This window comes from Pseudomonas acericola (SeqCode) (assembly GCF_053456465.1).
Genome location: NZ_JBRFJB010000014.1, coordinates 1 through 42,293, shown reverse-complemented (window position 1 = coordinate 42,293; position 42,293 = coordinate 1). Strand labels below are relative to the sequence as shown.

At 60.9% G+C, this 42,293-nt stretch carries 39 protein-coding genes; 14 read left to right on the top strand and 25 right to left on the bottom strand.

What is annotated here, in order from left to right:
• Nucleotides 1–154 precede the first annotated feature (154 nt).
• Both ACU688_RS27855 and ACU688_RS27850 read right to left on the bottom strand, forming a co-directional pair.
• Nucleotides 155–1,108, bottom strand: a complete 954-nt coding sequence (locus ACU688_RS27855) for a homoserine kinase (protein ID WP_448187195.1) — start codon at nucleotides 1,106–1,108, stop codon at nucleotides 155–157.
• Between the two features lie 56 nt (nucleotides 1,109–1,164).
• Nucleotides 1,165–1,455, bottom strand: coding sequence for a DUF2782 domain-containing protein (locus ACU688_RS27850; protein WP_038851128.1), 291 nt, complete (start codon nucleotides 1,453–1,455; stop codon nucleotides 1,165–1,167).
• A gap of 74 nt (nucleotides 1,456–1,529) precedes the next feature.
• On the opposite strand from ACU688_RS27850, the gene polA reads away from it, so the two are divergent.
• On the top strand, nucleotides 1,530–4,307 hold the full coding sequence (polA, locus tag ACU688_RS27845; RefSeq protein ID WP_448187194.1) for a DNA polymerase I: 2,778 nt from the start codon (nucleotides 1,530–1,532) through the stop codon (nucleotides 4,305–4,307).
• Nucleotides 4,308–4,577: 270 nt separating this feature from the next.
• On the opposite strand, the gene yihA is transcribed toward polA, so the two are convergent.
• Nucleotides 4,578–5,219 (bottom strand): ribosome biogenesis GTP-binding protein YihA/YsxC, encoded by a 642-nt coding sequence (gene yihA, locus ACU688_RS27840; protein WP_124527086.1) that lies wholly within the window; start codon nucleotides 5,217–5,219, stop codon nucleotides 4,578–4,580.
• 192 nt (nucleotides 5,220–5,411) lie between these two features.
• Between yihA and ACU688_RS27835 the strand changes: the two genes are divergently transcribed.
• The 6 genes from ACU688_RS27835 to ACU688_RS27810 all read left to right on the top strand — a co-directional run bounded on the left by ACU688_RS27835 (nucleotide 5,412) and on the right by ACU688_RS27810 (nucleotide 10,936).
• A complete protein-coding gene (locus ACU688_RS27835; protein ID WP_257781720.1) occupies nucleotides 5,412–5,714 on the top strand; it encodes a c-type cytochrome in 303 nt (100 codons plus the stop codon).
• Between the two features lie 34 nt (nucleotides 5,715–5,748).
• Nucleotides 5,749–6,360 carry a c-type cytochrome gene (locus ACU688_RS27830; protein ID WP_448187193.1) on the top strand — a complete coding sequence of 204 codons (612 nt, stop codon included), beginning with the start codon at nucleotides 5,749–5,751 and terminating at the stop codon, nucleotides 6,358–6,360.
• A 168-nt stretch (nucleotides 6,361–6,528) separates the two neighbouring features.
• Nucleotides 6,529–7,164 (top strand): thiol:disulfide interchange protein DsbA, encoded by a 636-nt coding sequence (gene dsbA / locus ACU688_RS27825; protein WP_017734686.1) that lies wholly within the window; start codon nucleotides 6,529–6,531, stop codon nucleotides 7,162–7,164.
• Nucleotides 7,165–7,174: 10 nt separating this feature from the next.
• Entirely contained in the window at nucleotides 7,175–8,053 is an 879-nt protein-coding gene (locus tag ACU688_RS27820; protein WP_448187192.1) for an endonuclease/exonuclease/phosphatase family protein, read from the top strand.
• Entirely contained in the window at nucleotides 8,050–10,071 is a 2,022-nt protein-coding gene (locus ACU688_RS27815) for a GGDEF domain-containing protein (RefSeq protein ID WP_448187191.1), read from the top strand. Before ACU688_RS27820 ends, ACU688_RS27815 begins: the two co-directional genes overlap by 4 nt.
• A gap of 88 nt (nucleotides 10,072–10,159) precedes the next feature.
• On the top strand, nucleotides 10,160–10,936 hold the full coding sequence (locus tag ACU688_RS27810) for an N-acetylmuramoyl-L-alanine amidase (protein ID WP_448187190.1): 777 nt from the start codon (nucleotides 10,160–10,162) through the stop codon (nucleotides 10,934–10,936).
• Nucleotides 10,937–11,100: 164 nt separating this feature from the next.
• Here the strand turns inward: ACU688_RS27810 and ACU688_RS27805 are convergent, their stop codons facing one another.
• Complete coding sequence (locus ACU688_RS27805) at nucleotides 11,101–12,888, bottom strand: KinB sensor domain-containing domain (protein WP_448187189.1); 1,788 nt, start codon at nucleotides 12,886–12,888, stop codon at nucleotides 11,101–11,103.
• A gap of 10 nt (nucleotides 12,889–12,898) precedes the next feature.
• Nucleotides 12,899–14,245, bottom strand: coding sequence for a sigma-54-dependent response regulator transcription factor AlgB (gene algB, locus ACU688_RS27800; RefSeq protein ID WP_017734681.1), 1,347 nt, complete (start codon nucleotides 14,243–14,245; stop codon nucleotides 12,899–12,901).
• A 377-nt stretch (nucleotides 14,246–14,622) separates the two neighbouring features.
• Here algB and ACU688_RS27795 point away from each other — a divergent pair, with 377 nt between their 5' ends.
• The 5 genes from ACU688_RS27795 to ACU688_RS27775 all read left to right on the top strand — a co-directional run bounded on the left by ACU688_RS27795 (nucleotide 14,623) and on the right by ACU688_RS27775 (nucleotide 18,843).
• Nucleotides 14,623–14,907 carry a hypothetical protein gene (locus ACU688_RS27795; protein ID WP_448187188.1) on the top strand — a complete coding sequence of 95 codons (285 nt, stop codon included), beginning with the start codon at nucleotides 14,623–14,625 and terminating at the stop codon, nucleotides 14,905–14,907.
• A gap of 80 nt (nucleotides 14,908–14,987) precedes the next feature.
• Nucleotides 14,988–15,152: a DUF1328 domain-containing protein gene (locus ACU688_RS27790; protein ID WP_007989444.1), complete on the top strand. Its 165-nt coding sequence runs from the start codon at nucleotides 14,988–14,990 to the stop codon at nucleotides 15,150–15,152.
• Nucleotides 15,153–15,154: 2 nt separating this feature from the next.
• Complete coding sequence (locus tag ACU688_RS27785; protein ID WP_448187187.1) at nucleotides 15,155–15,622, top strand: inhibitor of vertebrate lysozyme family protein; 468 nt, start codon at nucleotides 15,155–15,157, stop codon at nucleotides 15,620–15,622.
• A gap of 562 nt (nucleotides 15,623–16,184) precedes the next feature.
• The gene (gene gltP, locus ACU688_RS27780) at nucleotides 16,185–17,516 is read left to right on the top strand and encodes a glutamate/aspartate:proton symporter GltP (protein ID WP_448187186.1); all 1,332 of its coding nucleotides are present in this window, start codon (nucleotides 16,185–16,187) and stop codon (nucleotides 17,514–17,516) included.
• 97 nt (nucleotides 17,517–17,613) lie between these two features.
• Nucleotides 17,614–18,843, top strand: coding sequence for a nucleoside recognition domain-containing protein (locus tag ACU688_RS27775; protein ID WP_017734677.1), 1,230 nt, complete (start codon nucleotides 17,614–17,616; stop codon nucleotides 18,841–18,843).
• An 85-nt stretch (nucleotides 18,844–18,928) separates the two neighbouring features.
• On the opposite strand, the gene ACU688_RS27770 is transcribed toward ACU688_RS27775, so the two are convergent.
• The 20 genes from ACU688_RS27770 to ACU688_RS27675 all read right to left on the bottom strand — a co-directional run bounded on the left by ACU688_RS27770 (nucleotide 18,929) and on the right by ACU688_RS27675 (nucleotide 39,520).
• A complete protein-coding gene (locus ACU688_RS27770) occupies nucleotides 18,929–19,588 on the bottom strand; it encodes an ABC-type transport auxiliary lipoprotein family protein (RefSeq protein ID WP_448187185.1) in 660 nt (219 codons plus the stop codon).
• Complete coding sequence (locus tag ACU688_RS27765; protein ID WP_207045680.1) at nucleotides 19,585–20,523, bottom strand: MlaD family protein; 939 nt, start codon at nucleotides 20,521–20,523, stop codon at nucleotides 19,585–19,587. Before ACU688_RS27765 ends, ACU688_RS27770 begins: the two co-directional genes overlap by 4 nt.
• A 1-nt stretch (nucleotide 20,524) precedes the next feature.
• The gene (locus ACU688_RS27760) at nucleotides 20,525–21,328 is read right to left on the bottom strand and encodes an ABC transporter ATP-binding protein (protein ID WP_124527098.1); all 804 of its coding nucleotides are present in this window, start codon (nucleotides 21,326–21,328) and stop codon (nucleotides 20,525–20,527) included.
• Nucleotides 21,325–22,473 carry an ABC transporter permease gene (locus ACU688_RS27755; RefSeq protein ID WP_448187184.1) on the bottom strand — a complete coding sequence of 383 codons (1,149 nt, stop codon included), beginning with the start codon at nucleotides 22,471–22,473 and terminating at the stop codon, nucleotides 21,325–21,327. Before ACU688_RS27755 ends, ACU688_RS27760 begins: the two co-directional genes overlap by 4 nt.
• Before the next feature lie 54 nt (nucleotides 22,474–22,527).
• On the bottom strand, nucleotides 22,528–23,559 hold the full coding sequence (locus ACU688_RS27750; protein WP_448187183.1) for a DUF5924 family protein: 1,032 nt from the start codon (nucleotides 23,557–23,559) through the stop codon (nucleotides 22,528–22,530).
• Nucleotides 23,560–23,630: 71 nt separating this feature from the next.
• Nucleotides 23,631–25,013, bottom strand: coding sequence for a M16 family metallopeptidase (locus tag ACU688_RS27745; protein WP_448187182.1), 1,383 nt, complete (start codon nucleotides 25,011–25,013; stop codon nucleotides 23,631–23,633).
• 57 nt (nucleotides 25,014–25,070) lie between these two features.
• On the bottom strand, nucleotides 25,071–26,729 hold the full coding sequence (locus ACU688_RS27740; RefSeq protein ID WP_448187181.1) for a Na/Pi cotransporter family protein: 1,659 nt from the start codon (nucleotides 26,727–26,729) through the stop codon (nucleotides 25,071–25,073).
• A gap of 210 nt (nucleotides 26,730–26,939) precedes the next feature.
• On the bottom strand, nucleotides 26,940–27,707 hold the full coding sequence (locus ACU688_RS27735; protein ID WP_017734669.1) for a TerC family protein: 768 nt from the start codon (nucleotides 27,705–27,707) through the stop codon (nucleotides 26,940–26,942).
• A 65-nt stretch (nucleotides 27,708–27,772) separates the two neighbouring features.
• A complete protein-coding gene (locus ACU688_RS27730) occupies nucleotides 27,773–29,080 on the bottom strand; it encodes a CitMHS family transporter (protein ID WP_448187180.1) in 1,308 nt (435 codons plus the stop codon).
• 394 nt (nucleotides 29,081–29,474) lie between these two features.
• Nucleotides 29,475–31,436 (bottom strand): DUF7844 domain-containing protein, encoded by a 1,962-nt coding sequence (locus ACU688_RS27725; protein WP_448187179.1) that lies wholly within the window; start codon nucleotides 31,434–31,436, stop codon nucleotides 29,475–29,477.
• A complete protein-coding gene (locus ACU688_RS27720) occupies nucleotides 31,433–31,753 on the bottom strand; it encodes a DUF2388 domain-containing protein (protein WP_192298225.1) in 321 nt (106 codons plus the stop codon). The genes ACU688_RS27725 and ACU688_RS27720 overlap by 4 nt, the downstream gene beginning before the upstream one ends.
• Before the next feature lie 26 nt (nucleotides 31,754–31,779).
• Nucleotides 31,780–32,085 (bottom strand): DUF2388 domain-containing protein, encoded by a 306-nt coding sequence (locus tag ACU688_RS27715; RefSeq protein WP_448187178.1) that lies wholly within the window; start codon nucleotides 32,083–32,085, stop codon nucleotides 31,780–31,782.
• 80 nt (nucleotides 32,086–32,165) lie between these two features.
• Nucleotides 32,166–32,486 (bottom strand): DUF2388 domain-containing protein, encoded by a 321-nt coding sequence (locus ACU688_RS27710; protein WP_448187177.1) that lies wholly within the window; start codon nucleotides 32,484–32,486, stop codon nucleotides 32,166–32,168.
• 136 nt (nucleotides 32,487–32,622) lie between these two features.
• Nucleotides 32,623–32,796: a DUF1127 domain-containing protein gene (locus ACU688_RS27705; RefSeq protein ID WP_448187176.1), complete on the bottom strand. Its 174-nt coding sequence runs from the start codon at nucleotides 32,794–32,796 to the stop codon at nucleotides 32,623–32,625.
• A 268-nt stretch (nucleotides 32,797–33,064) separates the two neighbouring features.
• The gene (locus ACU688_RS27700) at nucleotides 33,065–33,280 is read right to left on the bottom strand and encodes a DUF1127 domain-containing protein (protein ID WP_012721550.1); all 216 of its coding nucleotides are present in this window, start codon (nucleotides 33,278–33,280) and stop codon (nucleotides 33,065–33,067) included.
• Between the two features lie 318 nt (nucleotides 33,281–33,598).
• Complete coding sequence (scpC, locus tag ACU688_RS27695) at nucleotides 33,599–35,092, bottom strand: succinyl-CoA:acetate CoA-transferase ScpC (protein WP_207045693.1); 1,494 nt, start codon at nucleotides 35,090–35,092, stop codon at nucleotides 33,599–33,601.
• Nucleotides 35,093–35,271: 179 nt separating this feature from the next.
• Nucleotides 35,272–36,708, bottom strand: coding sequence for an NAD(P)(+) transhydrogenase (Re/Si-specific) subunit beta (locus tag ACU688_RS27690; protein WP_448187175.1), 1,437 nt, complete (start codon nucleotides 36,706–36,708; stop codon nucleotides 35,272–35,274).
• On the bottom strand, nucleotides 36,708–37,031 hold the full coding sequence (locus ACU688_RS27685; RefSeq protein ID WP_017736000.1) for an NAD(P) transhydrogenase subunit alpha part 2: 324 nt from the start codon (nucleotides 37,029–37,031) through the stop codon (nucleotides 36,708–36,710). The genes ACU688_RS27690 and ACU688_RS27685 overlap by 1 nt, the downstream gene beginning before the upstream one ends.
• A gap of 15 nt (nucleotides 37,032–37,046) precedes the next feature.
• The gene (locus ACU688_RS27680; protein WP_448187174.1) at nucleotides 37,047–38,168 is read right to left on the bottom strand and encodes a Re/Si-specific NAD(P)(+) transhydrogenase subunit alpha; all 1,122 of its coding nucleotides are present in this window, start codon (nucleotides 38,166–38,168) and stop codon (nucleotides 37,047–37,049) included.
• A gap of 452 nt (nucleotides 38,169–38,620) precedes the next feature.
• Nucleotides 38,621–39,520 carry a LysR family transcriptional regulator gene (locus tag ACU688_RS27675; RefSeq protein ID WP_448187173.1) on the bottom strand — a complete coding sequence of 300 codons (900 nt, stop codon included), beginning with the start codon at nucleotides 39,518–39,520 and terminating at the stop codon, nucleotides 38,621–38,623.
• 158 nt (nucleotides 39,521–39,678) lie between these two features.
• On the opposite strand from ACU688_RS27675, the gene ACU688_RS27670 reads away from it, so the two are divergent.
• Entirely contained in the window at nucleotides 39,679–40,860 is a 1,182-nt protein-coding gene (locus tag ACU688_RS27670; RefSeq protein ID WP_448187172.1) for an acyl-CoA dehydrogenase, read from the top strand.
• Nucleotides 40,861–40,872: 12 nt separating this feature from the next.
• Nucleotides 40,873–42,093: a CaiB/BaiF CoA transferase family protein gene (locus tag ACU688_RS27665; protein WP_448187171.1), complete on the top strand. Its 1,221-nt coding sequence runs from the start codon at nucleotides 40,873–40,875 to the stop codon at nucleotides 42,091–42,093.
• Nucleotides 42,094–42,293: the final 200 nt, after the last annotated feature.

The window sequence follows — 42,293 nt, the reverse complement described above, 5'->3', positions numbered from 1 at the left end:
CACCATGCTTGCGGCATTGAGCTTGAACTCGCTGGAATAGGACTTTCGCATCATCTGCACACCTCAGGTTTGGGCGCCATCATAGCGCCCTATTGATGTGTCCAAATTCATTAGGCCAGTTCAAGCCCGCTCCCACATTGACCGAGTTGAGCCTTTAGAGCGCGAACGGCAGTTGGATCGTGACCTGCTGGCGTTGCGCCAAGCGGTGTTCGAACTCCGCCGGGTCGTGAATCAACACATCCTGCCCGGCAAACGACTCAGCCGCGATCAGGCGTGACAGCCAGAACCGCACACACGCCACCCGCAGCATCGTCGGCCACAATTCGGCCTCCTTGGCGGTGAACGGACGCAGCCCTGCATAGGCACCGAGCAATGCGCGGGCGCGTTGGCCGTCGATCACGCCGTTCTCGTCCGAGCACCAGTCATTCAGGGCGATCGCCACGTCGTACAGCATCGGGCCGGAGCAGGCGTTGTAGAAGTCGATCAGGCCTGTCAGGTGCGTGCCTTCGAACATCGCGTTATCGCGGAACAGGTCCGCGTGAATGTTCGCGCGCGGCAGCGCGAGGATCTGCGCCTTGTGGGCTTCGATCTCGTCCAGCGCGTCTTGCAGCAGGCGCTGCGGCGCTGCTTCCAGGTGCGAAATAAGCTGCGCACCTTCACTGAGCATCCAATCCAGGCCGCGATCGGTCTTGCGTTCCAGTACTTTGTCGCCTTGTGTCGCCAGGTGCAGGTGGCCGAGCAATTCGCCGACCTGGGCGCAGTGCTGGGCGTTGGCGTCCTTGACGTGCTTGCCGGCCAGGCGCGGTTGCAGCAGCGCCGGTTTGCCTTTCAGCTCGCGCAGGGCCTGGCCGTCGGTGGTGCGCAAGGCGTAGGGCACGGGCAGGTCGGCGTCGTGGAGCACGTCGAGCAGTTCGATGAAGAACGGCATTTCGGCGACGGGGCCGCGTTCAACCAGGGTCAGGACAAACTCGCCCTGTTCCAGGCTGATAAAGAAATTGGTGTTTTCGCTACCGGCGGCAATTCCCTGGAAATCAAGCAGGCGGCCGAGCCCGTAAGGGGCGAGAAAGGTTTCCAGCTCGGGCCGAGCCAGGGGGGTGAACACAGACATGGTTAAAACTGCCAGTACGGGCGCCGCAGGGCGCGGCGCCAATTTAAGTTAAGAAATCATTTCCATTCGAAAATCTTCCATGACGGGATCAGCATATCCGGCTGGTCAGAGCGGATGAAGTTCGCATCGGTACCGTCCGCGCGCACCAGGAAATACGGTGGTGCGCCCTTGGGCGTGACCTTGATCGCGTACAGGAAACCATTTTGGCGGTATTCCTGGATGGTCTTGTCGCCTTCCGTGCGAATGGTAACTTCCGGATCACCCCCAGGCGCACTGTCTGCCGCCATGGCAGCCATCGGAGCGAGTGCAATCAAGCCAGTGAACAGCAGGCGATTGAATGTACGCATGATAACCTTGTCCCTTTGTCGTCATTGGTCCGGCTATTCTAGCGCCTGACCCGCCGAAAAGGTTGATCCTGCTCATGAGCCAAGCCCCCCTCGTCCTGGTGGACGGTTCTTCTTATCTGTACCGCGCCTTCCACGCGTTGCCACCGCTGACCACCTCCAAAGGCCTGCCGACCGGTGCGGTCAAGGGCGTGTTGAACATGCTCAAGAGCCTGCGCAAGCAGTATCCGGGCAGCCCGTTCGCGGTGGTGTTCGACGCCAAGGGTGGGACCTTTCGCGACGACATGTACGCCGAATACAAGGCCAACCGCCCGAGCATGCCCGATGACATGCGTGTGCAAATCGAGCCGCTGCACCAGAGCGTGATCGCCCTGGGCTTCCCGTTGCTGTGCGTCGAAGGCGTCGAGGCCGATGACGTGATCGGCACCCTGGCCCGCAGCAGCGCGGCGGCCAACCGCCCGGTGGTGATCTCCACCGGTGACAAGGACATGGCGCAACTGGTCGATGGGCACATTACCTTGGTCAACACCATGACCGGTAGTTCGATGGATATCGACGGCGTAAAAGAGAAATTTGGCGTCGCTCCCGAGCAGATCATCGATTACCTGGCGTTGATGGGCGATTCGTCCGACAACATCCCAGGCGTTCCGGGCATTGGGCCGAAGACGGCTTCCGGTTTGCTGGTTGGCGTGAATGGCGGGATCAAAGAGCTGTATGAGCAGTTGGACATTGTGCCGACCTTGCCTATCCGTGGCGCCAAGACGCTGCCGGCCAAGCTCGAAGAGCACAAGGAGATGGCGTTTCTTTCCTACCAATTGGCGACGATCAAATGCGATGTGCCGCTGGACGTAGGCCTGGATGACCTGCACCTGAACGAGCCGGACCGCGAAAAGCTGCTGGAGCTGTACACGCTGTTGGAGTTCAAGAGCTGGTATGACGACATTCAGCGTGATGCCAAGCGTGTCGAGCTCAAGGCCGCACCGGTTGCCGAAGAAGCCGTTGAAGCCGCAGCGCCCGTGGAAGCTGCCTACACCACCATCCTCGACCAGGCGACGTTCGATGTCTGGCTGAAAAAGCTCAATGACGCAAAGTTGTTCGCCTTTGATACCGAAACCACCGGCATCGACGCCCAGCAGGCGCAGTTGGTTGGGCTTTCTTTCGCCATTCAGTCCCATGAAGCGGCCTACATCCCGCTGACCCACTCCTACATCGGCGTGCCGGAGCAGTTGGATCGCGACACCGTACTGCTGGCCCTGAAGCCGCTGCTGGAAGACCCAACAAAGCTCAAGGTTGGCCAGCACGCCAAGTTCGACATGAATATCCTGGCCAACTGCGCCATCGGCGGCGACCCGGCCCACGGCATAAGCGTGCGGGGCATCGCCTTCGACACCATGCTTGAATCCTACGTGCTCAATTCCACCGCGACCCGGCACGACATGGACAGCCTGGCCAAGAAGTACCTGGACTACGACACCGTCAGCTTCCAGGACATCGCCGGCAAAGGCGCCAAGCAGCTGACGTTCGACCAGATCCCTCTCGAACAGGCAGGTCCTTACGCGGCTGAAGATGCAGACGTAACCCTGCGCCTGCATCAGGAACTGCATGCACAACTGACGGCCATCCCGAGCCTGGCCAGCGTGTTGACCGACATCGAGATGCCGTTGGTACCCGTGCTGGCACGTATCGAGCGCCAAGGCGCGTTGGTGGATGCAGTCCTGCTGGGCGTGCAGAGCATCGAGCTGGGCGACAAGATGGTCGAGCTGGAGCGCCAGGCCTACGAGATTGCCGGCGAGGAGTTCAACCTCGGCTCGCCCAAGCAGCTCGGTGCGATCCTCTACGAGAAACTCGGCCTGCCGGTGCTGAAGAAGACCGGCAAGGGCCAGGCGTCTACCGCTGAGGAAGTGCTGGCCAAGTTGGCCGAAGATGACTATCCGCTGCCCAAGGTGCTGATGCAGTACCGCAGCATGAGCAAGTTGAAAAGCACCTACACCGACCGCTTGCCGGAGCAGATCAACCCGCGCACTGGGCGAATCCACACGTCCTATCACCAGGCCGTGGCGGCGACTGGGCGTTTGTCGTCCAGTGATCCGAACCTGCAGAACATTCCAGTGCGCACCGCGGAAGGGCGTCGGATTCGTCAGGCGTTTGTAGCGCCAAAAGGCTACAAGCTGCTGGCAGCGGACTATTCGCAGATCGAACTGCGGATCATGGCGCACCTGTCCAAGGACGAAGGCTTGATGAACGCCTTCCGCGACAATCTGGACGTACACACGGCGACGGCGGCCGAGGTGTTCAAGGTTGAGCTGGATGAGGTCACCACGGATCAGCGCCGCAGCGCCAAGGCGATCAACTTCGGTCTGATCTACGGCATGGGCGCGCAGAAGCTGGGCAAGGATATTGGCGTCGATACAAAGACGGCCAAGGCGTATATCGATGTGTACTTCGCCCGCTACCCCGGGGTTCGCGAGTACATGGAGCGCACCCGCGCCCAGGCGGCGGATCAAGGTTATGTCGAGACCTTCTTCGGCCGTCGCCTGTACTTGCCGGATATCAACTCCAACAAGCCGCAGGAGCGCGCGGCGGCAGAACGCACCGCGATCAACGCGCCGATGCAGGGCACCGCCGCAGACATCATCAAGAAAGCCATGGTACGGGTGGACAACTGGCTGGCCGATTCGGACCTGGATGCCAAGGTGATCCTGCAGGTACACGATGAACTGGTGCTGGAGGTGCGTGAGGACCTGGTCGCCGAAGTCAGCGAGAAAATTCGCGAGCACATGAGTGCTGCGGCGCAGCTGGATGTACCGCTGCTGGTGGAAGTGGGCGTGGGCAATAATTGGGACGAAGCGCACTGATTCCGGGGCTTTGCCGCCACCGCAGGGTGGTGGCAGAGTGCTTTAGATCAGATAACGCCGTCAGTTATTTCCAATAGTTTTTTGCACCTGCCGGAACTTAACCCGTGAACGGCTACTCAGAGTTACTGAATGGGTGGTGAAGCCCTTCAATGCTCCTATGTTGTGTTAAGTGTTGGCAGATATCTGGACCCCGCCCTAGCGGTCCAGAACTTGAACCCCGAACTTCCCCTCCCCATACGAAGTCCGGGGTTTTTTTTGCCCGCAGAAAAGTTACTCGGCGATTTCCGCGCCCTTGTCGGCCAATTCCATCCAGTCGGCCAGCACGGTGTAAGCCTCTTCCAGGCCCAGGCGCTTGGGCGCCGAGAACAGCTGGATAGTAATCGCGTCACCCCAACCTTTACGGATTTCCGCCTGCACTTTGAGCAGGGTGTTCTTGGCTGCGCCGTAGGTCAGCTTGTCGGCCTTGGTCAGCAGGATATGCATCGGCATGCCGCTGGCGACCGCCCAGTCGAGCATCAACAGGTCGAAGTCGGTCATTGGATGACGGATGTCCATCATCAGGATCAAACCCTTCAGGCTCTCTCGGCCACCCAGGTAAGCCTCCAAGTGACGCTGCCAGTGCAGCTTCAACGGGATAGGTACTTTCGCGTAACCGTAGCCCGGCAGGTCGACCAGACGCCGATCTTCGTCTAGCTTGAAGAAATTGAGCAGTTGCGTGCGGCCCGGGGTTTTCGAGGTGCGTGCCAGGCTGGCGTGGGTCAGGGTGTTCAGCGCGCTGGACTTGCCGGCGTTGGAACGGCCGGCAAAGGCGACTTCAAAGCCTTCGTCATCAGGGCATTGGTCAACTTTGGCGGCGCTGAGCATGAACGTGGACTGTTGGCACAGGCCGAGGATGGGGTTCTTGAGTTGCATGAGATTTCCGATGTGGGCGGTGCCGAGAAAGGGTGCGGCAAGCGGTGTCGTTTCCGTTTCAGTAGCGCCAGTATATAATGCCGCAGATTTTGTGTGTGCTTTGTCCCAGCGAAGGATGAGGTTCACGGGAGCGAAAGACCTTTATTGCGCATTAGAACGCAAAACGCTCTCAAACCCTGAAAAGGTCGATGTATGACCCGATGGTTGCTCGCTTTGGGTGTCCTGATTCCGCTTTATGGCGCTCAGGCTACACAGGAACCGGAAGCGGTGTACAACCGAGTTTGCGTGGCTTGCCATGCTGGCCAGTTGCCCAGCGCCCCCAAACGGGGTGACCAGGCAGCCTGGGCGCCAAGACTGGCGCAGGGCATGGACACGCTGGTGCAACACGTGACCCAGGGTTTCAAGGCAATGCCGCCGCGTGGTTTGTGCATGGACTGCAGTACTGAGGATTACCAGGCCGTCATTCAGTTGATGGTGAGTAAACCCGGTAGATAACTCTTAAACCCCTTAGCCGTAGTTGGATTAGCTGATGAACAAACTGATCGTGAGTCTGCTGTTGACCCTGGGCATCACCGGTGTTGCCCATGCTGCAGGCGACGCTACAGCGGGCCAGGCGAAAGCCGCCGTGTGTGGTGCTTGCCATGGACCGGATGGCAACAGCCCGGCGCCGAACTTCCCCAAACTGGCCGGCCAGGGTGAACGCTACCTGACCAAGCAGATGCACGACATCAAGGATGGCAAGCGCACGGTGCTGGAAATGACCGGCTTGCTGACCAACCTCAGCGATCAGGACCTCTCAGACATCGCGGCGTATTTTGCCAGCCAGAAGGGCAGCGTGGGAGCTGCTGATCCGAAACTGGTCGCCCGTGGCGAGAAGCTGTTCCGTGGCGGCGACCTGGAAAAAGGCCTGCCTTCCTGCATCGGCTGCCATTCGCCAAATGGCGCCGGTATCGCTGCCGCAGGCTTCCCGCACTTGAGCGGCCAGCACGCCACGTACATCGCCAAGCAGTTGACCGACTTCCGCAAGGAAGAAGCAGGGCGAGCGAACGATGGCGACGCCGCAATCATGCGCACCATCGCCCGCAAACTCAGCGATGAAGACATTGCGGCGGTCTCCAGCTACATCCAGGGCCTGCACTAAGCTGCACGCAACGTTAACGCTCGATTAATCCGTCGATGCAAGCATAAAAAGGGTGGCTTAGGCCGCCCTTTTTTGTGGCCGGTGCCGTTACACTAACGAACTCATGCCCGCGTAGACCTGTCACAACAAAGGTCGCGTGAGGCGACTTTATTTGTCCAGGAGTAAAGCATGCGTAATCTGATCCTCAGCGCCGCTCTCGTCACTGCCAGCCTCTTCGGCATGACCGCACAAGCTGCCGACGTGCCGCTTGAAGCCGGTAAAACCTATGTTGAATTGACCAATCCTGTACCGGTTTCGGTGCCTGGCAAGATCGAAGTGGTGGAGCTGTTCTGGTACGGCTGCCCGCATTGCTACGCCTTTGAGCCGACCATCAACCCATGGGCTGAAAAACTCCCGTCCGACGTTAACTTCAAGCGTATCCCGGCCATGTTCGGCGGCCCTTGGGATGCCCACGGCCAACTGTTCCTGACCCTGGAAGCCATGGGTGTAGAGCACAAGGTCCACAACGCGGTCTTCGACGCGATCCAGAAACAAGGCAAGCGCCTGACCAAGCCGGACGAAATGGCTGACTTCGTCGCCACCCAAGGCGTGGACAAGGACAAGTTCCTGGCCACCTTCAACTCCTTCGCCATCCAGGGCCAGATCAAGCAGGCCAAGGAACTGGCGCAGAAGTATGGCGTGCAAGGCGTACCGACCCTGATCGTCAACGGCAAATACCGTTTTGACCTGGGTACTGCCGGTGGTCCTGAAGCTGTCTTGAACGTCGCCGACCAACTGATCGCCAAAGAGCGCGCAGCCAAGTAAGGGGCCCGCCATGCGCCGCTGGGGGACTGAACGTGTGGTTGGCCTGCATGATCCGCAGGTCAACGAGCACCACCTGGAATCCACGGGCCTGCCGGCCGACAGCCGGTTGCGCCTGCTCAGCTTCAATATCCAGGTGGGCATCAGTACCGAGAAGTACCGGCACTACCTCACCCGTGGCTGGCAGCACCTGCTGCCCCACAATGGCCGCGCCGGTAACCTACAGAAAATCGGCAACCTGCTGAACGACTTCGACCTGGTCGCCTTGCAGGAAGCCGACGGCGGCAGCATCCGCTCCGGTTACGTCAATCAAGTCGAACACCTGGCCCAGCTTGGGGCCTTCCCCTACTGGTACCAGCAGCTCAACCGCAACCTCGGGCGCCTGGGCCAGCACAGCAATGGTGTGCTCAGCCGCTTGAAGCCATGGGCGATCGAAGATCACCCGCTACCCGGCCCCAAGGGTCGAGGCGCGATCCTCGTGAGATTTGGCGAAGGCCCTGAAGCCCTGGTGGTGGTGATGATGCATCTGGCGTTGGGTGCCCGCACCCGCACGATGCAACTGGCCTACATCCGCGAGCTGATCGGCAATTACAAACACCAGGTGCTGATGGGTGACATGAACACCCACGCCAGCGACCTGCTGAACAATTCCCCGCTGCGGGACCTCGGGTTACTGGCGCCGCAAGTCGAAGCCACGTTTCCCAGCTGGCGCCCGCAGCGCTGCCTGGACCATATCCTGCTGAGCCCGACCCTCACGCTCGAAAGCGTGCAGGTACTGGCGCAGCCCATTTCCGACCACTTGCCGGTCGCGGTAGAGATTCGCCTGCCGGGTTCGCTCACGGCCGATGCATTGCCCGCGTTGAGCCCAGGCACCCGCGGACCCCTTGCATGAGCGACGACGCCCAGCGCTGGAAAGAAAAATATCTGTTAAGCATCGAGCAACAAGAAAAGCTCGAACGCCGTTGGGCCGCCCGTCTCGACCTGCTGCGTCGCGGGCTGGTGCGCAGCACGCTGGCGGCTGAAGGCACCGACCGCGCGGTCGACCAATGCATGAAGGAAATGCGCGATGTAGTGCGCACGGACGACATGGACGCCGCCCTCGCCGCCCTGCTGCCGCGCCTGGAAAAGGCTGTGCTGGATTCCGAGCAGCGCCGCGAAACCCGGGTCGAGCAGATCAGCACCGCGCTGACGGCGCTGGTCGCGCAGCTGCAAAAACTGCCGTTGCCCCGTGAAGTCGCGCGTCCGCTGAAAACCTTCGCCAAGCAATTGGACAGCCGAGTGGGCCAGGCGCGCGAGATCCCGCTGCTGCTCAGTGAGTTGAGCAGCCTGCAAGGGCAGGCGCTGGATAACCTGGAGCCGGATGGCGAAACCCCGCGTCCTGGGCCCGGGCTGTTGCAACGCTTGTTTGGTGGCAAGGACGTCGCCAACGAGGTGACGGTGAGCGAGCAGGCGGCGGTTCCTGCTGCGCCTTCTACCCCAAAAGCGGCGCCCGAGCCTGTGCCCGAAGAGCCCGCGCAATCTGAAGAGTTGTCCGAGGCACTGCGGGCTTTCGCGCCACTGCCGCAAATCGAGGCCGCCCCGGCGACTCCCGCCCCGGCGGTAGAAGTCGCCAAGCCAGCGGTTGCAGTTGACGCGCAGGTCCACATAGCAGCGCCTGCTGCTGCGTCAGAGCCCGCGCCGCAGGCCGAAGCGCCCACCGCCGAAAGCGCACTCGCCACCTTTGTCGAAGCGCCGCCAGTGCCGGTCGAGGCGCCCGAGCAAACCGTCATCGGCAGCCTGTCATTGCCGCCGGTACTCGAACGCGCCGATCCCGACGAGCTGCAATCAGAGGGCATCTACGCCCTGCCCGATTCGCCGGAGCCGTCCTACAGCTCCGTGGCCAAGCACATCGAAGACACCCTGCTCGGCCTGCTCGAAGACCTGTCGCTGCCCGAACGTCACCGGCCACAGGCCGAGGCGATGCGCGAGCGCCTGGCCCACGGCTTGAACTGGTACGAACTGCTGCCGATCCTTGATGATCTGGCGGTATTGATGCTGGCGATCACTGACAGCGGCCAGCACGAGTTCGAGGCCTATCTCAAGCAGCTCAACGAGCGCCTCGAAGCGTTCCAGGGCCATCTGCAAGTGGCCAGCGATGGGCATGCCGACAGCCGTGACGCAGCCCGCGAGCTGGATACGCAGATCCGTGAGCAAGTCGATGGCCTGCAAAGCAGTGTGCAGGAGGCGGCTGACCTGGACAGCCTCAAGCACGTACTGGAAAGCCATCTGGAAGGCCTGCTCGGCACCATGGACCAGCACCAGCAGCAGCGCGACCAGCGAGAGCAGGAAGTCGCGGCGCGCTTGAAAGGCTTGGCCGAGCGCGTGGCGAACATGGAACAGGAAGCCCAGGGCTATCGCGAGCACCTGGAGGTGCAGCGCCAGAAAGCCCTGCTCGACCCGCTTACCGGGTTGCCCAACCGCGCGGCCTGGAGTGAACGCCTGGACCATGAGGTCAATGCCTGGCACCAACGCGGCAACAGCCTGTCGCTGGCGATGCTCGACCTGGACCACTTCAAGCGGATCAACGACGGCTACGGCCATTTGGCGGGCGACAAGGTGTTGAAAATCATCGCCAACGTCCTGCGCAAGCGCCTGCGTTCGACCGATTTCATCGCACGTTTTGGCGGCGAAGAGTTTGTCTTGTTGATGCCCAACTCATCCCTGGCGGATGCGCTGGCAGTGGGCGAGGTGCTGCGCGCGGCCATCGAGGCGTGTCCGTTCCACTTCAAAGGCGAGCCGGTGACGGTCACCGTGTCCATGGGCGTGGCGCAGTTTCAGCCGGGCGAGCGCAGCGACCTGGCGCTCAAACGCGCCGATGCGGCGTTGTACCGGGCCAAGGCGGCGGGACGCAACCGCGTGCAGGCGGCGTAAAAGATGTTCCATTTTGTGATTTGAGCGCCGCGTCACAATCGGTACGTTACACTGTTGCATTATCGTCTTCAGCGTACTGCCTTCTGTCATGAAAACCTTATCCATTGCCTTTGTGTTTCTTCTGCTCGCGGGTTGCGCCAGCGGTCCGCGCCTGGACACCAGCCACCCCTCGGCGAACCACGACAACCGCGTGCAGTTCGTGATCGTCCATTACACCTCCACCGACCTTGAGCGCTCGCTGGCGCTGCTGACCCACGGCCAGGTCAGCAGCCACTACCTGATCGGCGACGACGCCTCAGGCAAGATCTACAAGCTGGTGGATGAGAGCCAGCGCGCCTGGCACGCCGGGGAAAGCGAGTGGATGGGCCGCACCTGGCTCAACTCCAGCTCCATCGGCATCGAAATCGTCAACCCAGGTTATCGCGACACGCCGACGGGCCGCGTGTGGTATCCGTATTCCGAAGCGCAGGTGAAATCGCTGGTGGTGTTGCTCAAGGACATCAGCAAGCGCAATGGCATCGACCCGAAGAACATCATTGGCCATAGCGATATAGCGCCGCTGCGCAAGCTGGACCCGGGCCCGTTGTTTCCGTGGAAGCGTTTGGCCGATGAAGGCCTGGGAGTGTGGCCAGACGCCCAGGCGGTGGCGCGGTTCCAGGTGCAATACGCCGCTGACCTGCCGAGCATTACCTGGTTCCAGGAAGAGTTGGCCCGCCTGGGCTACCAGACGCCGCAGACCGGCGAGCTGGATGTGGCTACACGCCATGTGATTGCAGCGTTCCAGATGCACTTCCGGCCTTCGCTGTTTGATGGCACGCCCGATGCCGAGAGTGCGGCGATCCTGCGGGCGTTGAACCGCCGCTGATCTGTGGCAGGCGAGCTTGCTGTGGTGAGGGGGTGTTGTAGTCAGGGCGCTTGTTGTGGCGAGGGAGCTTGCTCCCGCTGGGGTGCGAAGCGCCCCCAAAAATGGGCCTGCTGCGCAGGCCAGCGGGAGCAAGCTCCCTCGCCACAGGTATCGCTAGTGCTCTACTACAGCGGCAGCGCCATATAGAACTGCGTCCCCTGCCCAGGCCGCGAATACACGCCCATGCGGCCCCCGTGCAGTTGCACGATCTCCTTGCACAGCGCCAACCCCAGGCCGGCGCCGCCTTTCTTGCGGCCCACCTGGACGAACGGTTCGAAAATGCGCCCTTGCTGGCCATAGGCAATGCCTTCACCGTTGTCCTCGACGCTGACAATCACCCGCTCCCCATGCCGCCGCGCCTGCAGGCGAATCTGCCCGCCTTCAGCGGTATGGCGCAGGGCGTTGGCCAGCAGGTTGTCGAGTACACGCTCCAGTTGCGGCTGGTCGGCGTACAGGCGTGGCAACTCGGCTTGTGCTTCTATCAGCAGTTCGATGTTCTGCGCCTTGGCCGGTTCGGCGAAGCGCGCACGCGCGTGCTCCAGCAGATCGTTCACGTCACATGGCCCCAAGGTGAGTTTTTGCAGGCCGTTCTGGTAGCGCGAGAAGTTGAGCAAGTCGTTGATCAACTGCATCAGGCGCTGCATTTCTTCATTGACCGTATCCAGCAGGTCCGCTTCGCGCGATTCCGCTGGAAACTTCGCGCGCTCGCGAAACAGGCCGAACGCCATGTGCATGCCGGTCACCGGCGTGCGCAGTTCATGGGAAGCACGCAGCACGAACTCACTGCGTACCCGTTCAAAAGCGCGTTGTTCGGTGACGTCATGCAGCACCATCACCGCGCCGAGAATGTGCCCCTCGGTATGGCTCACTGGCGTGAGGCTGTAGGTCAGCAGGCGCAGTTCACCTTCGACTTCCACTTCCAGGTCTTCCGGCGCGCGCTCCAGGTTGCCGCCGCGCAGCACCAGTTGCAGTTGCTCATCCAGTTCGGGGCGCAGCAAGGCTTCGCCCAAGCCCTGGCCGAGGCGTTCCTCGTCCCAGCCCAACTGGCGCTGTGCCACTGGGTTGAGGTGCTCCAGGCGACCTTGGCGGTCGATCATCAGTAGGCCATCATCGATGCTGTCGAGCACGGCTTGCAGGCGTTGCTGGCCGGCGAGCAGCTCATCGATATTGGTTGCCTGATGCTGGCGCAGCGCCTCGGCCATGATGCCGAAGCGCCGTGTCAGTTGATTCATCTCCGCTGCTGACGAGATCGGCAGCGTCACCTCGAAATCGCCCTGGCCGATCTTGTCCGCCGCTTTGGCCAGCGCCTCGATAGGCCCGCCAAATCGCCGGGCGATGCCATGGGCGGTGACAAAGCCGATGATCAGCACCGCCAGGCCCACAAGGCCGAGCAAACCGGCGATGAGCAAGGCGCGTTCGCGGGATTTGTGTTCGCTGGTGCTGATGTTTTCCAAAGCCTGCTTGTGTTCGGCGATCAGGCCGTTGCGCAGCACGTTGAAGGTGTCGGTGAGCTTGTCCTTGGTACCTGGCGGTGGCGAGGCCTGCTGGGATTGGTCAAACGCGTCCAGCAGGTTCTGGTACTCGCCCCGAGCCTGGCTGAAGCCGGTGCCATGACCGTCGCGCTGTTCATGGGCGATGCCCTGGTCCAGCAGGTCGAAGTAGTGCTGCTTCGACGCTTGCAGTGCCGCAGGGTCGGGGCGCTGCTCCAACATCATCATCAGTTGGTCGCCCAGGCTCTGGCGCAGCTTGAGGCCCAGGTCCAGGGTGATGAAGTTGCTGCGAATCAGCGACTCCTGGGTCTTGGCCATTTGCATGACGCTGACCAGGCCCAGGATCAGGCCCAGCAGGGCGACGGTGATCAGCGCTGAGATACTCAGGAACAAGCGAGTCCGCAGCTTCATCGCTAACTTCATAAGGTGCAGCTCACAGGTTGTACTGTTTGCGTTTGCGGTACAGGGTCGAGGCGTCAATACCGAGGGTGCGAGCCGCCTGGTCGAGGGTGTCGGCGGTGGCCAGCACGGCGCCGATATGGGCTTTCTCCAGCTCGTCCAGGCTCAGCGCCGCGCCGATACGCGGGGCGTTGTGGGTCGGTTGCTCGGCCATGCCGAGGTGGCTGATTTCCACCTTCTCTTGCGGGCAGATAATGCTCGCGCGTTCCACCACGTTGCGCAGTTCGCGGATATTGCCCGGCCAGCGATAGTTGAGCAGCGCCTCGCGGGCTTCATCGCTGAAGCCGCGCGCCGGCCGTGCGTATTCCTTGACGAAGCGCGCCAGGAAGCGGTCGGCCAGGGTCAGGATGTCTTCGCTACGTTCGCGCAGTGGCGGCAGGTGCAAGGTGATGACGTTGAGGCGGTACAGCAAGTCTTCACGGAAGCGGCCGTCGCGCACCATGTCTTCTAGGTTCAGGTTGGTAGCGGCGAGGATGCGCACATCGGCGCGGCGGGTGACCGGGTCGCCCACGCGCTCGTATTCCTTGTCCTGGATGAATCGCAACAACTTGGGCTGCAAGGTGAGGGGAAAGTCGCCGATCTCGTCAAGAAACAGCGTGCCGCCGTCGGCCTGGTTGACTCGGCCCAAGGTGCTTTCGCTGGCGCCGGTGAACGCGCCGCGGCTGTGGCCGAACAATTCGCTTTCCATCAGTTCTGCGGTCAGCGATGGGCAGTTGATGGTCACGCAGGATTTCTTCGCGCGTTTGCTCCAGCCGTGGATGGCCCGGGCCAGTTCGCCTTTACCGGTACCCGACTCGCCGAGGATCAAGATGTTGGCGTCGGTCCCGGCCACTTGGCGCGCGGTTTCCAGCACCACCATCATGGCCGGGCTGTGGGAGTCGAGGCCGTCTTTGGGCTGGCGCACTGCGCCTTCCAGCGCTTCCAGGCGGGCAGACAGTTGGCGTACTTCCAGCTGCTTGGCAGTGGCCAGACGCAATTGGTCCGGGCTGCAGGGTTTGACCAGGTAGTCGGCGGCGCCGGCCTGGATCGCATCCACGGCGGTATCCACGGCGGAATGCGCGGTGACAATCACCACGCGCATCCACGGCGCCTGGATACGCATTTGCGCCAGTACATCGAGGCCGTTGTCTTCGCCCAGGCGCAGGTCGAGGAAGCACAGGTCGAACACCTGGCGTTGCATCAGCGCATCGGCCTGGGCGGCGCTGTTGGCGGTGGCCACGGTGTAGCCTTCATCTTCCAGGCAGTACCGGAAGGTGCGCAGGATAGCGGACTCGTCGTCCACCAAAAGAATGCGGCCTTGAAGTTCCTTGGCTGATTCCATCTGTGCCGCGCTCCTTAACTATGAATGATGGTGATTAGTCCCGGAATAATCGGGCAAGTTGCATGGTTTATTCTGATCGATAATAGGAGATGTCGTGCAGGTATCTGCATGTACTCCTACAAAGCCCCGTCTGATGGCGTTTTCATGCCGTCTTGCCACTTCGGCAACCCATCCCTTGTTTTCTATCCCTTGATCCGACCGCTGGTGATCGTGCATTTCGCACGGCTCCCAGGGCGGCATCGTGCAGGATGCTGGGCTCTTCAGTTCTGTCGCGCTCTCAAGTTGCTGATTTTATTGAGTTTTATTTTGTAAAAAAGCTGGCATGCACCCTGCAATATCCCTCTCAACGAATAATCAGAATGCGGGAGCACCACAGCATGACTCGCCAACGCCTCAGCCAATTGCATGTATCGCCACTGCGCTTGCAGCAAGGCCTGTTCGCCAGCCTGGCCCTGATGGTCACGTTGATTGGCGGGCAGCAGATGCAGCATTGGCAGCAGAGTCAGCAACAAGTCCCGCAATTCGAGCATTCCGTGAAGACCCAGACCCACTTCCGTTCCGTTGGCAGCGTGGCTGCCGAGGTAACCGCCCCGCAATTGAGAGTCGCCGACCAGGATTCCACCCTGGGCGAGCTTCCGACCCAAGAGCGTTGGGTGTTCTAGGCAAGAAAAGCGCTCGCTCACCCGAGCGGCCGTACGGCACTACCGTTGTTACCCCTTTAGAAAGCGTAAGGAGAATCACCATGTTGAGTTGGGCAATCACATTTCTGATCATCGCCATTGTGGCTGCAGTCCTGGGCTTCGGTGGTATCGCGGGCACCGCTACGGGGATCGCCAAGATTCTGTTTGTGGTCTTCCTGGTGATGTTTGTCGCTTCGTTCTTCTTTGGTCGTCGTGGCCGAGGCTGAATATGACCTCTTTGTCCCTTAAAGCCCTGGTTGCCGCCGCCCTGCTGGGCGGCAGCGGCTTGGTGATGGCCGCCAACGACGGCCAATCACGCGCCAACGAGTTGCTCAGTGCGGACCCGCAATACCGCCAGACCTGGCAAGGCGTGGTGAAGAAAGAAGAGCGCCTGCCGGAATGGGTGATGAACCTGTCGGGTACGGCTGAACAAATGAATGCCGTGGAAGAAGACGGCGACAAGTACTTGGTCGGGCCGCTCTGCGAAACTGCAGACACCTGCCTGAACAAGCGTCTGATCGTGGCCTTCAGCCTCGACAAGGACGATGCCTACGCGATGTTGGTAGAAGTCCCGGCCGGCTTGCCGGCGGACAAGTCGCCGACGCGGCACGCCGATTACCGTTTTATCGGTAAACCGGATGCGGGCATGCAGAAGCTGCTGATGGAGCAGTTGAAGAAAGATCCGAATTGGTACTAAGGCCCTTTGACGGGCCTGGTCACTCGTCGCAGGTTCACAAACCCACGGTTTGCTGAACTTGTGGCGGGCTTGTGACTCTCATTCCCCGCATCTCATGCCGCGCATAGCCGCAAATTTCCGTTTTGCCCGATTCCAACCATTACTTGGTGTGTCGGGGCGACCACCTATCGATAAAATTTCGACGGCGCCATAGGACATTTCCGACACTCCCCCGCAGTATTCCCAGGCATTTCTGCCAACCCTTCGAAGACGTGCTGAATCTCTGAGCGAGCCGGCTTTGGCAGGTTCACGGCATATTCGGCGGACGATTTGTCGCATTTGAACTGACCGTTCGGACAGTTATTATGAAAAAAAGCCATGCCGATTCGGCATAGGGTAGGCGTTTACGGCATTAGACGTCGCTCCCTTGCATCGGAATAGTTGCGCCTTTTTTCGCCTGCCAGTAAGCCATTTCGGCCACGCTGCGGTGACCTTCCATGGGGGCAGATGCTCACACTTTTTCGCTTTCGAGCGTTGCGGCTGGCGCATTTGCCTTGAGTTCACTTGAAGTAAGGGTAATGACATGAAGAAGGCAAAGCTAAGCCTCGCCTGGCAGATCCTCATCGGTTTGGTGTTGGGGATCGCAATCGGCGCAGTGCTTAACCATTTCAGTGCTGAAAAAGCCTGGTGGATCAGCAATGTGTTGCAGCCAGCGGGCGATATCTTTATCCGCCTGATCAAGATGATCGTGATCCCGATTGTGATTTCCTCGCTGATCGTCGGCATTGCCGGTGTCGGTGACGCGAAGAAGCTCGGGCGTATCGGCGTCAAAACCATCCTTTACTTCGAGATCGTCACCACCATCGCGATCGTGGTCGGCCTGTTGCTGGCCAACCTGTTCCATCCGGGTGCGGGCATCGACATGAGTACCCTGGGTACGGTCGATATCTCCAAATACCAGGCCACGGCTGCGGAAGTGCAGCACGAGCATGCGTTTATCCAGACCATCCTCAACCTGATCCCATCGAACATCTTCGCCGCTGTTGCCCGTGGTGAAATGCTGCCGATCATCTTCTTCTCGGTGCTGTTCGGCCTCGGTCTGTCGAGCCTCAAGCCGGACCTGCGCGAGCCGCTGGTGACCATGTTCCAGGGCGTGTCCGAGAGCATGTTCAAAGTCACCCACATGATCATGAAGTACGCCCCGATCGGCGTGTTCGCACTGATCGCGGTGACCGTGGCCAACTTCGGCTTCGCCTCCTTGCTGCCGCTGGCCAAGCTGGTGATCCTGGTTTACGTCGCCATCCTGTTCTTTGCCTTTGCAGTGCTGGGCCTGATCGCTCGTCTGTTTGGCTTCTCGATCCTCAAACTGATCCGCATCTTCAAGGATGAGCTGGTACTGGCCTACTCCACCGCCAGCTCCGAGACCGTGCTGCCGCGCGTGATCGAGAAGATGGAAGCCTACGGCGCGCCGAAGGCCATCTGCAGCTTCGTGGTGCCGACCGGTTACTCGTTCAACCTCGACGGTTCGACCCTGTACCAGAGCATCGCGGCGATCTTTATCGCCCAGCTGTATGGCATCGACCTGTCGGTCGGCCAGCAATTGATGCTGGTACTGACCCTGATGGTCACCTCCAAAGGCATCGCCGGTGTGCCGGGCGTGTCCTTCGTGGTGCTGTTGGCCACCCTGGGCAGCGTGGGCATCCCGCTGGAAGGCCTGGCATTCATCGCCGGTGTCGACCGCATCATGGACATGGCGCGTACCGCCCTGAACGTGATCGGCAACGCCCTAGCCGTGTTGGTCATCTCGCGTTGGGAAGGCATGTACGACGACGCCAAGGGCGAGCGCTACTGGAATTCCCTGCCGCACTGGCGCAGCAAGGACGCGGCTCCGGCCGCCCAGGCGACTCGCAGCTGATAGCGCGAGCGTTGTGAGACAAACCCCGGGAAATCCGGGGTTTGTCGTTTCTGCCAGCCCCGCTATCATTCGCCCCATCTTTTGGGGGATTTAACTGATGCTCAATGGCCTGTGGCTTGGCTTCTTTGTCGTGGCAATGGTGTCAGCGCTGGTGCAGTGGCTGGTGGGCGGTAACGCCGGGATATTTTCGGCAATGGTCGAAAGCATTTTCGCCATGGCCAAACTGTCGGTGGAAGTCATGGTGCTGCTGTTCGGCACCCTGACCTTGTGGCTGGGTTTTCTGCGCATCGCCGAAAAAGCCGGGATCGTCGATTGGCTGGCCAAGGCCCTCGGCCCGCTGTTCCGCCGCCTGATGCCGGAAGTGCCGGCTGGCCACCCCGCCATCGGTTTGATCACCCTCAACTTCGCGGCCAACGGCCTGGGCCTGGACAACGCCGCCACGCCTATCGGCTTGAAGGCGATGAAGGCCTTGCAGGAACTCAACCCGATCCCCAACACCGCCAGTAACGCGCAGATCCTGTTCCTGGTGCTCAACGCGTCCTCGCTGACGCTGTTGCCGGTGACCATCTTCATGTACCGCGCCCAACAAGGCGCCGCCGACCCGACGCTGGTGTTCCTGCCGATCCTGCTGGCCACCAGTGCCTCGACCCTGGTGGGCCTGCTGTCGGTGGCGATCATGCAGCGCCTGCGCCTGTGGGACCCGGTGGTGCTCGCGTACCTGATCCCGGGCGCGCTGGTGCTGGGTGGCTTCATGGCGCTGCTGGCGACCCTGTCCGCCACCGCGCTGGCCAGTCTCTCGTCGATCCTCGGCAACCTCACGCTGTTTGGTTTGATCATGCTGTTTCTGATCATCGGCGCGTTGCGCAAGGTGAAGGTCTACGAGGCGTTTGTCGAAGGCGCCAAAGAAGGCTTCGACGTGGCCAAGAATCTGCTGCCGTACCTGGTGGCGATGCTGTGCGCGGTCGGTGTGTTGCGCGCCTCGGGGGCGTTGGAATTCGGCCTGGAAGGCATTCGCCATCTGGTGGCCTGGACGGGCATGGACACACGCTTTGTCGATGCCTTGCCGACGGCGATGGTCAAGCCGTTCTCCGGCAGCGCCGCGCGGGCGATGCTGATTGAAACCATGCAGACCCAGGGCGTAGACAGCTTCCCGGCGCTGGTGGCGGCGACGATTCAGGGCAGTACCGAGACCACCTTCTATGTGTTGGCGGTGTACTTTGGTTCGGTGGGGATTCAGCGCGCCAGGCATGCCGTGGGCTGTGCGTTGCTGGCGGAGTTGGCGGGTGTCGTTGCGGCTATTGCGGTGTGCTACTGGTTCTTTGGCTGAGGCTCATACCCTGTGGCGAGGGAGCTTGCTCCCGCTGGGCCGCGCAGCGGCCCCCCCAAGGTTTCACAAGTGTGTCAGGTAAAACTCACTGGCCGGATTTGGGGCTGCTGCGCACCCCAGCGGGAGCAAGCTCCCTCGCCACACGCGCTGTATTGCCCTGCTGCACCACCCACTCCACCACCTGCTTATTCAACTGATCCCCGGCCAAGCCAAACCCAGCCACCACCGCCGGCACCTTGGTATCCCCCACCGGCTGCCGCACTTCAAACCGCCGGCTGGCAATAATCCGCTGATCACTCCCACGCACCAGTCGTGCATCCAGGCGGATCACCACCTCCACCGCAGTGCCGCGGTACTCACTCTGGAACGCCTGCAACTGCCCGCCCAGTTCATAGTCGGCTTGCAGGTTGGTGTCATCGGTACTCAACAACGTCACCCGCCCATCGCGCTGGAAGCCATCCAGCAGGCGGTTGCGCAACAGCACCGGCGACGGATCGCTCCAGCGCGAGTTGGCATAGCTGCTGATCAGGTCGCCGTTGGGCACCACGGCAATGCGCGGGCTGTCGAGGAATTCGCTGGACTGAGGCTTGGCCACTCGCAGCGACCAAGTGACTGGCGTGCCTTGAGTCGCCGCCGGTGCTGCCGCCAGGCGGTACACGTCCGAAGGGTCAGGCTTGGGCAGGATCGAGCACGCGCTCACCAGGGCCAGGGCTACAGGGACGATCAGTTGATAAGCACGCTTCATGGCGTGAACTCCTTGTTCTTGTCACTGCCCAGCAGGTAACCGCTGGGGTTGGCTTCCAGGCGGCGGGAGATGGCGCGCAGCGAGCCGAGGGTTTCGCGCAGTTCGCGCACGGCCGGCGCCAGTTCGTTGAGGCCCTGCATGCCGCTGTTCACCGAGTCCTTGTTGTCGGTCAGCAAGGTGTTGATGGTGGCGGTGCTTTTTTCCAGGGATTTCATCGCCTGCTCGGCACTGCTGAACGCCTGCTTGCCTTGATCGTTGAGCAGGCCGTTGGCGTTGCGCATCAGCACGGTGGTTTGCTCCAGGGCGCCGCTGGCCTGTTTGCTCACCTGCATCAGTTGCTGCATCACCACTTTGATGTCACCGCGCTGGTCGGCGATGGCGCCGGTGGTTTGCTGCAAGTTGTCCAGGGTGTTGGTCAGGCGCTCGACGTTCTCCCGGGAGAACAGCGCGTTGGCGTTATGCAGCAACAGGTTGATGCTGCTCATCAGGTCGTTGCTGTTGTTCAGCAGGCGCGCGATGGGCGATGGCGAGGCGATGATTTCCGGCAGGTTGCCGTCCTTGCCCTTGAGCACCGGGCTTTGTGGCGTGCCGCCGCTGAGTTGGATGATCGAGGTGCCGGTGATGCCGGTCAGCGCCAGCTTGGCCTGGGTGTCTTCCTTGATCGGCGTCTGCCCGGCCAGGCGGATACGCGCCAGTACGCGGCGCGGGTCCTTGGGGTCCAGGCGCAGGCTGATCACGTCGCCCACCTTGATCCCGCTGTACTGCACCGAGCTGCCCTGGGACAGGCCACTGACCGCCTCGTTGAACACCACTTCGTAATCCTGGAAGGCACTGTCGATGCTGGATTTGGCCAGCCACAGGCCAAACAGCATCGCGCCGACCACGACGATCACGCTGAACAGACCAATCATCACATGATGGGCGCGGGTTTCCATGTCATACCTCGTTGAGCGGTTGAGCGGCATCCAATGCCGCACGGCCACGGGGGCCGTGGAAATATTCGTGAATCCAGGCGTCGTCGGTTTCCGAGACGACATCGATGGCATCCGCCACCAGCACTTTTTTCTGCGCCAGCACCGCCACGCGGTCGGTGATGGTGTACAGCGTGTCCAGGTCATGGGTGACCAGGAACACGCTCAGGCCCAGCGCATCGCGCAGGGTCAGGATCAGTTGGTCGAATTGCGCCGCGCCAATCGGGTCGAGGCCGGCGGTGGGTTCGTCGAGGAACAGGATGTCCGGGTCCAGGGCCAAGGCGCGGGCCAGGGCAGCGCGCTTGATCATGCCGCCAGACAGCGACGCCGGGTATTTGTCCGCCGCCGACAACGGCAACCCGGCCAGGGCCAGCTTGACCGCCGCCAAGTGCTCGGCGTCGCGGCGGCTGAGGCCGGCGTGCTCGATCAATGGCAGCGCGACGTTCTCGGTCACCGTCAGCGAGGAGAACAGCGCGCCCTTCTGGAACAGCACGCCGAAGCGCCGTTCCACCAGGGAACGCTCATGCTCCGAGAGGCTCGGCAGGTTCTTGCCGAACACCCGCACCTCGCCTTCGCTGGGCCGGCGCAGGCCGACGATGCTGCGCAGCAGCACCGACTTGCCGCTGCCGGAGCCGCCGACCACGGCGAGAATCTCGCCCTTGTACAAATCCAGGTCGAGGTTCTCGTGCACACTCTGGCTGCCAAAGCGGTTGCACAGCCCGCGCACTTCAATCACCGCCTCAGTGGGCGCACGGTGTAAGCGACTCACCAGCCCATCTCCATGAAGAACAGCGCGGCGACCGCATCCAGCACGATCACCACAAAGATCGATTGCACCACGCTGGAGGTGGTGTGGGCGCCGACCGACTCGGCACTGCCGCTGACCTTGAAGCCTTCCAGGCAACCGATGGCGGCAATCAGGAAGGCGAAGATCGGCGCTTTCACCATGCCCACGAGGAAATGCTGCACGCCGATGTCGGATTTGAGCAGCGAGAGAAACATTGCCGGCGAAATATCCAGCGCCACGGCACACACCACGCCACCGCCGACAATCCCCGAGAGCATCGCCAAAAACGTCAGCATGGGCAGCGACACCAGCAGGGCCAGCACGCGCGGCAATACCAGCAGCTCCATCGGGTCGAGGCCGAGGGTGCGGATCGCGTCGATTTCTTCGTTGGCCTTCATCGAGCCGATTTGTGCGGTAAAGGCACTGGCGGTGCGGCCCGCGATCAGGATCGCGGTGAGCAATACGCCGAATTCCCGTAGGAAAGAGAACGCCACCAGGTCCACGGTGAAAATCGTCGCGCCAAAGCTCTTGAGCACCGTGGCGCCGAGAAACGCCACCACGGCGCCCACCAGGAAGGTCAGCAGGGCGACGATGGGCGCGGCGTCTAGGCCGGTCTGTTCGATATGCGCGACCATCGGCGTGATGCGCCAGCGCTTGGGGCGGAAAATCCCCCGGGCGAAGGTCTCGAGGATCAGGCCGATAAAGCCCAGCAGTTGTTTGCTGTCGGTCCAGACTTTATCCACGGCCCGGCCGATACGCGCCAGCACCTGGATGCCGGTGGCTTCTTCCGGGGCTTTATCGGGCACACAAAAATCATTGAGGGAGCGGTAGACGGTCTTGAGCAGCGCGCGGTCGGCGGCAGACAGGCTGCAATCGCTCTGCTCGGCGGATTGCTCGATGCGGGTCGGGCCCAGTAACTCCACCAGCAGCGACGCGCCGGCGGTATCCAGGGCACCGAGGCCGTTGAGGTCGATGCGGGCGCCGGCGTCGTATTGGCCGTCGAGCGTGTCCGACAGTTTTTTCAGGTCTGCGTAGTGGGCGAGCGTCCAGTCTCCCGTAATCCGCAGTAACGGAGGCGTGGAGGACGTATCGAGATGGGCTGCGCCGGCCGAGGTACTACTGGTCATAAGCTCCGAGCTTGTTTGGCTATCCACAATTCCTACGTAATAGCACGAACCTGCCTACTTTGGGTTGTCCGTTTGTGCTGTGTCGATGACTTTGAAGCGCAGCACGCCGATCACCTGGCCGTCTTCGGTGAGCACCTGCACTTGCCAGCGGCCGACCGCATCGCCTGGGAAATTCTGTTTGTGGGTCCAGGCGCGATAGCCTTCCTTGCGTCCGCCATGGATGTCCAGGGCGATGCGGTCGACCTCTTTGCCGTTGAATTTCCACACGTGGTAGATCCGCTCATCCAGGCCGCGCGGCGCATTGATCGCGGTGTAGGCGTACAGCCCGTCGCTGCGCAACTGGGCGACGGTGACTTCCTTGAGGTCATCCCCCGGCGTGCGGTCTTGCAGTTGGGTGCTGATGGCGACTTCCGTCATCCACAGGGTGGCCGGTGGTACCCAACTGCGTAGGAACCAACCCGCGCAGCCAATCGCGGCCGTCACCCCCAGCAGCATCGCCCAGCCTTTGAGGCTGCGCAGCGGCAGGCTCACTGCCAGGCTGGGGATCGACAGCGCCATGGCCACGCCCAGGGCCAGCTTGTAGCTCTCGGCGGTGGTCAGGTGCAGGATGATCGGCAGCGCGGTGAGCAGCGCGGCGAACAGGGTCAGGGTGTGCAGCGCAAGGAACAGCGAGCGCTTGGGCGCCAGCCACTTGTAGTACAGCGGGTCGACGATCGACACCAACGCCGCCGCGCCGAGCAGGCCGGTGAACAGCGATTGGCCGCTGTTCCAGGCGGTGGTGACGAAAAAGAATGGCAACACAAAAAACAGACTTTCCTGGTGGATCATCTGGGTGGCGTAGCGCAGTAACGGCTCGGGAATTTCGCGCTTGAAGACTTTGGTGAACAGCTGGGTAAAGCTGTTTTCCAGCATCAGCCACAGCCAGCTCACCAGCATGATCACCGCGATCCAACTGGCCATGCCCTGCTGGCGATCTACCAGAATGAAGCTGCACACCCCCGAGATAAAGCCGCCGAGTGCAATCACCCCTGGGTAGCGCTTCATCAGTTCGAGGACGCGGGTGATTATGCGGGTCAGGTTTTGCATTCGGCGGTTCGCAGTCTTTGTAGGAAAAATCCCAGACAGAATAACGTCTTAGCCCTGTGCTCGGTGGCCGATTACGCGATCCGTTTGCGATAAACCCGCACGCCGATCAACACAATCGCAATCAGCCCGAGTATGCCGGCGCCGATCCAGCTGAGGGTGTCGTAGCTCAGCAACGGTTTCTCGATGCGCCAGTAGCCCGGCTGCTTGAACACTTGGCGCATGGCCTGGTTGGTCTGGTCCAGGCTTACCGCCTTGATGCGTTTGACCGGGTCGCTGAAGTGGCCGTTGTTGTAGTCGCCCGAGGCGGCCCAGTAGTAATCGGCCAGGGCGCTGTTGCCTTGCACGGCCCAGGCCTGGCGGGCGATGGCGGCTTGTTGAAGGCGTGCGAATACCGCCGGGTCGAGGCCGTCCTTGAGCAGTTGCGCCTGTAGGTTTTTTAGCACTTGCTCGGCTTCAGGGAGGTTTTCCCGCTCCAGGTCGGCATTCAGGCTGAGGAAGCCGACACCGCCCAGCACTTCACGCTCGCTCCACGGGCCGTAGGACAAGGTGTGCTTAAGGCGTAGCTGGCGGTACAGCGCCCAGTCGAGGTAGTCCTTGAGCAGGTCGTAGGTTTCATCGTGTTGGTCGTCCAGCATCGGCTCGGGGAACAGCCAGTGCAGCTTGGCGCTGTCGCCGACCCAGCCGTGGATCAGCTCGCGCTGGCTGGCGGCGGCGTGCTGGATTTGCGGCAGTTCACGGTGTTCGGTGGGATCGACCGGGTCGAGCTGGCCGTAGGTGCGTTCCAGGTAGGCCGGCAGCAGTTTGTCGAGGTCGCCGACGATGATCAGGGTCATGTTGTTGGGGGCGTACCAGTGTTTGCGCAGGTCCTCCAACTGATCACGGGTCAACTGGCCGACTTCGGCACGTTCGTCGCATTTAAGCCCCAGTTCGACGGCGAGTTGCTTGCTGGCGGTGTGGCCGAGGTCTTGGCGGTCGAGCAGGCGTTGCAGGTGGGAGTAATGGCCGCCGTCCTCACGCTCCACCACTTGCTTGGCCGCGTTGATATTGGCGTCGGTCAGTTCGGTGCGGGTGATGATCGCCAGCAGCAGGTCGAGCACCTTGCGCTGATTTTGCGCCGGCGCCTCGATCACGAAGGTGGTGTCGGCGTTGCTGGTGTAGGCGTTCCACTCGCCGCCGAGGGCTTGCATGCGGTCTTCCAGGTCGCCTTCGCCGCCGCCGTCGATGCCGCTGAACAGCAGGTGTTCGAGCAGGTGCGGCAGTTCCTTGTCCTCACACGCGAAGTCATCCAGGCCGACGCCGACCACCAGGCGAATCGCCACATGCCCGCGCTCGGTGCCCGGCTTGAGCAGCAATTGCAGGCCGTTGGGCAAGGTGTAGCCCTCGACTTGCAGGCGGTCAAAGGCAAAGGCGTGGGCAGAACCCATGAGCAGGCAGATGAATAACAGGCGACGCATAACTGGCTTCCTGGCGAGTGAGGTCAGTGTTAACTGACTTCACGGGCCATCGTACGTTCAGGGCGAATGTGTGATGTCGGCAATATCTTCGGCGGAGAGTGCGCCGGTGTCGGACGTTTCCAACACTACATAGGCACTGCTGCAAAACAACGAGTTGAGACGTTTCATGTCGGCAATCAGCTCCAGGTGCAGGGAACTGGTCTCCAGGCTCTGTACGATCTTGCGCTGCAAGCGGCTGACGTGGGCGTGGGCCAGGCGCCGTTCCTGGGCGCGAAAGCGGCGCTTCTCGCGCAGCAATTGGCGGGCGCTTTCCGGGTCGGCGCTGAGGAACACCGACAGGCCCAGGCGCAGGTTGGCAATCAACTGGCTGTGCAGGTCGGACAGTTCTTCCAGGCCGACCTCGGAGAACTGGCGGCGCTGGGAGGTTTTCTGCTGTTGGACTTTGCGCAGCATGCGTTCGATCAGGTCGCCGGCCAGCTTGAGGTTGATCGACAACTCGATGATCTCGGCCCAGCGCCGGCTGTCTTGCTCGCTGAGGTCTTCGCGGGGCATTTGCGCCAGGTAGAGTTTGATCGCGCTGTACAGCGCTTCGACGTCATCGCTGAGGCTGCGCATGGCCTGGGTGATGGCGGTTTGTTTGCCGCGTAGCACTTCCTGCATCGAGGTCAGCATGTTGTCGATCAGGTCGCCCAGGCGCAGGGTTTCCCGCGCGGCGTTGGCCAGCGCCAGGCTGGGTGTGGTCAGGGCGGTCAGGTCGAGGTGACGGGGTTTGGCCTTGCCGTTGAGTTCTTCACGCTCGGGCAGCAACCAGGCACACAGGCGCGCCATCGGGCCGATGGTCGGCAACAGGATCAGGCAGCGGCTGACGTTGTAGAGCAGGTGGAAGGTGATGACCATGCCCTGCACGCCGTAGTCCAAACCATCCATCCAGCGTACGAGCGGGTCGAGCACCGGAATGATCAGCAGCAGGCCGATCAATTTGTACAGCAGGCTGCCCAGCGCCACTTGGCGGCCGGCGGCGTTTTGCATGCTGGTGCTGAGGAAGGCCAGCACGCCGCTGCCGATGTTGGCGCCGATCACCAGGCCGATGGCCACGTGCAAGCCAATCACACCGGCGCCGGCCAGGGTGGCGGTGAGCAGGACGGCGGCCAGGCTGGAGTAGGAAATCATCGCAAACAAGGCGCCGACCAGGGCGTCCAGCAGGATGTCGCCGGTCAGCGAGGCAAAGATGACTTTGACGCCTTGGGCGTGGGTAATGGGCCCTGCGGCTTCGACGATCAATTGCAGGGCCAGCACGATCAGGCCCAGGCCGATGCCGACGCGACCCATCTGCCCGGCTCGCGTCTGTTTGCGCGAGAGGAAGAAAATCACCCCGAGGAAGATCAGCAGCGGCGACAGCCAGGACAAGTCAAAGGTCAGCACCCGCGCCATCAGCGCGGTACCGACGTCGGCGCCGAGCATGGTCGCCAGGGCGGGCATGAGTCCCATCAGCCCTTGGCCGACAAACGACGTCACGAGCATGGCCGTGGCGTTGCTGCTCTGCACCATGGCGGTCACCAGGATGCCGGCGATAAACGCCAGCCAGCGCTTGGACATGTTCTGCCCGATGACTTGGCGCAAGTTGGAGCCGTAGACCCGCAAGATGCCGGTACGGACGATATGCGTGCCCCAGATCAGCAGGGTCACGGCGGAAAGCAGATTGAGCAAGGTCAGCATGCTCGGCCCCCCGTGTGGGTGCGCTTCAAGAGAAGCGTAGGAAAGTTGCCGCGTGCCGCTCTACGTCTTGTACTTAAGCTGTAGTTGGCGAATGGCGTGCGCGCCAGCATTGCATAGCTGAAAGGGTGATTGAAACAAAACTGTCATGAAATCAGCTTTCTGCAGACGTGAAAAAGGGGCTTGAAAAGCCCCTTTTTGACTGGCTCGGGTTTATTGACCCGGAATATCTTTGCGCAGTTTCACTGGATCCTGCTGCTTCTTCTTTTTCGCGATAGCGGTGCGCATCTTGATGTTCACCGCTTCTACCGCCAGCGAGAACGCCATGGCGAAGTAGACGTAGCCTTTTGGTACGTGCACATCGAACGACTCGGCGATCAGCACGGTACCCACGACCAGCAGGAACGACAGCGCGAGCATCTTCAGCGACGGGTGCTTGTCGATGAATTCGCTGATGGTGCCGGCAGCCAACATCATCACCAGTACCGCCACGACAATCGCAGCGACCATGACCGGTACATGGGAAACCATGCCGACCGCAGTGATCACGGAGTCCAGGGAGAACACGATGTCGATGATCGCGATCTGGATGATGGTGTAGATGAACTTGCCACCCTTACCGCCCGGCTCTTCGTGGGTTTCGTCTTCACCTTCCAGCGCGTGGTACATCTCCTGGGAGCTTTTCCACAGCAGGAACAGGCCGCCGAAGAACAGGATCAGGTCGCGCCCGGAAATGCCCTGGCCGAAGACCACGAACAGGTCGGCGGTCAGTTGCATGACCCAGGTGATCGACAGCAGCAACAGGATTCGCGTGACCATGGCCAGGGCCAGGCCGAAGATCCGGGTGCGGGCCTGCATGTGCTTGGGCATGCGGCTGACCAGGATCGAAATCATGATGATGTTATCGATGCCCAAGACGATCTCGAGGGCCGTCAGGGTGAAGAAGGCAATCCAGATTTCCGGATTGGTCAGCCATTCCATGTGTATTCCTTTGAGCAAGTGTTAAACCGCGCAAGTTGCAGCGCCGCGCGGTTGAGTTGGTACGATTATAGAGTGCTGAACAGCGGAATAATCCCCATCAGCAAAGCGGCGACCATTATGCACAGGCATACCAGCACTGCCCACTTGAGGGTGAAGCGCTGGTGATCGCCAAATTCGATACCCGCCAACGCGACCAGCAAGTAAGTCGAAGGTACCAGCGGGCTCAACAAGTGCACAGGTTGCCCGACGATCGACGCACGGCCCATTTCTGCGGCAGTGATGCCGTAATGGCTGGCGGCTTCGGCGAGGACGGGCAGTACGCCGTAGTAGAACGCATCGTTGGACATGAAGAAGGTGAACGGCATGCTCACCAGCGCGGTGATTACGGCCAGGTACGGACCCAGTGCGTCAGGGATGACGGCCAGCAGGCTCTTGGACATGGCATCAACCATGCCGGTACCCGACAGGATGCCGGTGAAGATACCGGCGGCGAAGATCAGGCCGGTGACCGCCAGGACGCTGCCAGAGTGGGCGGCGATACGGTCTTTCTGCATTTGCAGGCACGGGTAGTTGACGATCATCGCGATACTGAACGCCACCATGAACAGCACCGGCAGCGGCAGCAGGCCGGCGATCAGCGTGCACATCAGGGCAAAGGTCAGGGCGCCGTTGAACCAGATCAGCTTCGGACGACGGGCATCCGGGAATTGCGACACGCTGATTTCGCTGTGGTCGATCTCGTCGCCTTGCAGGTGCAATTCACCCAAGCGTGCACGTTCGCGCAGGCCATACATGTAGGCAATCACCAGGATTGCGACGACGCCGGCGGCCATCGCCGGGATCATCGGTACGAAAATGTCCGACGGGTCCACATGCAGCGCACTGGCGGCGCGGGCGGTCGGGCCACCCCAAGGCGTCATGTTCATCACGCCACCGGCGAGGATGATCAGGCCGGCCATGATCCGCGGGCTCATGCCGATGCGCTGGTACAGCGGCAGCATGGCGGCCACGCAGATCATGTAGGTGGTGGCGCCGTCACCGTCGAGGGACACGACCAGGGCCAGCACGGCGGTGCCGACCGAAACCTTGAGCGGGTCGCCCTTGACCATCTTGAGGATCTTGCGCACGGCCGGGTCGAACAGGCCGGAGTCGATCATCAGGGCAAAGTAGAGAATGGCGAACATCAGCATCACGCCGGTTGGCGCAAGCTTGGTGATGCCCGCAAGCATCATCGGGCCGATTTCCGGCGCGAAACCGCCGAACAGTGCGAACAGGATAGGCACGATGATCAGGGCGATCAGCGCAGACAGGCGCTTGGTCATGATCAGGAACATGAACGTGATGACCATGGCAAAGCCAAGGAAAGTCAGCATAGGAATACTCCAGGCGTAGCGCGGCTAGGGAATGGCGAACCGGGTGGGGCTCAGCGCAGAACGAAAGGCACAAGGCGTACGGGGGGAGTTGGAGCGAACAGGCGGGTACGGACGGACATCGGGAATCACCATTGTTGTTGTGTACAGCCGGTCTGGTGCCGGCAGTTGGAGGCGATCCTAGACGGGAAAGCTTTCAGCCAGCTTTCGCCGGGAAAACAGGTGTAGGTGGGAAGACACCCGGTCGTCAGATTTGTGGAGATCCAATGTGGGAGCTGGCTTGCCTGCGATAGCGGTGTATCAGGCTCCCATTGGTTGGCTGGTCCACCGCAATCGCAGGCAAGCCAGCTCCCACACAAGCCAGCTTCCACATTCGAGGTGTGTTTGCAGGGAGAGCTTAGGGCAGTTCGAGGCCGCCGGCGGCTTTGTGCAGCTTGCGCAAGTGTTCGCCGACTTGCTTGAGGTTGGCTTCACACGCCGCAATCTCATCCGCCCGGGCCGGATCCAGCAGCGCCCTCACCTCTTTATCCAGGTCACCAGTCAGCGATTGCAGCTGTTTCTGGCGTTCGGCGCTTTCCGATTCCAAGCGTTTGGCTTCTGACGGTTGCGGCAGGCCGTAGCCGCCGCTGCCGAGCAGTTCCGCCGGGCGGCTGAGGAAGCCGCTGTTGGCGAGAATTTGTTGCAAGGTGTTGTTGGCCTTTTCCATGCCGCCGTTTTTCAGCTCGCGGGCGCCCAGGTAGCGTTGTTTGACTTCGTCCTGGGCCAGCATCAGTTGTTTGCGGTAGCTCGCCTGCTCCAGCAACAACAGCGCGGCGCTGGTGCGCAGGTCGGCCTGGTCGAACCAGGGGCGGCGTTCGGCGGCGCTGAGGGACAGCCAGTCTTCGACCTGGGTCTGCTTGATCGGCAGGTGTTTGCGCAACACGTCGAACATCGCCTGGTAGCGCTCGCGGAACGAGTCGAAGTGGTAACCCAGGCGCAAGGCGTTGCGTTTGTCGTCGAGCACGCTGGTGTCGGCCAGGCCACGGGCGCTCAACACTTCGAGCAGACCGTTGGGGGTGATGTTGTCCAGGCCGGTCAGTTGCGGGTTGGCGCTGCCACTGCGCAACAGTTTCAGGCTTTCGACCGCGCAGTTGTTGGAGATGAAGAAGTAGTTGCCGTCATAGCTCCAGTGCATCTCGGCGGCGTGTTCGACGGTGTCGTTGATTTCCTGGCGTGACAGTTTCAGCGGCACCGAGGCCAGGCCGCGCAGTTCGGTCTTGGTGTATTCGTCGATCACCTGGGCCAGCGGCAGCACGAACAGCCGCGAAGGGTATTTGCCCACCAGGCCGTCCCAGCTCGACAGCTGTACGTCACCGACAAAAGCGCGGTAGGACAACACCAGGTGCTGGTCCAGGTCCAGCCGGCAATCCGGCCCGCGTGGGCGGCCGGGCGCGCAGATCACCAGGCGCAACATGCTGTGGCCCCAGCGGCTGACCAGGTTCTGGTTGGCTTCGGCCAGCAGGTAGTCGATCTCGTAGACGCGCTCCGGGTCGATCTGCCCGAGCGGCGTCTTGGCGAAGTCGTTGCCGGCGTTCAGGAAGGCGTAGGTCTTGGCGCAGGCGTCTTGTTGCGGTGGCGCCCAGCCGAAGTGGTCCTTGTAGTAGCGGAACAGCGCCGGGCGGCGGCAGGCGTAGCTGGGGTCGAGGAGGAAGTACTCCATGTTGACCGCGACGAATTCCAGCGGGCTGGTGGTTTCGTAGATGTCTGGGCTGCGCGCGACCTGGCGGTTGTGTTGCTCGCGTTCACCGCGACGGCCAACGTATTGCGGCCAGCCGGCAAGGTCCAGCAGGCGCGGGTCGTCACTGAGGGTGAAGCGGCGGTCATTCTGGCCACGGCATTGGTCGGGCAGGCCGATCAGGCCGGTGACATTGTTCTGGCGGTTGCAACGATTGATCAGCGCACGGTCGTCTTTGGACCACAGGCGCGCACGGTCGTAGATGTGGGTCAGTTCATGCAGCACGGTGGCGAGCATTTCCCGGCGTACGGTGCCGTGGGGTCGATTGGTTTTCTGGGTGGCGGCGCTGCCGTCGGTGAGGCTGTCGAGCAGGTTGCTGTTGAGGTCCAGCTCGGACACCAGGGAGGCTTGGCCGTAGGCATTTTCCGGCATCTTGTCGGTCCAGCCGACATCGATTTGCCGGTCAAGCTGCTCGATAAAGCGTGGCGGTAGAGCGCGCATCGCTTCGTCGAGCAACGCCTGGCTGGCTTGCTGCTGCGCCGGGCTCAAGCCGTCGGTCTTGAGCCGCAGTTGCAGGCTGGCGTGGGCTGCGCCTGCACTGAGCAGGACAGTCCACGCCAGGAGCCAGGCGGTGAGGTGCCTCACAGAGCGAGGATAGCTTCGGCGAGGGTCTGGTCACTGGCGTCGCGGGCTTCGGGCACGCGGGTGCGCAGGGTGTCGAAGGCGGCTTCGAGCTGCGCGCCACGGATCTCGCCATTGCTGGCGACGAAGCTGGCGGCGTCGTCGTGGGCTTCGCGGACGATTTTCGAGTCGCGGATGGAGGTGGTGGTGTCCGAGGTGAAATCAATGGTGCGGCCGGAGGCGCGAACAATGATGTTACTGGTGGCCACCAAGGTATGCGCCTGGGCAACGTCGGCCAACAACAGCAGGCCTAGAGTGGCGGCGATCAGCGGGCTACGCATGGAATAACTCCGAAGTACAAAGATGATTATTGGACGAGAATTGCTTGCGCCAGTTCACGGTCGCTGGCGTTAAGTTTCGGGTGGCTGCGGCGCAAGTCATCCAGTGCGGATTCCAGGCGTGCTCCGCGCCATTGGCCGTCAGTGGCGATGAACGCAGCGGCGTCATCCCTGGCGGCCACGATTTTTCTGTCGAATGGCGCGGAGGTCACCTTGCTGGTGGCGTACGCGCTGGCGACGGTACCCTGGGTGGTCACATCAAAGGCCGAAGCCAGTGGCGACCAGCAGGCGCAAAATACTAACGGGGCGATGAACAGGCGGTATGAAAAAGCCATGGGACTCGACAACTGAAAACGAGCGCCAAGGCTAGCGCAATGCCCCGGCGAGAGCCAGCGCCGAGGCATGCGGCCGGTGGTCAGATGGCCAGGATGGCTTGGGCCAGTTGGGCGTCAGTCGCGGTGTTCAGTTGCGGCGCTTGTTGGCGGATCTGGGCCAGGGCGCTTTCCAGTTTCACGCCACGGATGGCGCCTTCGCTGGCGACAAAGCTGGCGGCGTCGTCGCGGGCGGCGCGTACGACCTTGTTGTCGCGCAGGGACGAAGTGGCATCGGACGTAGCGTCGGAGGTGGCTTTGAGCGCGCCGACGATCGAGTCAGTGGTCACGATCAGGCTGGTCGCGCTGGCGTTGGCAGCGATTGCCAACAGGGCGGCAGCACTCAGCAGACGAAGACGGGGCATGGGGTGACTCCTGTAGATGAACGGATAAGGTGGCGCAAGGCGGCCAATGTGGATCAGACGCCCGTACTACAAGGTTCGCCACGTAGTGGCTGGATATTAAGCCGCCGCTTATCCGTTCGGAAAGCCTCTTGACCGTCTAGTCACGCCAGAACGGCTTGGCCAGCTCGCTCATCCGATCAGCGGGGCTGATGCCGAGGTCAGACAGTTCGCGATGATCAAGCTGCGCCAACTGGCGCCGTTCGTGAGCTTGGCGTGCCCATTTGGCAAAGGTGGCGAACAAGCGTTTATAGACAGAGGAGTGGGTATCCATGGTGGGCGCCTTTCTTTCATGAGGTCCTGGAACACCATGTTGGGCGAGTCGCTGTGACCGATACAGATACACCAACGCTAAATTGTACCGCTTAACTGTTTGATTTTTTAAACTGTACTGCTCAAAGCTCAGGGCTACTGTTTTTGTCGCCGAGCAGCTAAGTACCAGAAACAACAAAGCCCGCCTCCGGTCTCCCGGGGCGGGCTTTGCTTTGACAAATCAGGTTGCTGGCGGTGGACCCGGCAGGTCAGGGCCAGCGAGCGCTAAATTAGCGCCAGAACGGCTTGCTCAGCTCTTCGTAGCGTTGAGCTTCGCTGATACCAGCGTCAGCCAGCAGACGCGAATCCAGGCGAGCCAGTTGGTGGCGGCTGGAGATGCGGCGCTGCCACAACATCAGGTTGGCGATAACGCGCAGAGGCAGGGAAGCCTGGGTGTTTACAGCTTTTTCTTCGAAGAACAGTTCGGAACTGAGTGTACGTTCCATGATGACATCCTTCCGCTTGTGGCGGGATTAGGTAGTGGTTTAACTGATGCCAATGATCCTCCTCCGGCGCAAGACTCTCTAGATACAGTTCACCTGTATTGTGAGGGGCCAGTTAACTGTTTAAGGGGGCTGTACTGTACGGAAATGGGGCAACTGTACTTGTCCGCACTGAAACAGTGCGAAATAGGCATTTTCGACGGGGAGTGTGGGATATTTCGGTAGGAAATGACCGGTACAGCAGTACAGTTTTTGCCATAAGTGGCGATGGCAAGACCGGGCTGATGAAACTGTATTTGCATCAGCCCGGATCTGTATCAATCACGCCTTGAGCATATGCCCGGTTTCTTCCAGGTTGATGTGCCAGCTCAGGGCTTCCCGCAGGATGTGCGGGGTGTGCCCGCCGATGGCGCAGGCCCTGTCGAAGTAGGTGTTCAGCGCATCGCGGTAGGCCGGGTGCACACAGTTGTCGATGATCACACGCGCGCGTTCGCGTGGTGCCAGGCCGCGCAAATCTGCCAGGCCGACCTCGGTCACGAGGATATCGACGTCATGCTCGGTGTGGTCCACATGGCTGACCATCGGCACCACGCTGGAAATCGCACCGCCCTTGGCGATCGACTTGGTGACGAAGATCGCCAGGTGCGCATTGCGCGCAAAGTCGCCGGAACCGCCGATGCCGTTCATCATCCGCGTGCCGCACACGTGGGTGGAGTTGACGTTGCCGTAGATGTCGAATTCCAGCGCCGTGTTGATCCCGATAATCCCCAGGCGACGCACCACTTCCGGGTGGTTGGAGATCTCCTGCGGGCGCAGTACCAGCTTGTCCTTGTAGTGTTCCAGGTTGCCGAACACATCGGCGTTGCGCCGCTCCGACAAAGTGATCGAACTGCCCGAGGCGAAGCTCAGCTTGCCCGCGTCGATCAGGTCGAACGTCGAGTCCTGCAGTACTTCCGAGTACATGGTCAGGTCTTCGAACGGTGAGTCGATCAAGCCGCACATCACCGCGTTGGCGATGTTACCGATGCCGGCCTGCAGCGGGCCAAGCTTGTTGGTCATGCGCCCGGCGTCCACTTCCTGCTTGAGGAAGTTGATCAGGTGATTGGCGATGCCCTGGGTGTCGCTGTCAGGCGGCGTCACGGTGGACGCGGAGTCGGCCTGGTTGGTGATGACGATGCCGACGATCTTCTCCGGCGGGATCGGGATCGCGGTGCTGCCGATGCGGTCATCGACTTTTACCAGCGGGATTGGCGTGCGGGTCGGCCGATAGGTCGGGATATAGATGTCATGCAGCCCTTCCAGGTTCGGGTTGTGCGCCATGTTGATCTCGACGATCACTTGTTTGGCGAAAATCGCAAAGCTGGCCGAGTTGCCCACGGAGGTGGTCGGCACAATGTGGCCTTGCTCGGTGATCGCGACGGCTTCGATGACCGCAATGTCCGGCAGCTTGAGCTGGTTGTTGCGCAGTTGCTCAACGGTTTCCGACAAGTGCTGGTCGATAAACATCACTTCGCCTGCGTTGATCGCCTTGCGCAGTGTGCTGTCGACCTGGAATGGCATGCGACGAGACAGCACGCCGGCTTCGGTCAGTTGCTTGTCGAGGTCGTTGCCCAGGCTGGCGCCGGTCATCAGGGTGATTTTCAGCGGCGACGTCTTGGCGCGCTCGGCCAGGGCGTGGGGCACGGCCTTGGCTTCACCGGCGCGGGTGAAGCCGCTCATGCCGACGGTCATGCCGTCTTCGATCAGTGCGGCGGCGTCTGCCGCGCTCATGACCTTGTCTAACAACGAAGGCAAGCGGATGCGATCACGGTACATGGATTCTTATCTCAGGCTACGGAAGCAAGGTGCGCAGTTTAGTGATTTCAAAAAAATTCGGCCCGCTACCATGGTCGAATGCCGGGCAGCGATTTAGAGCCTTTGGTCGGGTTTCATGCAGTAATAAAAAACCCCAGCCTACAAGAGGCCGGGGTTTCGAGTATTGCGCTGAAGCAGTGTCACTCGACGGCTTTGACCATATCTTCGATGACCTTCTTCGCGTCACCAAAGACCATCATGGTCTTGTCCAGGTAGAACAGTTCGTTATCCAGACCGGCATAACCGCTGGCCATCGAGCGCTTGTTGACGATGATAGTCTTGGCCTTGAACGCTTCGAGGATCGGCATGCCGGCAATCGGCGAGTTCGGATCGTTCTTGGCGGCTGGGTTGACCACGTCGTTGGCGCCCAACACCAGCACCACGTCGGCCTGGCCGAACTCGGAGTTGATGTCTTCCATCTCGAACACCTGGTCGTAAGGCACTTCGGCCTCGGCGAGCAGGACGTTCATGTGGCCGGGCATGCGGCCGGCTACCGGGTGGATCGCGTACTTCACGGTGACGCCACGATGGGTAAGTTTTTCGGTCAGTTCCTTGAGCGCGTGTTGCGCCCGCGCCACTGCCAGGCCGTAGCCTGGAACGATGATCACGGTGTCGGCGTTGGTCAGCAGGAAGGTCGCATCGTCGGCCGAGCCGGACTTCACCGGGCGTGCTTCTTTGGAACCGGCAGCGGCACCCGCGTCCGGCGTATTGCCGAAACCGCCGAGCAGTACATTAAAGAAGGAACGGTTCATCGCCTTGCACATGATGTAAGACAGAATCGCGCCGCTGGAGCCCACCAGGGAGCCGGCAATGATCAGCATCGAGTTGTTCAGCGAGAAACCGATACCTGCCGCTGCCCAGCCGGAGTAGCTGTTGAGCATCGACACCACCACCGGCATATCGGCGCCGCCGATCGGGATGATGATCAGCACGCCGAGCACGAACGCCAGGGCCAGCATCAGCGCGAAGGCGGTGAGGTTGCCGGTGAACATGAACGCCAGGCCCAGGCCCAGGGTCAGCAGGCCCAACACCAGATTGATCTTGTGCTGGCCGCCGAACTGTACCGGTGCGCCCTGGAACAGGCGGAACTTGTACTTGCCCGACAGCTTGCCGAACGCAATCACCGAACCGGAGAAGGTGATGGCGCCGATGGCTGCGCCGAGAAACAGCTCCAGGCGGTTACCGGCCGGGATCGCATCACCGAGGTGTTTAACGATACCCAGGGACTGCGGCTCGACCACGGCGGCAATGGCGATAAACACCGCCGCCAGACCGATCATGCTGTGCATGAACGCCACCAGCTCCGGCATTTTGGTCATTTCCACGCGCTTGGCCATGATCGAACCGGCGGTGCCGCCGACCAGCAGGCCCACGATCACATAGCCGATACCCGCGGTTGCAAGCTCAGCGCCTAGCTTGTAGATGAGGCCCACGGTGGTCAGCACGGCCAGCGCCATGCCGAGCATGCCAAACAGGTTGCCGCGACGCGAAGTGGTCGGGTGCGACAGGCCTTTAAGGGCCTGGATGAAGCAGATCGACGCAATCAGATACAGCGTCGTTACCAGATTCATGCTCATTACTTCTGCACCTCTTCTTTCGCAGCTTTGGGCGCTTTCTTCTTGAACATCTCAAGCATCCTACGAGTAACCAGGAAACCGCCGAACACGTTCACCGCTGCCAAAGCCACGGCCAGGGTGCCCATGGTCTTGCCCAGCGGGGTCACGGTGAGGGCGGCAGCGAGCATGGCGCCAACGATCACGATCGCGGAAATCGCGTTGGTCACCGCCATCAGCGGTGTGTGCAGCGCGGGTGTCACGTTCCAGACCACGTGGTAACCGACATAAATCGCCAGCACAAAGATGATCAGGTTGTAGATACCGGGGGAGATAAGCTCTTCCATCGTCTGAATCCCTGCTTAGGCGTTTTTGCGGATGACTTGGCCGTCGCGGCACATCAGGCACGCGGCGACGATGTCGTCTTCGAGGTTGATTTCAAACTGCCCTTCCTTGGTGAAGACCAGCTTCAGGAAGTCCAGCAGGTTGCGCGCGTACAAGGCCGAGGCGTCGGCGGCGACAGCGCCGGCGAGGTTGGTTGGGCCGCAGATGATCACGCCGTTCTCCACCACCACTTGGTCGGCGACGGTCAGCGGGCAGTTGCCACCTTGGGCGGCGGCGAGGTCGATGACCACGGAGCCGGGTTTCATCTGCGCGACGGTGTCGGCGCTGAGCAGGGTCGGCGCTTTGCGGCCGGGGATCAGCGCGGTGGTGATGACGATGTCGGCCTGCTTGGCGCGTTCGTGCACGGCCAGGGCCTGACGTTGCATCCAGCTGCTTGGCATCGGGCGGGCGTAACCACCGACGCCGACGGCGCATTCGCGTTCTTCATCGGTCTCGTAGGGCACGTCGACGAACTTGGCGCCGAGGGATTCGATCTGCTCTTTAACGGCTGGGCGGACGTCAGACGCTTCGATCACTGCACCCAGACGTTTCGCCGTGGCGATGGCCTGCAAGCCGGCAACACCCGCGCCGAGGATCAGCACGCGAGCGGCCTTAACGGTACCGGCGGCGGTCATCAGCATCGGCATGAAGCGCGGGTAGTGATGAGCGGCGAGCAGTACGGCTTTATAGCCGGCGATGTTGGCCTGGGACGACAGCACGTCGAGGCTTTGAGCGCGCGAGGTGCGCGGCGCAGCTTCGAGGGCAAAGGCCGTGATGCCGCGTTCGGCGAGTTTGGCGATGGTTTCGTTGCTGAACGGGTTGAGCATGCCCACCAAGACGGTGCCGCTTTTGATCAGCGTGAGTTCGCTGTCGCTGGGGGCCACCACCTTGAGAATCAGCTCGGCGCCAAACGCATCGTTGGCACTGCCAATGGTTGCGCCTGCCGCTTCATAGGCACTGTCGACGACGCTGGCCTTGATGCCGGCTCCGCTTTGTACAGTGACCTTATGGCCCTGGCCGATCAGCTTCTTGATGGTTTCAGGGGTGGCAGCCACCCGCGTTTCACCGGTCTGGGTTTCGAGAGGAACACCAATGTGCACGTCAAATCTCCTGCATGATCTTTTTGCTTTTGATCTTTTTGTAAAAAGGCCAGTGCACCGCGAGTGGCGCAACTGGGGCGGCCGATCAGCACGATCCCGCTGAAATGACAGCGGGGCGCGGCATTTTGCAGGCGAACTTTACGGCCTTCAAGGGATTATGACGTGTGACGAAAAATTAACTACAAGTCACCCTGTGACTGATTGTCGCAACACTTCGAAATAACCTCTTCAAATACATGGGTTTAAAGGGCTGTAGGCATTTCTCGGGTGTTTTTCCATTGCTGGTGTGAATAGTCGCGCATTGACCTGTAAGCGTCGCTGAAGGCCATGAGAATCATGGCTTTGCGCCGTATTTTCAGTCGACAAGTACAGTCTGCTTAAATGCGACATATACGTATATCTGTAGGATCTGAATTTATTTGACTACAAAGTCAGCAAAGCCGTTTTGGCCATTAAATGCTGGGGCTATAGCGTTGTGACTGATCGATGAGCCAGTCCCTGAACGCGTGCAGCGAAGCGGATTCGACTTTTCTGTCAGGAATCATCAGGTAATAGGCCTTCGGGCTGGTTAGGACCTCGGGGCTTGCGATCACCAGTCGCTGCTCATCCAGCTCGCGTTGAATAAGGAACGGTGGGATCAGCGCAATGCCCATTTCATGCATGGCGGCTTGGGACAACATCGAGAATAGCTCGTAGCGCGGGCCTGTCATGTCGCGGGGCACGTTCAATTGCTGGGCGTCGAACCACTGGCGCCATGCGTAGGGTCGGGTGGTCTGCTGCAGTAATGGCAGCTGCGCGATCTCCTGGGCGGAAAAGTGCGTGCGGTTGCCCAAGAGGTTTGGGCTGCACACGGGGACGGGGTTTTCTCCCATCAGTCTGTGGGATTCTGTACCGGACCAATCGGCATCGCCGAAGTAGATCGCGGCGTCGAAATCGGTATCGGCAAACAGGAACGGTCGTGTGCGGTTGGTGAGGTTGACCGTGACTTCCGGGTGTTGGCGTTGAAAATCCTTGAGGCGGGGGATCAGCCACTGGGTGCCGAATGTCGGGACCACGGCCAGTTCGATGACGTTGGCGCCCTGTTGCCCCATCACGGACAAGGTGTCGCGCTCCACGGCATCCAGTTGGGTCGCCACGCGACGGCTGTAGGACAGCCCTGCCTCTGTCAGCTTGACCCCGCGCCGTGAGCGGCGAAATAGCTCGACACTTAAAAACTCCTCAAGGCTGGCGATTTGTCGGCAGATGGCGCCCTGGGTGATCGAAAGCTCGTGCGCCGCCTTGGTAAAGCTCTCGTGGCGGGCCGCCGCTTCAAAACTGACAAGGGCGGTGGTGCTGGGGATTTTTCTACGCATGTACCTTGTCCTCACTCGTGAATCGTATAGATGGCGTTTTTTAGTGTTACGGAGTGAGAAATTAGCACAAGCCTATGCGGAAACCTCGTTTGCCCTCCCCGCTCCCTCGGCCTAGGCTCCATGCACGACTTCTGATTTATCTTTGCGAGGACTTATTCATGGCTGGCAAGGCAAGCTTCAACTGGATCGATCCACTGTTGCTGGATCAACAGCTCACCGAAGAAGAGCGCATGGTGCGCGACAGCGCTGAGCAATTCGCTCAAGACAAGCTGGCGCCGCGGGTGCTTGAAGCCTTCCGCCATGAGAAGACCGACCCGGCGATCTTTCGCGAGATGGGCGAAACCGGCTTGCTGGGGGCGATGATTCCCGAGCAGTACGGTGGCAGTGGCTTGAACTACGTCTGCTATGGGTTGATTGCGCGTGAAGTGGAGCGTGTCGACTCTGGGTACCGCTCGATGATGAGTGTGCAGTCGTCATTGGTGATGGTGCCGATCAATGAGTTCGGCACTGAGGCTCAGAAGCAGAAGTATCTGCCGAAGTTGGCTTCTGGTGAGTGGATTGGGTGCTTTGGTCTGACGGAGCCGAATCATGGTTCTGACCCAGGTGCGATGATTACCCGTGCGCGTAAAGTAGACGGCGGCTACAGCCTGACTGGCGCCAAGATGTGGATCACCAACAGCCCTATCGCAGATGTGTTTGTTGTCTGGGGCAAGGACGATGCGGGTGATATTCGCGGGTTTGTCCTGGAGAAAGGCTGGAAGGGCCTGAGCGCGCCGGCGATTCACGGCAAGGTTGGCTTGCGTGCATCTATCACTGGCGAAATCGTCATGGACAACGTGTTTGTACCGGAAGAGAACATCTTCCCGGATGTCCGTGGTCTGAAAGGGCCTTTCACCTGCCTTAACTCGGCGCGTTATGGCATCTCCTGGGGCGCGTTGGGCGCTGCCGAGTTTTGCTGGCACACCGCTCGCCAATACACCCTTGATCGCCAGCAGTTTGGCCGACCATTGGCGGCGACCCAGTTGATTCAGAAGAAGCTGGCCGATATGCAGACCGAGATCACCTTGGCCTTGCAAGGCTGCCTGCGGTTGGGGCGCATGAAGGATGAAGGGACGGCGGCGGTTGAAATTACTTCGATCATGAAGCGCAATTCCTGTGGCAAGTCCCTGGATATCGCGCGTATGGCGCGGGACATGCTGGGGGGCAACGGTATCTCCGACGAGTTCGGCGTGGCCCGTCACCTGGTCAACCTTGAGGTGGTCAACACCTATGAAGGCACTCACGACGTGCACGCGTTGATTCTGGGGCGTGCGCAAACCGGTCTTCAGGCGTTCTATTAATAGGAGCACGGCATGGGCGCGCTTTCACATCTGCGGGTACTGGACTTATCGCGAGTGCTGGCGGGGCCTTGGTCCGGGCAGATTCTTGCGGACCTTGGGGCTGAGGTCATCAAGGTCGAGCGGCCGGGCAGTGGTGATGACACCCGGGCGTGGGGGCCGCCCTTCCTTAAGGATGCCTATGGCGAGAACACCTGCGAGGCGGCGTACTACTTGTCGGCCAACCGCAATAAAGAGTCGGTGACCATCGATTTCACGCGGCCGGAGGGGCAGAAGCTGGTGCGTGACCTGGCGGCCAAGTCCGACATCCTGATCGAGAACTTCAAGGTTGGCGGTCTGGCGGCGTATGGGTTGGACTATGAGTCGCTCAAGGAGATCAATCCAGAATTGATCTATTGCTCGATCACGGGCTTTGGCCAGACGGGGCCTTATGCCGGGCGTGCGGGCTACGATTTCATGATCCAGGGCTTGGGTGGGCTCATGAGCCTGACCGGGCGACCCGAGGGTGATGAGGGTGCTGGGCCGGTAAAGGTTGGCGTGGCGTTGACTGACATCCTCACGGGGCTCTATTCGACTGTGGCGATCTTGGCCGCGCTGGCGCATCGGGATCATGACGGTGGGGGGCAGCATATCGATATGGCGCTGCTGGATGTGCAGGTGGCATGTCTGGCTAACCAGGCGATGAATTACCTGACGACGGGTGTGTCGCCGAAACGTTTGGGCAATGCGCATCCGAATATCGTGCCGTACCAGGACTTTCCTACGGCAGATGGCGACTTCATCCTGACCGTTGGGAATGACGGACAATTCCGCAAGTTTGCCGAAGTGGCTGGGCAGCCGCAGTGGGCGGATGATCCGCGCTTCTCTACTAATAGAGTGCGGGTGGCCAATCGTGCGGAGCTGATTCCACTGATTCGCCAGGCGACGGTGTTCAAGACGACGGCTGAATGGGTGGAGCAGCTGGAGCAGGTTGGTGTGCCGTGTGGGCCGATCAATGATCTGGCGCAGGTGTTTGCCGATCCGCACGTCAAGGCGCGTGGCTTGGCGTTGGAATTGCCCCATGCGCTGGCCGGGATGGTGCCTCAGGTTGCCAGCCCTATACGACTGTCCAAGACGCCGGTGGAGTATCGGAGTGCGCCTCCGCTGTTGGGTGAGCATACGGCTTTGGTGTTGCGTGAGGTGCTTGGTTTGGGGGAGGCGAATGTGGCGGCTTTGAGAGAGGCTGGGGTTATTTGATACAGCTCTTCTATATAGAAGGGATTGAGTTGGTGGTTTTTTAATCAATTTTAGCTAATTGATAGAAAAACCAAATTAACGGTTGACGGCAGATTCCAGATGTCTATAATTCGCCCCACTTCCGGCGCAGTCGAAACGGAAAACTCCTTGGTAAACAATGAGTTATGTAGGTTTCGGCAGTGGGTTGCTTCAGTTTATCG

Excerpts from the sequence above, each read along its gene's own strand:
- ACU688_RS27685 (WP_017736000.1), bottom strand. The coding sequence starts at position 37,031 with ATGGAAGAGCTTATCTCCCCCGGTATCTACAACCTGATCATCTTTGTG.
- ACU688_RS27815 (WP_448187191.1), top strand. The coding sequence starts at position 8,050 with ATGAGCGACGACGCCCAGCGCTGGAAAGAAAAATATCTGTTAAGCATC.
- dsbA (WP_017734686.1), top strand. The coding sequence starts at position 6,529 with ATGCGTAATCTGATCCTCAGCGCCGCTCTCGTCACTGCCAGCCTCTTC.
- ACU688_RS27715 (WP_448187178.1), bottom strand. The coding sequence starts at position 32,085 with ATGGCTTTTTCATACCGCCTGTTCATCGCCCCGTTAGTATTTTGCGCC.
- ACU688_RS27785 (WP_448187187.1), top strand. The coding sequence starts at position 15,155 with ATGACCTCTTTGTCCCTTAAAGCCCTGGTTGCCGCCGCCCTGCTGGGC.
- ACU688_RS27855 (WP_448187195.1), bottom strand. The coding sequence starts at position 1,108 with ATGTCTGTGTTCACCCCCCTGGCTCGGCCCGAGCTGGAAACCTTTCTC.
- ACU688_RS27770 (WP_448187185.1), bottom strand. The coding sequence starts at position 19,588 with ATGAAGCGTGCTTATCAACTGATCGTCCCTGTAGCCCTGGCCCTGGTG.
- ACU688_RS27755 (WP_448187184.1), bottom strand. The coding sequence starts at position 22,473 with ATGACCAGTAGTACCTCGGCCGGCGCAGCCCATCTCGATACGTCCTCC.
- ACU688_RS27710 (WP_448187177.1), bottom strand. The coding sequence starts at position 32,486 with ATGCCCCGTCTTCGTCTGCTGAGTGCTGCCGCCCTGTTGGCAATCGCT.
- ACU688_RS27720 (WP_192298225.1), bottom strand. The coding sequence starts at position 31,753 with ATGCGTAGCCCGCTGATCGCCGCCACTCTAGGCCTGCTGTTGTTGGCC.
- ACU688_RS27850 (WP_038851128.1), bottom strand. The coding sequence starts at position 1,455 with ATGCGTACATTCAATCGCCTGCTGTTCACTGGCTTGATTGCACTCGCT.
- ACU688_RS27700 (WP_012721550.1), bottom strand. The coding sequence starts at position 33,280 with ATGGAACGTACACTCAGTTCCGAACTGTTCTTCGAAGAAAAAGCTGTA.
- scpC (WP_207045693.1), bottom strand. The coding sequence starts at position 35,092 with ATGTACCGTGATCGCATCCGCTTGCCTTCGTTGTTAGACAAGGTCATG.
- ACU688_RS27670 (WP_448187172.1), top strand. The coding sequence starts at position 39,679 with ATGGCTGGCAAGGCAAGCTTCAACTGGATCGATCCACTGTTGCTGGAT.
- ACU688_RS27735 (WP_017734669.1), bottom strand. The coding sequence starts at position 27,707 with ATGGAATGGCTGACCAATCCGGAAATCTGGATTGCCTTCTTCACCCTG.
- ACU688_RS27820 (WP_448187192.1), top strand. The coding sequence starts at position 7,175 with ATGCGCCGCTGGGGGACTGAACGTGTGGTTGGCCTGCATGATCCGCAG.
- ACU688_RS27835 (WP_257781720.1), top strand. The coding sequence starts at position 5,412 with ATGACCCGATGGTTGCTCGCTTTGGGTGTCCTGATTCCGCTTTATGGC.
- ACU688_RS27765 (WP_207045680.1), bottom strand. The coding sequence starts at position 20,523 with ATGGAAACCCGCGCCCATCATGTGATGATTGGTCTGTTCAGCGTGATC.
- ACU688_RS27795 (WP_448187188.1), top strand. The coding sequence starts at position 14,623 with ATGACTCGCCAACGCCTCAGCCAATTGCATGTATCGCCACTGCGCTTG.
- ACU688_RS27775 (WP_017734677.1), top strand. The coding sequence starts at position 17,614 with ATGCTCAATGGCCTGTGGCTTGGCTTCTTTGTCGTGGCAATGGTGTCA.
- polA (WP_448187194.1), top strand. The coding sequence starts at position 1,530 with ATGAGCCAAGCCCCCCTCGTCCTGGTGGACGGTTCTTCTTATCTGTAC.
- ACU688_RS27750 (WP_448187183.1), bottom strand. The coding sequence starts at position 23,559 with ATGCAAAACCTGACCCGCATAATCACCCGCGTCCTCGAACTGATGAAG.
- ACU688_RS27830 (WP_448187193.1), top strand. The coding sequence starts at position 5,749 with ATGAACAAACTGATCGTGAGTCTGCTGTTGACCCTGGGCATCACCGGT.
- ACU688_RS27730 (WP_448187180.1), bottom strand. The coding sequence starts at position 29,080 with ATGCTGACTTTCCTTGGCTTTGCCATGGTCATCACGTTCATGTTCCTG.
- ACU688_RS27790 (WP_007989444.1), top strand. The coding sequence starts at position 14,988 with ATGTTGAGTTGGGCAATCACATTTCTGATCATCGCCATTGTGGCTGCA.
- ACU688_RS27745 (WP_448187182.1), bottom strand. The coding sequence starts at position 25,013 with ATGCGTCGCCTGTTATTCATCTGCCTGCTCATGGGTTCTGCCCACGCC.
- ACU688_RS27705 (WP_448187176.1), bottom strand. The coding sequence starts at position 32,796 with ATGGATACCCACTCCTCTGTCTATAAACGCTTGTTCGCCACCTTTGCC.
- ACU688_RS27675 (WP_448187173.1), bottom strand. The coding sequence starts at position 39,520 with ATGCGTAGAAAAATCCCCAGCACCACCGCCCTTGTCAGTTTTGAAGCG.
- ACU688_RS27805 (WP_448187189.1), bottom strand. The coding sequence starts at position 12,888 with ATGAAGTTAGCGATGAAGCTGCGGACTCGCTTGTTCCTGAGTATCTCA.
- ACU688_RS27810 (WP_448187190.1), top strand. The coding sequence starts at position 10,160 with ATGAAAACCTTATCCATTGCCTTTGTGTTTCTTCTGCTCGCGGGTTGC.
- ACU688_RS27665 (WP_448187171.1), top strand. The coding sequence starts at position 40,873 with ATGGGCGCGCTTTCACATCTGCGGGTACTGGACTTATCGCGAGTGCTG.
- gltP (WP_448187186.1), top strand. The coding sequence starts at position 16,185 with ATGAAGAAGGCAAAGCTAAGCCTCGCCTGGCAGATCCTCATCGGTTTG.
- yihA (WP_124527086.1), bottom strand. The coding sequence starts at position 5,219 with ATGCAACTCAAGAACCCCATCCTCGGCCTGTGCCAACAGTCCACGTTC.
- ACU688_RS27740 (WP_448187181.1), bottom strand. The coding sequence starts at position 26,729 with ATGCTGACCTTGCTCAATCTGCTTTCCGCCGTGACCCTGCTGATCTGG.
- ACU688_RS27690 (WP_448187175.1), bottom strand. The coding sequence starts at position 36,708 with ATGAGCATGAATCTGGTAACGACGCTGTATCTGATTGCGTCGATCTGC.
- algB (WP_017734681.1), bottom strand. The coding sequence starts at position 14,245 with ATGGAATCAGCCAAGGAACTTCAAGGCCGCATTCTTTTGGTGGACGAC.